Here is a 57,671-nt window from a genome sequence, read left to right on the forward strand (position 1 = left end):
TTCTTACAATTTTAAAGCGAACTAAGAAATTAGTTTCCTTCGTCTTGTAATTCGTAAAGCGCACATTATCAAAAGAAGTCTGCGAGATACGGCGAGGTAGAACATTAAAGTAGTTCTGATAGAATTTAAAATCGTTTCGTACGATATTAATATAATTCTCAGACTGCTCAACCTCATTAGGAGTAAAGACTCCCTCAGAAAAAATCTTTTCTACAAGTAGGCTTTCTTTAACAACTTCGGCGTCCCCTACAGAGACAACAGTTAGTCCACCATCAGCAATAACGTTTAAACATATAAGTAGTAATACTAAATACTTCATAAAAACTCCTATATAGGAAAGGCAAGAACGAGTTCTCCGGCCACTAGCCTATTAGTAATTTCTTTTTTCGGACGAGGAAATGATCCAACAGCGCGAATTGATCCCACCGCTTTGCTATCATACTCCGCGTTCCCACTCGATTTTATAATTTTATATTCTAATAATTTTCCCTGCGAATTGATAAAGACCTGAACGTGACACGACAATTCAAGATTTGCCAGATATGCCGGAAGTCTCCAATGCTTGCGAACAGCTTCCATCACAGAAATAACATAATTATCAAAGTCCCCTTGGGCCTGGGCACTGCCAGTTCCAGTATAAGAAGAGCCTTCACTTAATTTGTTTCCAGCAGCAATAATATTGCTATAGTCAGTTGTGTCCTCAGCAATTTTTTGTTTTTGCTTAGGTTTTGCCTTTCTCTTTGTATCTGTTTTGACATCACGATTAGCAAATTTTGAAAGCATATCCTTTAAAGACTTCTGTTTAGTAGCCTTCTCAAGAATGGCCTTGTCACTTCCACCAGTATCCTTGGCCTTCTTCTTTACCACCTCAACTTGCTCTTGTGGTGGAGGAGTCATTTTCTTAAGCTCTTGATAAGTCATCTTGGGCATGGCCACAACATCAACTTTGATGGCCTTACCAATAACGCGAACCTTATCGAGGTTGGCCCTCTTTGGGTCGAAAGGAGTCCCAAGCTTAAAGATCGATAGAAGATACAGTCCCAAAATTAGGACAGCATGCGCTCCTAATGAGATAGAAATGTATTTGTTAAAACCCTTTTCGATACTACTTATCCTCTAGCTCTGTAACCAGAGCAATATCATTTATATTATTTGATTTTAAATAAGACATTAATTTTGCAACTTTACCGTACTCTAGCTGATAGTCAGCTCTTAGAAATAGAGTCTGCGACTTCGTTTCTTTTAGCTTACTTGAAACAACAGCGATAAGTTCACTTAGGAGGATTTTATCCTTCCCCACATAGAACTCTTCAGAATTAGTGAAACTAAGAACAACTTGCGAAGAGCTTAAGCTCATCACATTAACTTCCTTAGTCTTTGGTAAAGTCAGTTCAATCCCATTTAACATCAAGGGCGCTGTAATCATGAAGATAACAAGTAGAACTAACATAACATCAACAAGTGGTGTTACGTTAATCTCTGATACCGGTCCGTCTCCATTACCACCAGAATTCATACCCATTACTAACCCCTAAATTATGATTTTGAAGAAATATATCTTTCAACTTCATTGATAAATTGATTACCAAAGATATGAAGTTGTTCTCTAAGCTTATTTCTTCTTTGTCCAAATTTATTAAAATACCAAGTTGCAGGAATAGCGGCCACTAGACCTACGGCAGTTGCAACAAGTGCTTCGGCAATCCCAGGAGCAACAGTCTCAAGCGTTGCACCACCACTGGCAAGGCCAGAGAATGAATCAATAATCCCCCAAACTGTTCCAAATAAACCAACGAATGGTGTAATCGAACCAATTGAGGCAAGAGTTGTTAGTCCATTACTCATTTGCTGATCAACTTCTACTGCTTCATTTGATAAGGCACGCTCCATTGATTGATTAGCAATTGAAGAATAATGTTCTTTAATTAGTCCATAGTCTTCACCTAGTGCAATCTCTGTTTTCTTAAGTTCACGGTAACCAGAAAGAAATAATTTCTTTAACGGACTATCTTCAATTGTTTGAGCATCATGATATGCTTCTTCAAGAGAGGCCACACCACTAAAGAAGTTTTTAAACTCGCGATTGGCCTTTTCTGTTTTATTAAAAAGTGATCTCTTTTGGAAAATAATCGTCCATGAAAGCACTGATGCTAAGATTAAAAGAAGTAAGTCTAATTTAACGACAATACTTGAGTCTAAGAGGATTTGGAAAATATCTAAATTATGACCTTCCACTATACTTCTCCTTGCTTTTTTAAAATATATGAATATGCGGATGTAACAATTAATAAACTAATAGCTGGAACCAAAAGGTTTCCTAACTTTGAAAAAAATATTGAGTAATATGTACCCCATAATGGATCGTGACCCAAGAAGGCAAAAAGAGGTACAAAAACAACTGAAATAAAAATCATCCCTTTAAGTACTGAGTAATTAAATAGATAGAGATGAGTATATGCTAAGAAGAATAGAAACATATGACCTATTTCTAAACTCGTATTTCTTGGAAATAAAACAAAAAGAGAAAGATATAAGAGAGAGCCTTCGGTTAAAATATGAAATCCCTTCCCTACACGTCTCGACTTTAAAAAGATTTTTGAATTCAAGAATTCAAAAAAGAAGAATGCAAAAATAAGTACATTGTGAACGATTAGTTGCCAAAAACTAAATTGCACGTTTTCCATATGAGAAGGTCGACTAAAGAAAATAAATACAATGAGTGTACCCAGCGAAATTAAATAAGTTGGGACATTAACACTATTGTACCAATCAAAAGACAGCTGGCCTTTAATATCTCTAAACTTCATATCTGAAAAGAAATAGATTGAAACGAGGTATCCTAAAATTCTTGCGGTAACTAGCACTTGCCAAGAGAAGTCGTATAGCCAATTCTCTACAATGATCAGCTTGTGCCCTAGTCTAAAGTGGAAGAACGTAATAATTGAGACAAGAATAAAGTAAATAATCCAGTATATTATTGTCGATGTGGCGTACTTTGCCAGATAAATAGATTTTTCTTTGGCGAATAACTTCATACTAATTCGTCGTTGGGTTTATCCAATTAAGCTGTAGTTCAGGCGCTGGATAAATCTTTGAATAATTCTTATAAAGTAAATTCCCTTTCGTTAAAGAATCAATCTTCTCTAGTAAGTGATAATAGTTTTTCCAGTACTTTGGATTATTCTTTAAAATAGTATCCATTTTCTTAGTTGTTTTAAACTGATCCTTGAAAGTAAAACCAGTATTAAAAACCACATCACTAAAACGAGTTAAAACCTTATGAAATTCTTCCTTTGGGAATTGTTTCTTATAAAAATTATTATTCATTAATTTTAAAAGTGTTTCATCATCAAATTTTTTAATAAATTGCTGATCCTCTAACCTCAATAAGTCTTCAAATAAAAGAAGTGAGATTTGTAACTTCGATAAGTCCATTGCTCTAATAAATGGAACACTAATCACAAATAGGTAGTGATTAGTCGATAGAGGAAAGCCGAAGTGAGTTACATTTGGTGAGTTCAAATATAAAATATCAAACTTGATACCAAAGTATCCGACTTCTTTTAAAAACTTAGCGTAATATTCACGAACACCAAAATCAGGCTTATGAAAGTCCCATTTTAGTATCCCTACATTCTTAACAAGCCAATACTGAGTCATGATATGCCAGAAATCTTTCCCGGCCGGCGTGTTGTAGAATGCTTTTTTTACAGCATCAACATCAACTTGTTTCTTTTTCGCTTGTTTAGCCTTTTCTTTTGCGGCCTTCTCAAGTCCGTCCTTCTTTAGAACTTTTTGAATTTTATTAAAATTCACAAATTCATTCTCAACCGGAAGGTTTTCTTGAGCATAAGAGCTAAAGATATTAAAGATAAGGAGAAGTGATAAGAAGTACTTCATTACTTACTCTCCCCTTTAATGAGAAGATCCTGTAGTCTTCCCCAATAGTGAATCTCAGTCACACCAATTTCAATTTGGTCAAAGAAGCGACGATACATATCTTGCCAACAACCATCTGGTTTTCTTTGAGAGAGAACATTCGTACTCATAAAACCTTTATAATTTGAGTACTCAACTTGATAGAACTCAGAGATTGGTGAACTTAAGACGTAGAAAGGTTGTCCACATTCAAAGGTAGACAGCACTCGAGAGAATTTTGAAGGGTTTTGGTGTAGCTGAGAATAAACAGACTGCACGTAGTAAATCGTCTTCTTCTGAGCATTACGAGACTGGGCCTTTTGTTGAGCAAAGACCGGTAGAAGAAGAAAAAATACTAGAAATATTCTCATTATACTTTCCATCTAAACTGTATTGTTTCCCACTCGTGACATTGCGGACAACGCCAAAAAATCTCATCAGAGTTGTAGCCACATTCACGACAATAGTGCTTTGTAAGAGTTTGGTGCATATTCTCTAGAAGATCTTTCGTTTGTGAAACGGCCTCTTCTTTCTTACCTAACTCAATTAATATTTTAATATACTCAGATTTTAAGGCTTCTGAAGTGGCATTAGAGTTCTTATCCCACTCACTTAGTAATTCGTAAGCTTTGTGCAATTGATGCTGCTGCTTAAAAAGTCTAATCTTTGTAAGAATGATTGATTCGTTAGAAAGTAATTCTTCATCTTTCATTTCTAAGAAGTATTCAATTAAAAGATTTAATCTCTTAAAATACTTCTCTTTTTCTTCTTCACTGCCCTTAAATCCCTCTTCAAGTGATTCAAATGCAAAAGAAGCATACATTGGCTGCTCTTTTAAAAGTTCAACGAGATAGAATTTCGCTTCATCAACATTACCTTCGTGAAGAAGAATTCTAAGTTTTAGAATCTTTGCTGATACAGAAGGTGCAAAACGAAAACCGTCTTCAAGATCTTCAATGGCCTTAGAAAGCTGACCATTTTCAAAGAACTTCTTGGCCTTTTGAACAAGAATATGTGAAATCGTCTCAGACTGATTCTCATGCCCTACTTTTGAAAGCATGATGCGATAATTATAGGCTTGATCCCAATCACCAATATCTTCATAGATACGACAAAGTGATTGAATAACATCATATTCATCACGATTGATTTTTAAGACATCTTTATAAGTTTCAATGGCCTTATCAACAAAACCACCCTTATCGAAATCGATAGCTAACTCTTTAAGAGCACGAATGCGGTGAGATTCTGAAATATTATCTCTAGCTATAAGTGAGCGGTGGATACTGATGGCCTTTTCTATTTCACCATTACTTCTGAATAGTCCACCTAGAGCAAAGTATGTATCAATTGTTTCTCTGTTAATATCAACGGCACTTAAGAATTCTTTAATCGCAAGATCGCGATTTCCCGAGATTAGGTATTGAGTTGCATTTAAGAATACTTTCGACTGAGCTTCAAAGATCGAGTTACGATATCGTTTAGAAAGTTTTACACCTGTGTCTTTCTCACTGAAGTAGTGATAGATCAGAATTAGTGTAAATACGAATGCTACAACTGCTAGTATATGATCTTGTAGCCAATTTAAGTATATATGCATTATGCCTCTATTATTTGTACATTAAAGTCGTCGAGCTGTTAGCTTTTACAAAATTCTTAACTGCTCCTTTAACATCTTCTAAGTCTTCAATGATTGAGAAGAAGTTCGCCTTCTTCTTAATCTTCATTTCTGAAAGGTTTAAGTCCCCTTCAAGCTCTAGCTTCGCATGAAGCTCGCGAGCACATGGCCAAAGCCCAACAAGTTCATCAACAAGTCCAAGCTTCTTTGCTTGTGCACCTGAAAAGACTTGCCCTTGAGCAACATCGTTAATTGAACCTTTAATCTTCTCACTACGCTCAGCTGCAACATCATCAATAAATTGCTTGTGAACATCTTTTGTCATCTCTTCCATTAGCGCAGCTTCTTCTTTAGTCATTGGACGATTTGGTTGTCCAATGTCTTTATAGCGTCCGGCCTTAATTGTTTGTGGGTTAACCATGGCGAATTTGTATAACTCAGAAAGGTCAACAAATTGCATGATCACACCAATTGAACCTGTAAGTGTTCCTGGAGATGAACAAATCTTCTCTGTTGCCGCACCAATATAGTAACCACCACTTGCAGCGATTGATGAGAATGATGCATAGATTGGCTTTGGATTCTTTGTTACTTCAGCGTAACTTCCCGCCCCTCTAATTCTTAAAATTTCTTGATAAATCTCTTGAGTTGGAGCAACTGCACCACCTGGTGAGTTAACTCTTAAGATAATTCCCTTAACTGCTTCATCCGCTTCTGCGCGGTGAAGAAGTTGAATTGTTTTCTTAGCGTCCATGATGACACCTTCAACTTCAATTAGGGCAATCTTATCTTTAGACTTCTTACTCGACGAAGCAATATCGTTATTTCCTTTGAAAATTGTCACGGTATAAGCAGAAAATAATATTAGTACAACGAAGAAAACTGCAACCATTGCCATAAGGCCTATGACCGCACGATCTTTTGATTTTGTATTCGACAAAGCATCCTCCCTGAGCTTATAAATCTACCCTTCTATCTTCCCAAAAATATTGGATTTCGTAAACTTTTTAACATGTTACAAACTTGCCGATTAAAGTAAATTTGTCCCTATCCGAAAAGATAGAGGAATAAAACCGCAAATGCGAAGTGAGGGATATATGAAAGGTTTCAGCGTTAAAACAATTGCCATAATTACTCTAGTAATTCAGTCTAGCTTTGTTTTTGCTGAGAAGTATGAAGCTCCTTCATTTTATCAAGAAGCGAAAAAACCAATTTCATTTAAAAAGAAAGTAGTCCACCATAAGACTCAAGAATCTTGGGAAGACTCATATCAAGTTGAAGACGACTCTAAGTCGGAGAAGTCAAAGCGTCTTCCATCTTCTAAAAATACAAATGTTAAGTATTGGGATTACGAAAATAAGAAGTAATCTTATTTCCAAAGATTTAGATCTTTTTCTAGCTCACTCTTAAGCTGGCCACAGGCCGCTAAGATATCACTCCCCTTTGTCGTACGAATTGTTGTCGTGATTCCACCATTATCAAGTTGATTCTTAAACCAGTTGATACGGCTAACACTTGGGCGTTTAAAATTCGATTCAGGGTACTCATTAAAAGGAATCAGATTCACTTTAGATACTTTCTTAGGAAGAAGTTTTAAAAGTGCTTCAACATCTTCGGCGCGATCATTGTACTGGTCAATGAGAAGATATTCATAAGTAATATAGCGATGGGCCTTAAGTGGAATTTCCTTAATCGCCGTTAGAAGCCTGTCCAGATCATAGGCCTTATTAATTGGCATAAGTTCTGTACGAATCTCATTGTGAGCAGCATGCAGAGAAATAGCAATATTAACAGATGGGAATTCTTCTAGCTTCTTAATTGCTGGAACTAATCCCGATGTTGAAATCGTTACTCGCCTCTGAGAAAGGCCTAAGGCCTTTTCATCAACCATAAGTTCAGTTGCTGCCTTAACTTGTTCAAAGTTATGAAGAGGTTCACCTTGGCCCATAAAGACAACATTTGATAGTCGTTCTTCTGGCCCAACTTTTTCTCTTAGAAATTTTGTAACGGCCAGAAATTGGCCAATAATTTCCCCGGCCTCAAGGTGGCGCATCAGCCCCATTGTTCCGGTATGACAGAAAGTACAGCCGATTGCACACCCTACTTGCGAAGAAACACAAAGAGTTTTTCGGTTTGAGCGAGCAGGAATCATAACCGTTTCAACAGTTTTTCCATCTCTCATGGCAACAAGAAATTTTCTCGTTCCATCTTTTGAAAGGCCATTCCATACAATTTTAGGAAGTGTAAAATCGAAGTTCTCTTCTAATAGCTCTTTGAGACTCTTAGAAATATTTGACCACCCCTCAGGAGTGTACTCGTGTTTTTCATAGACCCATTGAAGAATTTGATTTGCCACAAAAGGCTTCTGGCCATTCTCTACGAGGAATGATTTCAAAGACTTAGGTGAAAGCGAGTAAAAAAGCTGCTTTTGCATATGATTCTCCAATATTAGGTGACATTTATATGGTCAGGGACTAAATATTACAAGCTCCTCTGTAGAATTTTTGCTATTTAGCCTATTCTTTGATCTATTAAACCTAAATTACAACAAAATCTGCTGATGTCAGAATCATTAGGAACAAATATGAGAAAGCTTGGCCTATTAATCACATCCCTACTGCTACTTCAAGGATCTGCCTTGGCCGCAAATAATATGGCCAATCTTATTTACAAAGTTCCCTCTAAAAACAAAATACTTTCCACAAAGGGAGAGCTTCGCTGTCCTGATTGTAGGCTTGGTACACGATTTAGCGTAACAGTATGGAATATGTACAAAGGAAAAGAGCCTTCTTGGGCAAGAGATTATCTAAAGCTAGCAAGCGAGAGTGAAATTATCCTTGGTCAAGAGTTTCTACTTCAAGGAGAAATGCAGGAGATACTTTCAAGCGGCCAGCGAGAAAGTGTACTAGCAACTTCATTTTATAATACAGATGGAAAAGCAACCGGTGTCTTTACTAGCTCGACGGTAAATGCTGTCACAAAGCAGGCATTTCAAAGCAGTGATCGAGAGCCCATTGTAAATACGCCAAAGCTTTCTGTTTTGACTCAATACCCAGCTGATAATGGAAAAAATGTTACTTTTGTTAATATCCACGCACTCAATTTCGTCGGTATTCAACCTTTTACAATTCAAATAGCAACGCTTCTTAAAGCTGTAAAAAATATCAAAGGCCCAGTTATCTTTGCGGGTGATTTTAATACTAATGCTCCAACAAAAACTCTCATCATGAATATGCTATTTAAAAAAGAGGGTTTCAAACAGGCCCGTTATACTGGAGCAGATGATCGCATGACATTCTTAGGTCAGCCGCTAGACCATATTTGGTATCGTGGACTAAATCTCGTGGAAGCAAGAGTTCTTGGAGAGATAGAAGGATCTGATCACACTCCTCTTCAGGCAGAGTTCGAGCTAATTGATTAGGTATTAGCTTTGACAGTTTAGCTTATAAAAAGAAAAATTCAGCTGCATTTCTTTGCACATTCGTTCTCTCTTATAGATAATTAAAGATATTAAAAAATTAGTTTCAAACAAAAGGATTTGTTATGAAAAAGCTTATGATAAGCTTAGCAGTTGCTTTACTAGCAACACCATCTTTTGCACAAGAAAAGCTCATTCACAAAATTCCAAGTTCAGATAAGATCATTCAAGTAAAGCAAGACCTTTCATGTGATGATTGTCCTTTTCCTAATGAATTCACGATTACTGCGTGGAATATGTACAAAGGAAAGAATGAAACCTGGCGCGAAGACTTTGAAGAACTTATGAATGAGAGCGATATTCTTCTCGGACAAGAGTTTAGCTTTAAAGGAAAAATGAAGAAGCGTCTCTTTACTCCAGAAGATGAAGAAATTATTTTGGCCACTTCATTTATCAGCTGGGGAAAGTACAACACAGGAGTTACTAATATTTCAAAGTATCCTGCAATAGCAATTACGCCTCTTAGAAGTAAGGTAAGAGAACCATTTATCCGCACACCAAAGCTATCTCTAGCAAGTCAGTACAAGCTTGAAGATGGCCGTAGCATTACCTTTATTAATATTCATGCTATTAATTTTGTCAGAAAGAAATCTCTAAAAAAACAAATCACTCAAGTTGTTAACTATATAAGAACAACAAATGGACCAGTTGTTTTTGCTGGTGACTTCAATACGAACTCAAAGTCTAAGATTAAGATGATGAGAGATATTTTAAAGAGAGAAGGCCTTAAGGAAGCAATCTACACAGGCCGTGATGATCGTATGAAATGGCTTGGTAATAAACTTGATTATATTTGGTATCGTGACCTAGAACTAATTGAAGCTAGAGTTCGTGGAGATATCGAAGGATCAGATCACAAGCCTTTACAAGCTAGCTTTAGAATTCCTATCGAATAAAACTCGATAGGAATCCCTTCTTTGTTCTTTCTGGATTTTCTAAGACATTTCCATGCTCAACAAAAGACTCAAGTAAACCACCAATTTTCTTAGTTGTTTCTAAAACTTTATTGAAGCAATCTGGGGAAATTAAGCATACTCTATCTTGCTTTAGACGATCACTAAGATCATACGCAAATTTTGTTAATTCCTCTTCATCAAAGAATCCACTGAGGTGGCCATCAGAAGTTATTTCCATTCTTGGACCCAGCTCGACCTCACTAAAGTCAACTGATGACTTGGCCGTGAAGATCGAACGAATAAAGAAGAGACTGTGCTCTTCACTATAGACATAACTTACATATAAAACTTTATCACTTGCACCCATCTCTACTCCGAAATTATCCCAAAATCTAATGAAATACTTCCCTTAGGCATGAAGCTCAATTCAATCTCATGTGGAGTATTATTTATCTCAACATGGTTTTGATCGATCATCTTTTGAAAAACGTATTCCGATGGATATTTAATATTAAGTTTTTGCTTATAACTTGAAGGATTAAAAAAGCTAATGCGCTTTACCTTATCGTATTTAAGATCAGAAGAAGCAATGGCCCTTTCTTGCCACTTATAGCGAACTTCTCCGCTTTGAGAAATATCACAACCAATATAGCCAATACTCTTCGTTACTTTATTCCAGAACGTATTAAGTTCATCGTCACTACACTCTTGAAAATCATTTGAGTTAAAGATAAGCAGTCGCCCCTCACCCATAGTGACAGTATTAATCTCAGTTAAGAAACGGATCTTCTCGACACTTAATTCATTTTCCAAGTAGAAAGACTCGAGTCTTCTTCTTAAATTCTTTTCAAGGTAAGCAATATCGATAAGAACCTTACCGCCACTCATAAAGAGCTTTAGGACCTTACCTAGAAGCTCAGCATTAATCTCTTTTCCATTGAAGTAGAAGAACTGAAATGGACTTTCAACATAGTCTTCCCAATGAAATTCATTAATATCGCTATAGCTATAATTCCAACTGAATTGATTCTTACAAAAGTCGATAAAACCAGAAAAAGCAATAAGCTCCTTACTTTTAAAGTCCTTCACATTGTGGAAAATATTAACTGCATTTGAAGTTTTAAAAATATAGTCGTTATCCGCGAGAATCGTCTTATCATTATAGAATTCATCTAAACGAGAAGAGTTAATAACCTGCTTCTTTAAATCGGAATAAATCCCATTCTTATTGCGATTAGGAAGAAGAATAGAAGATGGAAGAATTCCATTATCTAAACTCTTAAGGGCATCATCAATGATCTTTGTGTCACTCACTTGATCAAGCATACGATTCTCAATCGAGTTCATCGAGCCTTCTAAGAAAGAGAAGTTCTTTACACCTTGCCAATTCTTTTCCATCGAATGCTTAACAATATCGATATAGATGCGAGAAATCGTTTCATTATACTCTATAATAAACTCATGTTCTTGCTCGGCCGTAATCTTCTCAAGCTTAAGCTCACCCTTTTTCATTTCAACAAAGCGACTGAAACCACTTTGGAACGCTACCGAACGATCAAAGATATAAGAATGAAAGTGGCCATGAGAGTAGTGACCGCAGTTGGCCCCCCACAAAGGTGCTTTAATTCCACTTTCTTGAAAGTATGAGTTTAATTCTGAACAAAAACGAGTAAAGCCTTTATAAACTCGAGGATCATAGAAGCTATAAAAATTATGAATTGTTCCGTCACTGTCTGCACTTGCACGGTTTAGGCCGTACTGATCACAGCTAGCAGTTCTAGCTAGAAGATATGGAATACCACCATTTGGTAAATATGGTACCGGTGAAACAGGTAAGAGAAAGATAATCTCCTTATCCAACTCTTTACAAATATCATATAGGCGCTTGAAGTCCGTCTCAGGTTTTTGCTTTGCAAAATCAATCTTATCGCCGGTATCCGTATGGAAGCTCCAATTTATCGGTACGATAATCTTATCTGTTAAAGACGTTTGTTCAATTTTAGATTTCCAAAGAGAAGCTGAAGTTTTCCAGTAGAAAAACCAATTCTCCCCTGGAAATACCGTGTCCTCATCCTTGACTACAGGTGTTGTAAGCATCAATCGACTCCTTAAAAAAATTGTAGGTCATGTAAAACACTTTGACAATTTCAAGTACTTACAATTTTTATCTTCTCACTAAATATAGTCTATTGGCTAAAAACATCTGTGGCATTATTGCCATAGGATGTAAGACACGGTAAGTTATTTTGATTAAAAAATGACAGAGGGGACAGAGTATGTGGTATTTCACAGAAGAAGAAAAACAAATCCAAAAAATGTGTCGTGATTTTGCAAGACAAGAGCTTGCTCCTGTAGCGGAAAAGCATGATACAGAAGAAAGTTTCAACATGGATGCTTTCAAAAAAATGGGTGAAATTGGAGTTCTTGGAATTACTGCTGATCCTGAGTATGGTGGTGCTGGAATGGGTGCCCTTGCTGCAACAATCGTTATGGAAGAATTTGGAAAAGCATGTGCTTCTTCAACTCTTTCTTACCTTGCCCACTCTATCCTTTGTGTTAACAATATTGAAAATAACGCTTCTAAAGAACAAAAAGAAAAATACCTACCAAAACTAATTACAGGTGAGCATATCGGTTGTATGGGTATGTCTGAGCCAGAATACGGATCAGATGCAGTTGGTATTCAAACAAAAGCAGAGAAAAAAGACGACCACTACCTTCTAAATGGAACGAAGATGTGGATCACTAATGCACAATACGCAGATATCGCTTACGTCTATACTAGAACAGGAAAAGAGAGAAAGAACCTTTCAACTTTTATCCTTGAAAAAGACAAAGGTCACTTTGACTTTGGTAGCCCAATCCACAAGATGGGTATGCGTGCTTCACCAACTGGTGAGCTTATCTTTGACAACGCAAAAGTAGGTCTTGAGCAACTTGTTGGTAACGAAGGTGATTCAATTTACCACATGATGAAAAACCTTGAGATCGAAAGAATCACAATTGCTGGTATCTCTCTAGGTATCGCGCAAGCTTGTGTTGATCAATGTATTAAGTATGCAAATGAAAGATCACAATTTGGAAAAACAATTGGTGAGTACCAAATGATCCAAAAGATGATCGCTGAAATGGCAACTGAAACAGAAATGATGAGAAACTTCCTTTACAACGTAGCTTACCGTTACGACCAAGGAGAGAAAGGGCCAGTTGTTGCTGCTCAAGTTAAGCTTGCTATTCCAAAAATGGCAACGAAGATCGCTCTTGATGCTATCCAACTACATGGTGGATACGGTTACTCAAGAGAATTCCCAGTTGAGCGTATGATGAGAGATAATAAACTTAATGAAATTGGTGCTGGTACTAATGAAGTTATGATTATGATCATCGCTAAGAATCTTCTAAAAGCAGCTCAAGTTTAAATAGAAATTCAAATTAAGAAATAAAAAAGCAGCTCCTAGAGCTGCTTTTTTTTTATTATGCTACTTTTAAATCTGGTCTCGTTTCGACAGAGCCGTATAAATCCTGGGCCCAGTTATGGACAAGGTTTTCGATCTCAGTCTTCTCATCTTTTTCTTTCGTGATACGAGTACGTACAAACTTAACAAATTCACGCCAGCTATCATCTTTTCCAGCAATGATTTTACTCTTTCTCATCTCATCACGTTCAACAGAATCAAACTCAATTTGCATAAGATCACGGGCCTTAGTTCCATCTGGTGCAAAAAGGTCTAAGTAATACATTCTCTCAGACTCTTCCATAGCAAAAAGTAATGAAACTTTCTTTCCAAGGTCGTAATTAGCAAGCGCTTCTTTTAGGAACTTAGAAGGTAGCTCACTTACAAGCTCAGAAGGGAAATTCTTCTGGCTCAGCTCTGTAAACTCTTCAACATTAATATTCTGCTTAAGCGTATTGAAAATACTCTTTTCCACCGCCGCAGAAACGTTTGGAAGAATATCGAATAATTTCTCAACGAATGGAAGTTTCGACTTCGATTCAACATATTGAGAAAGGACTTCTTTAATACGAGCTTGGTTATCTCTAACCTCTTGTTCTTTAATGATAACTGAAGACATTAGAATTTGATCAACAGTTTCTGTGTCACAACTTGAAAGAACTTCAGCAACAAAGCTTTCACTTAGAGCATTAAGAACAAGTGAAACAATGTACGGATCTTTTTCATAGATCTGATTAATCATTTCAGCATTAAGCTTAAGAAGTAAATCGTAAGTATTAGGGTCTTCAATGACAGAAGGAAGAATAACACTTTGTACGATTTGATTACTAATATAGTCATTTGCTAAAGATAACTCACTTGCATTAAGCGGTTTATTAAGGAGATCTCTCCACTTCGCCTTTTCTGGCTCACTTAGCATCTTAAATACATCTGTTAATGCACTATTATCAATTTGTTGAACAAGTGCTCTAAGGGCCGCATGTCCGCTCTTTGTATCTTGTGCAATCCATTTCTTAACCAGAAGAATTGCTTCTTGAGGAGTGTTATCTGCAAAAACCTTAAATCTTTCAATACCATTAAGAGAGTGTACGCCACCAAGGCCATCTCCACCGCCACCACCAGCGGCCAACATCTCTCCAGCTCCCCCATCATCGTCTGATTCAGAGCTATCACTTTGCATTGTAAAATTACCACCTGCTTGAGCAGCACTATTAAGTTCAAAGAACTTAGAAATAAGACGATTTCCAACAAATCCAATCAGTAGAACACCAAGAACGATTGCAATAATATTTGAAACGCTACTTAATGCCTTTAGGAAATCACTTTTAGAAATCACATCTTCTTTTTGAGGTACATTAATCGTATAAGAAAATTTAAAGTTAGGAGTAATATCATTTACACCAAGCTTGATTGACTTAATCAGTCCTTCAATTCTAACTCTTTCATCCTTAGCAATATCATTTGGAAGACGAACAGAAATATTAATTTCAGAGATATTTTTGAAAATATCAATAGAAGTATTATACTTCCACATCTGTTCAATCATACTAGGCTTGGCCTTAGATGCGTCTCTTAGTTTTTTAATTTGATCAACTAGCTTCTCTTTTTCCTTAGAGAAGTCTTCTTTCATTTTATTAATCTTATCTTTAGAGTTATCCCCCATTGTCAGTAAGATCTTACCAGAAGGAGAAAAGTCATTGAAATCATCGATAAGTGGAGCTTCCATACCTAAACGAGAGAAAACAATACTCTCACCGTAGTCAGTTTCTGGAACATCATTAGTAAATTTAATTTCAGCGTCAGATTTTGTTTTACCATCTTCAGCTGCATTAGCTTGATCAGAATCGTCTGCAAGATCTAATTCCTTACCACCTTTTCCATTAACACCTCCGGCACCACCTTGAGGCGAAGGATTCAATGGAATACTGAAGTTAGGAGTTTCAGGAGTATTCGTTACGATTTCAACATCAACAAAGAAATGCTCATGGCCAAGAATAACTTCCGTCCCTCTTTGTAACTTATCATGAACTTTCATTTCTAGTTCATTCTTTTGCCACTCAAGACTTGGCAGGACATTCATCTTTGGATTTGAAATGGCCGCAGAAGAAAGTAGTAGTAATGAGATAAACGCAAACTTCTTCATTATTTACCTCCTTCATTCTTAGAAACATTAAATTTCTTCTCTAAGTAAATCTTCATTTTATAAGCTTCTCTATTTTTAGGATTAATCCCAAATGCCTTACGATAAAAAGCAAGAGAGTTTTTAAAATCTTTCTTAAGGTATGAAATTGAACCTTTCATTTCATGGATAATTGAGAAATGAGGAAATTTTGCTTCTAGCTTTTCTAGTTTAGCGAAAGCAAGATCAAAGTTCTTCCCTCTCATTAGTCTTAGAACATCAAATAAATCACCGACAAGGAAATCAAAATCCTGTGCTAATTCAATATCTTTTTCAACCTTTAAGTTCGCGCTGATATCAATATCTGATTTTGCTAGCATTGGAACAGATAAACTATATGGCTCAAAACCAGGCTTAAACACTTCAATTTGAACTGGCCCATTTGCACCGTAATTGGTCTGCATTGTTTCAACATCAGTTTCATAAGGAGTCTTTCCAAGAGAAACTCTTTTACCATTTTTATCAATAACGTATACGTCACAATCACTAGGATCGGACTTAACATTAAACTTAGCAGCAAATACAGATGTAGATAGTAATAATAGTAATAAGTACTTCATTAAAAATTTATTTATAGATATTGGCTAATACCTACAAATACCCCCATTTTAATTCCAGTTGTTTTAATTCCTGTTGCACGACTAACTGCCGCTTCAGCTTTAATTGTTCTATTTTTACCCCAACGCCAACCAGCGCCTAGGTTTACCCCTAAATCAAAGAAAATATCTGAGTATTTAGCAGAATCAGTATTATAAATAACGTAACCAGGGCCTACAAAAGCACCCCAGTAATACTTACTTGTTGGTGTGATCGTTAGATTTTGGCCATTACTTGTGTATGTGTACTTCGTACCAATATCGCCAAAGTACCAATTCATTCCAACAACAGTTGAGTAAACACCCGTCCCCTCTGCTGACATCATTGGAAGAACACCACTAATATAGTAACTTTTCTTTAACTCTGATTTGAATTCCCAATTTACCTGAATTGAAATTGCAGATACCGCAGCAGCTGCTGCATCGGCAGTCTCATCACCTGTTGAAGTACCATCAGTATTTTGAAGAGTACTTTCATTAGGAGTTACAGAGTAATTCATCATCCCTAGTGAGATACTAGCAGAATTATAAAATGTTTCGTTTGCAAAGAGACTTGAACTTAGTAGCCCAAGAATCAATAGCTTTTTAAAGGCCACCTACAGTCCCTCTTGAAACATGCCATCGAACGCCGTCGATATCATTTACATTCAAAGTTATTTTTAGTTTTGACTGATGATCTGCTCTAAAGTTCTTAACATAGAGAGAAGTATAAAGATCCGGTAAGCGTGACTCCATCACCTTACAAATATCATTCAGACGCATCTTTCTTCCGTGCCAACTAATATTTGACTGAAAGTCACCATCCGAGAAGTTAAAGCTAGAGAAAACACCAGTAATTTGTAACCCGTTTTTCCCTCTAGAGAACTCAACTGCACAATGAGACTCTTCTGTCTTCATATTTAAAACACCGTAGAGTAGCTCAACAAAGTCTCTTAGTAGCATCTTTGCTTCATTATTATTTGAGTAAAGAATGCAATCATCAGCATATTGAAAATCTGATAATGTCAGATTGTTATTAATCCAGCTAAGTCTCTTACCAAACACTTCATCTTCAATCAGATTATATGCATCTAGCTTTTTTGACTCCATCAGTGCCGTTCTCTTTTGAGAGACCTTATTCATAACATCAACAGGGATTTTGTAAATCCAACCATAGCGGTAACCTGTCGACTCATCCATCGATGTGTGGATGATATAGTCATTTAGAATATCATTACAATTCTTGAAAAGATTACTTGTATCAGCAAGTCCCTTCTCTTTACGAAATGTTTTCTTAAAGAAAGCATCCCAATTTCCACCTTTAAGGTTTACATTATTAAACATTTTTCTGAATTCAGAATTAACTTTGATTACTTGGTCGTTTTCATCAATCACGACTAGAGCAATACCTGGAAGGTTCTTAAAGACCTTAGTCTTTTTAACTGTTTTATCTAATTCAACCTTTTGGTTTGTGTTATCTGCCACATCAAAGAACTTCATTTAATACCTCACGATTTCTAAACTGTAGAAAATCTTTTTCATCAATATTTTTATATTTAACTTTTAAAACTAAATTCGTTTTCTTAGCGCTACGAGTGAGCCTAATTGCAACAAGATTCTTAAGTCCACGTCTACCAAAGATGTCACTTTGCATATTACTTACCGACGTTCTGATATTTCCAATGTCACAAAGCTGAATCGTCATAAAACTAGGTGTTACATAGAGCTTCACACCAGCAATATCCCCTACAACTCTCTTTAAAAGCTTCATTTCATCAATTAATAACTTTTGAACAAGATATGCATTGATTAACTCTTTCTCTAAACAATTTTGTAAGATCTTAATCTCAACATTCTTGATTTTTAGGGCCTTTAAGCATTGATCCTTAAAAGACTTACTAAAAATTGAAAAATCTTTAACCTGTTGCCTTTGATTATCACCAAAATAAATTAGTGTTTCCTCTTGAATAGGCTTTACCTCAGGTACCGAAGAAGAAAATAGGCTTTCAATTTTGTCCTTAAAATCCATAGTAATTATTCCTAATTATAAACTAGCCTTACGCCAAAGATCTGGTGAGAAGTATCAAAAGCTGACGTTGCCGCTGAAGCGAGATTTACAACTTCAACATATCCACCAAGACCAAAATTTTTATATAAATTCACTGAGAAATCTAACACGTACTTATCACCATCTAATGGCGTTGAATCCCCTGTCGTACTTAAGTCAGAAGAACCAATAAGGGCCTTCTTATAGAAGCCTTCAATAACAGTCTTCTTTGCAAAATGCTCACTGATATACTTAAAACCAAAACCAAACCAAAAAATATTATTAGAAAAACCAGAGATCCCCGTTCCTCTATCTTTAATATTGGCAAAACTTATGCTTTCATATTCAGCATCAACTGAAGCAAAAAATGAATCACCGATTAGAAGCTTATTATAAGCACCGTAAGCAGACATACGAGGAGAGATTCCATAAGGATTTTCACTAAGAATATTTGAAAATGAACCACCAACAGAGAAGTACTCTTGCCACTCCTCTACCTTGTAATTACTTAGATACGTAATATTCACACTTGTAAGATTGGTTCTTGTATCAACGACTTCACTTGTATTAAGTGTATTTGAAGCTAATGTTGTCTCTTTTAAGTATCCAATTGCATAGAAGCTATCTGGAATTAGCGTAAGTGTTGATGCCTCAACCTTTTCAGGCTTAGCATTCATTCTGAGGTCTAGATCAGGAGATTTGAAATTACTAATTTTAACTTTCTCTTCTTTCTTTTTGGCCTTCTTCTTTTCTTTTTTCTTTTTATTTATCTTTTTGACATCTCCAGCAACGATAATCTCCTCGACAACAGGAGACTCATCAACAGAAAAAATGCTTACAGCATTCGTATCATTAACTCGTGGAGAATTGAGAGAATTGATTGCTGAAACAATCTCATTCTTTAACTTCTTCTTTGCTTTCTTTTTCTTAGGATCTTCCTTTGGTGGCCTAAGGCTTGATGAACCGTCACCATAGAATAGTTCATAAAGTAGCTTTCTTACTTCTAAATGAAATCTCTTTCTAGGAACATTATCTTTAAAAACTTGTGTTACCGTCTTTCCGTTTTGAACATCTAAGATTTTAAAGTCGAGAACATATGAATTATTACGGTTTTTCTTAGTCGAAAGATCAAGTGCGAAAGTATTTTGATAAATTGTTGCTGCACTATCTCCCATTAAAATTTCAAATGAAGAAGTTCCAAGCACAATTTCCATTGCTGACTTACGAATTAAGGCAAGATCTCGCCTATCAATTCCCTTTGCCTGCGTCACTTTAATCATCATATAAGGAGTAATCTCCTCTTCCTGAGCAGCGTCCTTACCTTCAACTTGAACGGCCTTAGCGTCCTGTGCAATTGAAGAAAATGAGAGAAAAAATGTAAGAATATAAATGTAAAACGTATTCATCACATAAATATTCTAAGTTAATTAAATACTAAATAATACGGGGCAAAATTCTCTTAAAACACCTGAATTTATTGAGAATTTCATAAAGATTTCGTTAAGATTTAAACAAAAATTAAGTTTGTATTACCTAACTATATTTTAATTGGTAATACAAACTTAATATTATTAGAAATCATCTTGTGAAACACGACATCTAGCTGCACCACTAAAGTCGTCGTAAGCATAAATAATTGTATCGAGTGGGAAGTCTTCCCCTCCAACAATTTTCGATAAGGTATTACAAGTACAATTATCACAGCTCTTAATAAACATAATGCTATCATCTTCATTGTGCATATTTGTTAAATCACAACTAAAACCTGGAAATAATGGTGCAATATCCTCAGGTGCATCGGCCAACCAGTGTGGGAATGCAAAGAATGGATAATCACTATTTGTGTCGTCTGCATTAATTAAGTAGTAATCGTTTAAGTTAATAAGCTCTTTAGCTCTACTTCTATTACCACCATTTTTTCTAATTGTACGAGTTGCTCCCTCACAATTTTCAATCGCTTCAGACTTGGTAATGAAAGTTGGCGAGCCAGATCCTTCAGGTAGAGCAAATTTATCGATAATAAACCCTCTCGAGTAATCGTAAATTGCAGACTCATCAGGAACGACAACTTCTTTCGTTGAGAATCCATTAGGCATCGAAATATACTGTTTACCAGATGATGTTTCTCTAACTGCAACAACTCTTAAGTAATAGAATCGATTCTGTAGAAGTCCAGTAATCTCAACATTTGGAGTCATTCCCGCTGTTTCAACAAAAGTTAAACCAGTTGAGTTGTAAAGGTCACTTAAACTACTTTCAAACTCACTATAGTAAACACGATAAGAAATAATTGGACCCCAGTCATTATTGATTGGCGCAAAGTCAACCCATTCTAAATAAACTCTTCCCGTATCATCTGTTTCAACATTAAAAATTTCATTCGTCATTGCATTTGAACGATTTGGTTCAATAAATCCTTTGACATAAATTGGCAGTGTCGAAACTGACGCCCTCTTACTGTCGTAGTATTTTAAAATGGCATAGTTTTCACTTTCATCTACGTACTGCCCGAGGTATGTATCATCAAATGTGAATGTTACTCTCATTGTACAAGTACTCGTTGTATTTACGTTAAATCCCCATTCCTCTTCAGGAAGGGCGCCACCTTCATCATCACCAAAGAAACAAGGTCGATTTAATTCAACCTGAATAAATCCTTGATTGTAGATTGTATGAAAGTCCCCTGCTGGAATCGTTGCACTTTGATTACCTACGAATTCCCTATACTCTTTTAGAAAACTTGCTTTCTCATCACTTGGATTATTTAAATTAATATTCTTAATCAAAGATCCACTTGGATAAGCTGAAAGAATCGGGTGAGCTGGATTCGTGTAAGTTCCAATATCAATAAAGTATGCATTTGGGATAGTTCCACCTGAACCATCACTAATATTATTTGTGATTAAATTCCCGGCAGCTACTTTGGCCGGATCGACTGCTGTAAATTGAATTCTAAATGATTCTGCATAATACTGATCTGTACCAATATCATAAGAAACAATACCGTAGCGAGTTGTTATCGGTAATTCCGCGATACTGGCCTTGTGTTTAACATCTGCAAAACAAGAAGCGCCAGGAGCTAAGGTTGCTCCACAATTAACAGATTCAAGAGAGTATCCTACACCGGCCCCATTATTATCATGGATGGCACCTAGAAGTGACGTCTTTAAGTTAAATTTCACATTATTGACTGTCGTCGTTCCTTCATTTGTAAAAACGAGACGAGTTTTTGCATAAACATTTGAACCTCTAACGGCCTCAACACCAACAGTTGTTACAGCATCATAACCATTCATCACAAGGTTGTGATTCGTTTGTGCTGGGTCTAGTGTTTCAGTATGAGAAGAAGTTAACTCATCGTATTCAACTGTATACTTTTGAGACTTCAATGAAAGTCTACCTGTATTTGCTGGAACAGCTTCAGCAACCACTAGAATACGTAGTGATTTAACATTATCCGAGTAAGCATAAGTATCACGATCAACTAGAGTTTGAGAGCCATCTCTATATTGAACTTCTAATTCAGTCTGAAATGTTCCTTGCGTTGCAGGTGCAAAACTTAATTCAATATTGGCCAGGGACGCTTGCCCAACAGTTCCAGGCATTGTTGTAACAGCAAACTCACTATCGCCATTTAACATTTGAACTAACGAAGTTGCTTGTCTTTCTCCAGCATTATAAAGCTGAAATGGAAGAGCTACAGTCTCTCCAGCATAGAAAGTTCCTGCATAATAAACATAATCATAAGTTGTATCACGATATGTAGCAATTCTATTGATAGACTTTGTCGGAGCATAAGAGATTGGTTCAGCTGCCGTTCCTTTTGCAAGATCACGATACATTGCAGGTATTGTAAAACTTCCAAAGCTTTGTCCCCATTCTCCTGCTTGTGGTGAATGGGAAGGGATATTAACTTGTTGACGCCATAGAATTGCACTAATCATTGGCTGGGCGCCTTCTGGGACAAGTGCAGCTGATCTTCTAGAATTGATAGCAATCGGATAAGCTTGAGTTGTATAAAATCCACCATGGCCATCTAAGTCAGGAGTGTATCCAGTTGCAGCGTCAGCAATACCATCTCCATCAAAATAGTCAAAAATGAAGAAGTCTTGAATCATCATCCCACTAGTATATTCTCTAAGCGCATGCGAACCATTTAGAGGTGCAGAAAAATGACGTTGCCATCTACGATCATTTGTATTGTAGTAACTATCTTCTCGTTTATCATTTGATAACTTTTCCAATTCAATTGTTAGGCTACAAACTTCTCCAGGAGAAAGAAGTGAAGGAGCATTTGTACCAGCAGGAGTTGAAGCCGGTCCCGTCATTCCACCAAAGTCCATAAAGTCATAACAGTCTTTATCAACACCTGCGACAAGTGCTGAACTTGGGTTATCAACAATTTCACCACCAAATAATGGCATTCCTGGACTAGGTGCCCAAAACGGAACACCTGGATAAAAACCTGGTGCACTAAAATCAATATATGTGATACCACCAGTACCAACATTTTCTAATTTTAAATGGAAATAACGTGTTTCATTGGCCGTAACAGGTGCGAAAGTAATCCCTTCGGTCATTGTAAAATCAGAGAAAGCTAGGAAACCTTTTCTAACAAGAAGGCCGCGCATCTTCATTTCTATTTCACGATCAGTACGAGGAGACATATCATCATTATAAGTTGTCCCATCTTTGTATTTGATTCTGAAAATTTTATAACGTTCTGGATATGCATTAAGTACATCATACATTGCTGAGTTTTCTTCATTCTCTGCCGCTGTACTATCTGGGTTTGTTGATACGATTGGATTTAGATCAAATAAGATATCACATTGCCCATTATATGGATTCAGGAATCCACATCCTGAATTTTTAACATTTTGGTAGTAGTTATTAATATGATAACTTGTTTCAGTAATAACATTTGCAGTAGGTTGTGCACCATCTGTAACACTTACAACCTCTCCAAATGTCGAACCACTATTATTAACTCTGATTCTAAGTCTTTCTTTGTAGTTTGAGTTTGCAATAAGAGAGATACGTCCTAAGTCATAGTCAAATAAATCATTATCAGCAGTATCTAAATTATTATATATTCCATTTTTGTATTCAATTACATCAAAGCTTAGTTTTGCAGCGGCCAAGTAATTAGCATCTTCAACAACGTAGTTATTCTCATCTGAGTCTAGGTCATTTTTAATAACGACATTATCTTTCCAAGTCGAATCATAACGAACATTAAAACGATAATTATTAAAATTTCCATCAGCTTCAAACTGCACACTAGGATGAAAAGTAACGTTAAAGAAACAAGAACCGCCTGGATCAGCAATTGTTCTACCAGCAACTTGTTTTAATGCTGTATTTGTAATTCTTCCATCTTCACCACGGACATAATTAAAATCATTTACATCAATAAAACACTTACTAGTATCAAAGAATTTAAAAGGAATTGTTGTCAGCGGAAGATCACTTGCACTACTTGTTAAATCACCTGCAGGATCTCGACAGACAAGATTATCACCACCAGTACTATCATCTCTTAAACAACGTGCAACAAGTGTATTTGAAGCATTTCTTACGTCAACACTAAGAACAATCGCTTCTTTATATCCCTTATTTGAAACTTTTAATGTTTGCGTATCGATATTCCCAACAACGAGATCATCGAAACTTAAGTTAGGAAGACCACCGATTTGGATATCACCTTCGATTCGAATTGACTTGGCATCAAAGTAAACGTTAAGAGCATTAATACCACCCTCAGGATCACGGCCATAGTCAAATCTTATATTTGAGTTGTAATCAACATCAACATTTCCATCTGGTGCACCAACACCGTAGTTCTTTGCCTCAAATTCAACAACAAGTTCACAAGTTTCATTTTGTAAGAGCACAGTTCCACATGTATTTGAAACAATGCTGATCGCATTTGACGTCGTGTTATCTAGCTTTGTCATTGTAATATTGCGGGCCCTTAACTCTCCCGTATTAACAACAACAAGTCTTTGAGAAAATACTTTTGGTTCTGTTCTTTCAACAACACCGAATGAATAATTAATTGTCTCCTCTTCAAATACTAATGATGCAGGAGTTCCTGTTAAGAATTTTAGCTGAGTTGATTGTGAGAAATTATCAATAAGGGTCTTATAGTTAAATTGAAGATCTTGCGTGTGGATTCCTGAAGTACGTGCTTCATATCTCAACTTATAATAACAAGTTGCTTTAGAGGCAATAATAAGGCCACAATCTCCACCAAAACCAGGGCTTTCTGATTCCCCTGCTTCATCAGGAAAGAATTTAACACCTGCAGATGAAGCTTGATCAATAAGTAATTGAGCATCACTTAGGTTATATCCAGTATTATTCTTAACTCTAATAAGAATTTCGTCACCAAGACCGCCTAGAAGGAATTCACCTCGATCGAGATTTCCAACGACTGAAAATTCTACCGTGCCATCGACTCCATCATTTAAGATTTCAGCAGTCTCCTCCGCCTTCTCGACAGGGGTACACGAGATTATTGTAAAAAAGAATAAGATCAACCAAACGTACTTCTTCATTTATTCTACCTTATTTTATTGATAAGACTCATCTTCGATGCGTACTACACATCTAACTGCTGAATACTCAGTTCTCATCTGTTCGTAATCGTTTCTAGCATTAAACTTTGCTGAGTAACGTCCACTACTCTTTGTATTCGATTCTCCAAAATTCAGCATATAGATAGGAGTGTCTCGAGAAAGACTCCATCTTACATAGTCAACCGCCGTTCCATCATTATCGAGAGAAGACTTTAACGCTCCACCGTTAGTACTTGAATATGTGGCATATGTATCCGTTGCAGGATCAACTGATTCAATAAAGTCATAGAAATACTCTCTTGCAGAAGGAGACATATAACGGTTACGACCAATATTAATTTCAGACATCCCATCAGAGAAAATTTGACTATCACCAACAGGGAAATTTGGAATATCCATTGTCGATGGATCAAGACTAAAGTCCGTTACAAAAGTATCAAGAGAAATCGACATATTATCTAAACTCTCTGAACACAGACTTCCTTGACACTCTAGTGGTAAGCCTAGGATAGGGTTAAAGTAGCGGCCACGACGTGGATCTGTTGAGATATCCTGTGCACGATTAATAACATCCTGATCCCACTTAAGGGCCATCGTATCGTTAATTGATAGCTTCGGTGCAAAGTTATCTTGCCCAAAGTCTAAGAAGAAACCATCACCATTTCTTAAGTAACTAACACTTCCTGGGTCAATTGAATTTACAGACTCAGCAACACCAGTATTCACATTTCCGAAGATATCAAAGATAGGTGTAAAGGCACCATTTACAAGGTAATTACCACCTCTTGCACCACCTGGTTCAACAAATGAACAGCGGCCAGTATCAGTATCAGACATAACCCAAGAAATTAATGTATTAATATAGTAAGCACCATTTGGAGCCTCAACTGAGTTTGAAGCAAGACCCGCTCCAAGCATTAGCTTTTCACTATCAAAACCACAAAAGATTTGTTCTGATGAAATTTCGGCCTTATTTCCAATAATATCTTGGACACCAAAGCGAGATGTACAGGCTTGAGTCGTAAATTGCGTCCCACCGTTATCATAGAAGCTTGAACCAGTAATGAATGGTACACGACGTGGCGTCGTTACAGTCCCTTCATAATTAACTGGCATATTAATCATTAAACGATCTCCTGATCTTTGCTGATTAGTAGCCGCTCCACTAATAACATCTCTATCATAGACGTTACACGAATTATCAAAATTCACACCACTTGTTACAGGAGCATCATTTCTTGTTCCTGTCTCAACTTCTGCAACAGCTGCTTCATCAAAGTCTTTAGGATATCGACTTGCCGTAATCCCTTCTCCACGACGCATCAGCCTCTTTTCTCTTACGGGCCCAATTTGTTTAAATTCATTTGCATCATCATCATATGTTCCAATCTTTACTTCATATGAATTACAAACACGATTGGCCTGAGTTTGACTAAGCCCCGTAAGAGGAGGAAGCTTTGAATCATTCGAAGAGAAAACACGTGATAATTTTGTATTTCCACGGTAGCGAGGTGATGCATCAACATTAGTATAAGCAGGGCTAGGAGTTGCATTTATCCCAGAATCAAATAGCTTATTATTAGTAAGGATATCATTCATCGACATATCAAGAATGTCGACATCATCTACTCCATGAGCAAGTGTTGAAAGATTATTAACAGCTATCCATCTTGGCTTTAGCTTATCACCGTCAGTTGAATCCGAAACAGGAATATTAATCATACAACGTGATGGCCCAAGAGAGTTTTTATTTCTTAGGTTATTACCATCAGCTAGGGCAGCACCACCGGCTCCTCTATAGTAACCATGACTAATACGGTCTTCATAACTCTTAACTGCATTTCTTGAATAGTAAACTGCCGCAAATTCACTTTGCACATTATAAGAAGCATAGCTTCCATTTCCAGCATACGGGTTAAAGAAATTTGTCGCAATATTGGCCGGATCAGTACAATCAGTGAAGTCACCAGTAAGTCCAGGAGAGATGAAGTTTCTACGGTCAGCAGTATCTGGATCGCCACATGCAGTACTTGTAATTGCAATTGAAACAGAATCTTCACCAAAACAATCACCGACACGAAGTTGGCTACGATCAGTATAAGACTCTCCAGTATTAGGGTGATTAGCACCAGAAGTGTACCCCGGAGGGTTTCCATTAAAGCACCCCTTAAATCCAGAGCCTAGATCATTAGAACCTGTAAAATTAGGAATTGTTCCGGAGTAATTACTTCTTTCATAAGCGTAATCCCCTCTTGTGAAATTACAACCTAATTCAAAACGGTCAATTAGCATACTTGGGCCAAAGTCATAAACTGTTGAGCCTTTAATCCATGGAGATGTTAGACCTCTGGCCCCAACTCCATTCCAAGAACAAGTATATTTCTGACTAATATCTTTTGAGTGAACTTTTCCAAGTTCACGACATTGTTGGCGATTGGCCATTAGCCTATGAACAAGGGCCATATTTTCAGGAGGAAGAACAACTTTAATAATATGCTGAGGATTAGTTGTTTCTCTTTCATACTCGAGCTCAACTCCTCTAAAAACAGGAACTACTTTATAGTAGTAAACACGAGCGTGATTAAAGTCATCTCCGGCCTGAATATGCTTTACCGAGTAGTCAGTAAACATAACGGCACGATATGTTTCAAGAACTTCATTAGTACGACTTCTTTCCGTATAATCAGCTGGGTGGATTAAACCTTTATTCGTCAGAGTTTGGTAATCGAAGTCACCACTTGTAATATCTTTCCAAGTGATTTTATTATCATCAGAACGGTATACACGATATCCAATTTTATGATCTTTCTTCTGCATACCAGTCTCATAGGCATCAATGAAAGTTTGCATTGAAAGCGTTCCACTTGTAAAAGTCACATCTTTCCATGCAATACGAATAATTCCAGAGTTTGAATATTGATGAAGAGAGTTAGTTGTTACTCCATCTTTAGATCCATAAACACCACTGAATTGAGTACTACCATTTGCAACACCAAATTGATCTTCAAAACCAGATGTAGGTGAAAGTGTTGCAGGATCAACCTCAACTTCAATTGGTTGCCCACTAGCATTTAATGTTTCTAAAATATAATCTTTATTACGATCAGGTCCCGTTGGTGTAACCATACCATTTGCTTTTGGACCAATAGCAAAAATATCAACCCATTCCTCAAATTTTGGCTTAGGTACTTCAATCTTACACTCACCTAGTCCAGTGTTGATATCTGCATAAATCGGAGTTGGACCGTCAATATAAGGAAGAACACCAAATTGATAAATTTTTCCAGGAACAAGAGATGGAATTGTATACGTATAAGTTGTCGCAACAATATCATCAACTCTAGTGTAGGCCGGGTCATTTGCTAGGGCATCTGTATACTTAAATACTTTCCCATCTTTTTCCTTATAGAAAACAGCATACTTGTCATAAATACCACCAGTCGGAGCATCCCAACCAACAGTAATATAATCGGCACCTGTATTACATGCATTAATAACACCAGGAAATTGCTCTACCGTTGGAACCTTAACAATTGGTGTAATACATTTTACGATCGCATTTTCAACATCGTTTAGAGAGAAGTTATTCCCAGAAACACTAGGAACGGCCGCAAAACAATACTCTTTATCAGCAACAGTATCCCCAGCTCCAAAGAAGTTTCCTTGGATTCGCACACTTGTATACGAGCCAAATCCAGCGTAGTCTCCTGGATTGTCATCTAGTCTGATAAGTCCATCACATGAAGCTTTCCCACTTGAATTTGCAACATTAAAGTTTAGGAGTGTCGGACTCGCGTCACTTTCACCCTCATAGCAGTAAATATCAAATCCGTTTAAGAAACCTGTTTCAATAACTGGTGGATCAAAATTAATTGTAATTTCATTAAGGTTGTTGATATCTTGTGGACTCTGAATCCCTAAGATACCAGAGAATGCTGCTAGCTTTGGTATGGCACGATAGAAAACTGGCTTCCCAATAATTCTCTCACCATCACCACAAGTTAGAGTACGACAAGCAATTGCAAATGTTAGGTAGTAATCATATTCTTCTAAACTACCTACTCTTTTTGAGAACTCATCTGCATCAGCTGTACGGTAATCACCAGCTAAGTTTAATGGGTCGATAATTGAAGCATCAATTTCTTCAGGAATTCTTGCTCTTACAAGATCAACATCTTCCTCTGCTTCACCAAGTTTATAGTTATAAATTCTATAATTTTCAAATGGCCCTACTGCAGGAGTCCAAGTTAAATCGATTGAAGTTAGACCTAAGTTTTTGTCTGGAGTGGCCGCTCTAAGAGAGAGTGTATCCCAATCAAAAAGCCCACCTGAACCTAAAGTCGTAACAGAAGCAATTTTATTATTTTCTTCAAAACGATAGCCTTGTGTATCTTGATAAACTCCATAACTCTTATGAATTGATCTAACTCTGAAATAGTACTGCTTACCTGGCATTAACCCTGTAACTTGTCTCTCTCTTTCAGTTGTTCCACCAGTTGATGCCGTGATATCACCAGGCTTTAGATCTCTTTGAATTGCTGGGTGTGTATTATTGAATAAGTCAGAAATTGTTCCATCATCAGCAGCGATATAAGCGACTTCATATGCAATTGGATCATTCGGCATTGGATTATAAGTTGACCCTAAAGTCACTGCCGGTACCCATTTTACAAGGACAGTATTTTGTCCAGCAGCACCAACAAGAGGTTCGACACTTGATACCCCTGCGAAGTCGGCCGTGTAATTTGAAAATGTTCTGGCCGATAAAGTTGCATCATTCTCACTTTGACTACCAGTACTACCGTCACGTACACCAACAGAGAATGTATATTCAGTATTTACATTTAAATTACGTACCGTAAAACGATACATCCCTTCGTCATTTACAGACAAAGAGTCCGCCTTAACTTCAATAGGAATTGTCGCGTCGTTTACTTTAATAAGATATGTTAGCTCTGAAGCCGGCCCAGTAGCAGGAAAGAAGTAAACTTCAACCTTATTATTTGAAATTGGAATAACTTTAGAAATACCTGCAAATTGAAAAGTCTGCCTTCCACTCTCTGCATTTTTTGCATTTTCGAGATTAGCGTCTTCTACTTTTCCAACACAACTGGCAAGTAATAATAAACAAAGTACAATTGATAAAAATTTCATAAATTACTCAACCACCAGTGTTTGAATACTATTGTTAAATTCAGAGTATTTGTCTTCTTGGTACAGATAAGTAAGGGCACCAAAGTAATATGTTCCAGCAGGAATGAAAGGAATCGTAATTCCAAGTGCATTCTCTTCTGCCTCAAATCTTAAGTAGTCATTGTCGCCATTAACAGCATCACTGAAACTGAATGTTCCAGTAGTTGTCTTCATAAAGACAACATATCGGTCGTATACACCCTCTTCAGGTGGAGTCCATGAAATGGCCGCCGAATTATTTGAACTATCAAAGTACAGAGAGCTAATTCCAGTAAAGTCTTCATATGTAGGAGTCATAACTTGTGGAACAATACAACTCACAACTTCAGAGTCACGATTTGGCGTAACAACATCTCCAACGTAAACGAATGGTAAAAGAGCGAAGCAGTACTCTTCCGTCGAGTTAATATCGATCCCTCTAATTGAAACTTCCGTACCATTAGTAAAATCAAGAGTTGATGGATTTAATGATGTTGGATTATTTCCATCTGGAAAGTTAATAAATGTATCAATATATGGCTCTCCAGAACTTCTTCCTTTGACCTCAATTAACATTCCATCGATAACACCACTTGCTAGATCAACTGGCTCATAACTTAAGTAGATTTCATTAAGTGCCCAGTGGTAACGTGGGTTATTAACTTCTGTAATTCCAGAAAAGCTTACAAGCGGAGGGCTTGTGCGATAAACATTTGGAGAATTATAAATAATAGACTTACCTGGCGAACACAGAGAGTCTAGACACATAATAAGATATACTTCATATGAAGTATAAGGCTCTAGCTCAACAAGTTTTGACTTGCTATCTTCATATGTAACTTGCTTACAAAAGTAAGCAGTATCCGTCGTTTCCTGGCCATTACAAATATCGTCGCGACTATTCTTGTAAGTCGACCACGCCTCACCTGTTCCATTTTCTTTGTAGTAAATTCGATAATGATCAATGGCACCAATACCTGTTGCCCAACTTAAATCAAGAGAAGTTTTACCAGTACTATTACTTGGAGTCGTCACTTCAAAAGAGTCTAGGTCAACTTGAATATCACCTACACTATCACTTAGTGTCGTTGCACTTAAGTAGCTATTATTCTTTTCATAAAAGTAACTTGGATCTGAACTATACTTACTAAAACCGTGGTGAATACCTCTTACTCTTACATAGTAAGTTGTTCCAGGAAGAAGTCCGTTAACTTGTTGAGAAATCTTCTTTCCATCAACATAATTCACAATACGAGTTGGTGCTGTAAATGAAGTATCATCAAAAGCAACTGGAGTTGCTGTATCAGAATTAATTAAGACAACTTCATATTTTGAAACATCTGAGTCTTCAGGAATATAACCACCTGTACGCTCAGCTGCCGGCCACTCAATTAATAATGAGTTTTTAGAAGCTCCACCAGATAGATTTTTAATACTACCGATTCCTGTAAAGTTAGAAGTCTGATTTGAAAAAGTCGTCACAGATTTAAAGGCATCATTTACTGACTGCTGCCCCTTATCGTCTTTTGCCTGTACGTTGAAAACATATTGTTCATTGATATTTAGGCCAGTTACTGTATAGCGAAGAAATCCACGATAATCAGGAACCAGAGTTCGCCCTGGTACTGTAATTGGAGCGATAGCACCATCGTAATTGATGATATATGTTACTTTTAACGGGTCTAAATTAGACGGCGGGAAGTAAATTTCAACCTTATCGTGTGCTATTGCAAAAGCATCTTGAATCCCAGTGTAATTAATGACAGTCTCCCCATCATTAATCCCCTTTGTTAATTCAGAATTTGCATCCTCTACCTTACCAACACAGCTAAAAAGTAAAAAACAACTTAAAATCAGTAAAAATTTATTCATATCAATACCAAACATTGTGAAATTATTGCACGTAACTCATAGCGTCACATCGTTAATAATAGAATAAAAATATAACTATTTTAAGTTCTTAAAATTAAAGGAAAATTATTCCGAACAGTGATTATTGGTAAAATCATTAACTTTTCAATCTTGAGGACCGATGCCAACCATAGTTGCCTCTACATAGACGAGTAAAATGCTCTAAGTACTTTAATATACGATGGGAAAAAAGTGACCATATCGTAGAGAGTTAACCTAAGTAGTTAAAAATAGTAAAATTTTGTTATGAATATTTACAAAGGTGAATAAATGAATATTTTTTCTTTAATTGGACTAATAATATCGGCCGGTGTTCTCTTTGCAGGGCTAAGAATGTCTTCGAGCAACTTAGGCCTCTTCGTTGATGGGCCATCCCTCTTTATTGTTATAGGTGGAACTTTCGCTGCAACTTCCGTAGCTTTCCAACTAAATAAGATTGGTGCTCTCTTTAAAATTTTCCTTAAGCAATTTCTTGGTGGAAAAATGGTCAATTCGGCCGAAGTTATCAAAGAGATCATGCAAATATGTGAAGCTTACCGTTCAGGGGAAGCTGCAGAGAACCTACCAGGTAAAGCAAGCGATGAGTTCCTAAAGGAAGGACTTGAGTTAATCGCAGATGGATTCCTTCAAAAAGAAAAGATTATCGAAATTCTCGAACAACGTGCAGTTAATATGCATGCTATTCGTAGTGAAGATACAAGAAAGATTAAGACCCTTGGTAAATTCCCACCGGCATTTGGAATGATGGGAACAACAATTGGGATGATCGTACTTCTTGCCAACCTTGGTGGAGCCGATGCCATGAAAATGATTGGGCCGGCCATGGGTGTATGTCTTATTACAACACTATATGGAGTAATCATTGCCAACTTAGGGTTCATCCCAATCGCTGAGAACTTAGAAGATATCCAAATTCAAATGGAAACTAAGGACAATATCATCATCGAAGGAATTAAGCATATCCTAGACAAGTCTAACCCGGTTCTTGTGGCAGAAGAGTTAAACTCATTCCTTTTACCAACTGAAAGACTAGACTGGAAATCAGCGAGTTAATAATGGCAGTTAAGAAAAAAGCAGTAAAACAAGATAGCGGGGGCGGTGAAGGCGATTGGATGACATCATATGCAGATATGATGACCCTAATTGCATGTTTCTTCATTCTGATGATGGCCTTTGCTAATTACGATCCAGTGGGGTTTAACAAGAAAGCAAAGGACCTCTCAACTTCCTTTCAAAAGGACAAGTATAAAAGTTCAGAAACAGAATTGTCAGAGCTAACAGAAGAAATATCAAAGCACCCTGAACTTGAAAAAAATAGTAAAATATCACTCGTTGATAATGAGCTAATTATTTCATTTTCAAGTAGTATCCTCTTCCCTGAAGGGAGTACTAAGTTAAGTAAGAGCAGTATTCAATCTCTTGATACAATGATTGATATTATCAGAACAAAGAACCCTAACTATCGTATTATGATTGAAGGGCATACTGACTCTGATGAAAGAAGTATTGCTCCAGGAATCGAAGGGCCGTGGCAATTAGGAGCAGTTAGAGCTGCAAAAGTTCTTTCTCGCTTTGAGTACTTTGGTTTTCCTCCAACGACACTTGCTGCTACAACAAAGGGTGACTCTGAACCTCTTATTACAAAAGAAGAGCTCGAAAAGTTAAAAGAAAAAAATAAAAAGAAAGTTTTCTTTAACCCAAATAGAAGAGTTATTATTAAAGTTGTAGAACCTAAAGATCCAAAATCTAAAATCAAATTTGGATTCGGGATATATTTTAATGACAAGAAATAAGCTTAAAGACTTTATAAAATTTATCGTTGTATTTGTCGTATTCTTAGGAGTAACGATTCCAACTTATCTTTTTCTAGTTCCTTCAGTGGCACAAGAAAGAATTAATAAGATAGATTACGACAAGTGCATCCAACAAGATAAGCAGACAGAGTATCAATCATGCCTTAGACGCGATATCACACAAATTATCTCTGTTGCAAGGCCAATTGACGTTACTACAATTGAAGAGTTTATCTATTCACTCTACGAGCGTGACTTAAAAAACAGCTCAACTAATGAAGAACAAAGTATCGCTGCTCTACTCTATCTTGAGAATATGGCTATTTACTTTAACAGTATGAGAGAAATTTCGATTGCAAGAAATAATATTACATTCCTGGATGTATTCTTTATTGGCAAGACACGAGAAGATCTTTCGAAACGCTATAAGGAATTTATGAGTACGATCGATGTCATGGACTTCAGGGCCCTACCGAGCGACATTACTTATCGAAAGGATATGGCCATGAATCTTCTTTCAAAATTTGAGAACAATTAGAACTCCATATTATTTGAACGCCACTCATCTGACTCAACAGCACTCTTTTGGTTAGTAAGTACTCTAGCGTTCACCGGCTTATTTCCTTTAAATTGAACAACATGACGTGTAGCACTTGCTGGTGCACGCGTCTTTAGACCAGCACTATCAACTTCGGCCATCATCTTACGTCCCATACGAGTGATCGTTTCAGTACTCGCTCTGTTGTGTGCATCGAGACGTTTTTGGTATTCATTTTCGATTTGTGCAAGTTGAGTCTTGTACTCTAGCTCAGACATCTTTAAGTTCTTAAGCTTATCAATTTCAAGGTTGGCCTTGGCGAGATCAACTTTGCTTTTTGCAATAATGGCATTCAATGAATCCACGTGAGCAACTTTACTTTTTAGAGTTTCCTTTGAAATTTCTTGGATCTTCTTGTCTGCCATATATTTCATCGAATTCATCTGAAGATCTGCAATCTCTTTAGTTAAAGAAACATTCACCTCTTTTAACTGAGCAACTTCAGATGACTTCTTATATTGTCCAACACCCATAAGAACTGCACAGAGTGCAAGTGCTACATTTGTAAGATTCAAAGAAGAGCTCCCCTTTTTGGCCTTCTTCTTATTCTTGCTAGCAACACGAACTTTCTTTGCTTTTCCGTTGCTGATGACATTTTTGTGAGTTGGTCTAAATTCTTGTAGTGTTTTCATATTCAAATTATAAAAGTTATCGGGATAGAAACGAAGAATTTCGGTAGTGAAGTTATAAAATCAAATACTTAGCTTAGAAGTGACTAAGATTTTAGCGACAGAATTCTGTGGCACGACACTTAAAATCCAGCGAAGCTCGCTGCAAATTGCTTTGCTAATGGATACAGAATTAAGTGCATGATAGTGATCACGGCCATTGAGGCAATCAAGAGCATGTAGGGAAACGAATTCGTTAACTCAACTTCTTCTACATTGGCCTTATCAGAATGGGCCAAATTGATATCGTGTCTCATTGTATTCTCCTTGCTAGCGCCTAGGAAGGGAATTTCACCCTTTGTACTATTGTATCGCACAAACTCATTAAATAAAACCTAGTTAATGGCTCTACCTTCTAACATACTGTAATTACGTTTAAGAATTCAAGCAGCTCACACTGAATTTCATAAAATTTAACCATTTATGATTTATTTGGTACTGTAGGTGGATTTTATAATGAATTAAATGACTTAAAGAACTTACTGAAGAACTCAAAAGGATATAGATATGAATGAGATGCAAAAAGAGATCGTTGAAGGACTAAAGCGTTTTCGCCTTGAAAAAATCGAGCCACATATGGAGCACGATGACTTTGAAGGTAAGTTTCGCATGGAAATCTTCAATGAGCTTGGAGAGCTTGGCTTCACAGGAATGACTGTTTCAGAAGAATATGGAGGTCTAAATCTTCCTGTTCAAGATTATAGTTATGCATTAGAAGAAATTGCAAAATCTTCAGTTGCCTATGCTGTGACAATCTCAGTTTCATCAATGGTTCAATCTATCCTCGATACATTTGGGAACGAAGAACAAAAGCAAAAATACCTTCCTGAATTAACTAGTGGTCAGGCAATTGGTGCTTTCGCACTTTCTGAATCAGGCGCTGGTTCAGATGCAGCAGGACTTAAAACGACTGCAAAGAAAGTTGATGGTGGATATATTCTAAATGGTTCAAAACTTTGGATCACTTCAGGTGGTATTGCTAAAACATATATCGTCATGGCAAGAACTGGTGGCGAAGGAGCAAAAGGTGTTTCTGCATTTATCGTAGAAGATGGAATGGAAGGATTCTCATACGGTAAAAAAGAAAGAAAGATGGGATGGAATATCTCACCTACTCGCGAACTTCTTTTTGAAAACTGCTTTGTTCCAGAGGCCAACCTTCTTCAAAAAGAAGGAGAAGGATTTAAAGTTGCAATGAGTGGCCTCGATAAAGGACGTATTGCCATTGGTTCTATCTCTGTAGGTTGTGCAACTCGTGCTCTTGATGAAGCAATTAAGTACTCACTAGAGAGACAACAATTTAAGCAACCAATCTTTGACTTCCAAGGACTGCAATTCATGATGGCCGATATGGCCTGTGATGTAGAGGCCGCAAGACTACTTGTTCAAGCTGCTGCTAAGTCAATTGATGATGGAGCCTCTAATCAAAAACTTGCTTCAATGGCAAAGATGCGTGCAAGTGATACAGCAATGAAAGTAACAACAGACGCTGTTCAAATTCTTGGTGGTGTTGGTTATACAAAAGAATACCCTGTTGAAAGATTTATGAGAGATGCAAAAGTTCTTCAAATTGTAGAAGGAACAAATCAAATTCAAAAAGTTGTCATTTCTCGTCTTCTTAAGAAGGAATACGGAGCCTAATGAAAATTTCAATTAACTCCTTTATTCAAGAACAGGACAAGTCAGAGCAAGTCTCAACGGAAATTGAAAAATTTCAAACGAACCCTCGCTTTGAATTTGTAACAAAATTAAGTGAAGAGTATTATCCACAACAATGTGTTGATATATTTAATAAATATAGTGACCGTCGTGACTTTATCCAAGTCGGTATTGGCGGAAGTGCACTTGGCCCAGAGATGCTTGTAAGCGCACTTAAAAAAGATATGAAACGCCGTTTTTATTTCTTTAATAATATTGATCCAGATGACACGAACCAATTATTAGAAAGTATTGATTTAAAAAATTCTCTAATCTATGTGGTTTCAAAGTCTGGAGGAACGGCAGAGACTCTTGCTTCATTTGCAATCCTTGCTAATGAATTGGTTAAGAGTGGAATTAAAGAAGAAGAATTTAAGAACTACTTTGTCTTTGCAAGTGATCCTGAAACCTCTCAACTGAGAGAGCTTGGAGATGAACTTGGTATTACAACACTAGATATTCCAACAAATATTGGAGGCCGTTTTAGTGTCCTGACTCCTGTAGGCCTTCTCCCTGCCCTTTTTGCAGGGATTGATATTCACGCTCTTTGTAAGAGCGGCCTTGAATATGGCCATTCACTAAAAGAGTCACAAGAGTTTAAAGAAGTAACCAACACTTTCTTAAATCATCAAGAGCAAGGCTACGATCAAACAGTCATCATGCCTTACTCGAGTAAGATGAAAAACTTTGCATATTGGTTCGTCCAACTATGGGCCGAAAGTCTTGGTAAGAAGAAAGAAGATGGTTCACGAATTGGTCTGACTCCAATTCCTTCATATGGTGCAACTGATCAGCATTCACAAATGCAGCTATTCATGGAAGGGCCACTTAATAAAGTGATGCTACTCATCCATGTTAAAGAGTTCGAAAACGATTTTAGATTAAGTAATTCATTCAATCATCCGAAATTACAAAAACTCGGAAAGTATACTTTGAAGAACTTAATGGACTCGGAATTCTATGGAACTCAGAAAGCTTTAGAAGAACAAAAAGTTCCACATATTACTTTTGAAATAGAAAAGCTAAACGAACAAGGTTTGGCCAAGTTGATTGTATTCTTCGAGTACTTGACAGCTATCACAGGTTATTGCCTAAATATTGATCCTTTTAACCAACCTGGAGTTGAGGCCGGAAAAATATATAGCTTTGAATGGCTTGATAACCTATGAGAAATACTCGATTTAGACAGATAGAAATGTTTTCCAATCTTGATTAAAATCGGGGCGCTAGTTAAAATCTACAGGGAAAACAATCTATTATAAAGTACTGAAAGGACGAATATGAGTGATGACGCTACTCTAGTATTAACTGACATCAAAGCTGCCCTAGCATCAGCGAATAAAGAAGCCGAAGATAAGCCTGCGGCCCTTCTTGTTGTTGGTGGTGATTTAAACGGTACTCTTTTCGATTTAAAAGAAGAAGAGATTACAGTTGGTCGAAGTGCAAAGTGTGATATTCCACTTGAATTTAATGGAATCTCAAGAGAGCACTTTAAACTAGTTTCATCAGCAGATGGATATCAGGTAGTTGATCTTGGTTCTAGAAATGGAACTTTCTTAAATAACAGTAAAGTTGAGGCCCCTACTGAATTACAAAAAGGTGACATCATTAAGATGGGTGCAATGGCGCTAAAATACCTTCCAAAAGGTGATCCAGAAAGACTTACATATGATAAGCTTCAACTAGAAGCTAATACAGATGGACTAACTGCTTGCTACAACAAGTCTTTCTTCAATAAGAAACTTGATATTGAAGTAAAGAAGTCAAAAGTAACTGGTACTCCACTTTCTCTTATTGTTTTCGATCTAGATCACTTTAAGAAACTTAATGATAATTACGGACACGATGCTGGTGACTACGTTTTAAAAGAACTAGCAGAAGTTATCCGTTCAAATGGAATTAGAGAAACAGATATCTTTGCCCGCTACGGTGGAGAAGAGTTTGTTGTCCTACTTCCAAAAACAAATATTAAACAATCATACGAAATCGCTGAGCGCCTAAGAAAGGCCGTTGAGACTCACGATTTCATTTACGACGATAATAAGTTACCGGTAACTGCATCGATTGGTGTTTCAGACTACAGACAGGGAGTTAGTAGCGGAACAGACCTATTTAAAAGGGCCGACTCTGCAGTATACAAGTCCAAGGAAGGTGGAAGAAACCAGGTTAATTTCTATCGCGACTAGTTCGTACAATGGAAATATCAGAAAATACACAAAATAGAATTAACCTTCTTCCCGAACACTTAATTGATCAAATCAAGGCCGGTGAGGTTGTTGAACGCCCGGCCAATGTTCTTAAAGAATTACTAGAAAATTCAATTGATGCAAACTCAACTAAAGTTCGAGTTACTATTATCAATGCAGGACTTGACCTCATTGCAATTGAAGACAATGGTGATGGAATGTTCTTTGATGAACTCCCCTACGCCTTCTGCCGTCACGCAACTTCTAAAATAAATAATTTTGAAGATATTTATCGCCTCAATACTTTTGGCTTCCGTGGAGAAGCTCTAGCTTCCATCTCTTCGGTTGCACGTATCTCTTGCCACTCTGCCCCTCGCTCTAATCCAGAAGAAGGTGCAAAGTATGTCATTCACGGTGCGCGAACAGTTGAGCATTCAAAGTATTCAACACATAAGAGTGGGACTTCGACTTATGTCAAAGACCTCTTCTTCAATACGCCAGTTCGTTTAAAATTTGTGAAGTCTGGTCAAAGTGAGAAGAATGCACTTAAGCGTGTTATCAATTCTTTCTTAATTAACTACCCACAAGTTGAGTTCTCTATTACTTGGGATGATCAAGACCCAGATATTTACCGAGCTCAAGAGCATACAGTTAATCGTGTTGGTGAAATTTTTAAGAAGAAGTCACGTAAAAATAGACCAGAGATACTTCAGTCCTATGGTGAGTATCTTGGTTCAAGTTGTCAGTTCTATATTTCAAAAGATGCCTCTAAAGGTTATAGCGGTAAGCAACAGTTTCTCTTTGTAAACAACCGCCTTTTTACTGATAAGAAGATCCATCAAATCATTATTCGAAATATGGAAAAGTTTTGGCCTCAGGGCCTAACTGGTGATTACATCATGCAATTTAAGGTTCCCGAAAATGAAATTGATGTAAACGTTCACCCTAATAAAACCATTATTAAATTTTTAAAGAGTAATGAGATTTTCTCTCTAACGAGTGCAACAGCAAAGAAACTCATTTCAGAGAATCAAGATCATATTACAGAAAATCACTCATTGGAGATGAATGAGGAAGAAGCGAATTTTAATTCTCTTTCAAGTGCCCTCTTCAACCAAGGTGCAGATAATATCGTTGCCGACAATTTTGGTGGCGGATTAAATCTTCAAAGATTTCAAAATGAGCTCAATCAATCAACGGACTTTCATGGCCAGAGTTCTCTGTTTGGAGAAAATGCTAGTGGCCAACAAAGTGAGCTTACAATTTCGGCCTTAGGAGAGAATGTCTTTCTCTTTAATCACGTTGAAAGAGGTCCATACTTTGTAGACGCACAGGTCTTCTTAGACGAAGCTTGTGAACAAATTGATATTGATAATATGACTCCTCTGTTAATTTCTGAGCCTATCTCAAAAGATATCTCTGATATGGAAAATCTTGCGCAATATATGACAATGGGAATTGAGATCGAGCGTCTTGATGGACACACATGTGTTCTAAGATCTGTCTCTCATGTATTTGAAGACCTTCCTTACGCAAAGATTGCGACTAATATTATTAACGGAAGTGAACTGCTTGAAGATTTAGAGCTTCAAGTGAATGAGGTCAGAAAACTCCTTTCATTTACTTCATTCTACGATCTTGTTGAGAAGAAAATTGCAAAGAAAATCTCACCAAAGAAATTGAGAAAATTATTAAAATGACAAAGAAATTGATTCTTATATTAGGGCCTACGGCCTCTGGAAAAACAGGCATTAGCATTGAGCTAGCCAAGCGAATTGGTTTGGAAAAGTGTCACGTTATCAATTTCGATAGTGTCCTCTTTTATAATGAATTAAATATTGGAAGTGCTAAACCTGACGAGAAAGAGATGGACGGTGTTCCCCATCACCTCGTTAGCATCTCCCCTATTACGAATGAACTTAATGCATCCGACTTTGTGGAGCTAGCAAAGAATAAAATCAATGAGCTACATGCAAGAGGAATTATTCCTATTCTTGTTGGAGGAAGTGCCTTCTACCTTAGAAGTTTAATTCGTGGCATGTACGAGTCGGAATCAACAGATGAGGCCATTCAACAAGAGGCCCGTGCGCTCTATGAGAAAGAAGGTATGGAGCCAATTGTCGACTACCTTAAGACTCACGATCCTGAATCTCTTGAGAACCTTCATGAGAACGACCACTATCGTCGCACTCGAGCCTACGAGTATCACCGCATGACGGGCAAGAAGATCTCTGAGCAAAAGAAGCAGGCCGATGACCAGGGAGCCTATGACTTTTCAACAAATATTCACGGTTGGGAAACTCTAAATATCTGCCTTGATTTACCAAAAGAAGAACATTGGGAAATTATTTTAAAACGCACAAAGCAGATGCTCTCTCAAGGTTTATTAGATGAAGTCAAAGAGATCATGGGAGATAGTAAGCATCATGCTGAACTTAAGGCCTTAAAGACCATTGGCTACAAAGAAAGCATCCAATTCTTAAATGGTGAGATTACATCTGAAGAGGAATTAATCGAGAAGATTTATTTTGCAACTCGCCGACTTGCGAAGTCTCAAAAAACCTTCCTAAAGAAAGTGACTCCTTTATCTCGCTTTCACCCATTAAGTCAGCGAAATGACATCTATAACCTTGTCGAAGACTTCATTCTTGAATAAAGTAGATTAAAGAATTAAATCGAGGCTAAATTTTGAAAAAGATGAAAATAATTATTATTTCTGATGGAACAGGTTCAACAGCAAAAGCGATTAGTCGCGCGGCCATGACACAATTCCCAGAAAGCGAAGTCTTCTATACAGGTTTTAAAAATGTTCGCACAAAGGAACAAATTAAATCAATTTTTGACGAAGCAGCTATTCATCACGACCTCGTTATTTATACAATCGTTTCAGCAGAACTTAGAGAATATACAAAAGAAATCTCAATGCAAAAGCATGTGCGCTCCCTTGATCTAATGGGGCCAGTTTTAACGACTTTCTCTAATTACTTTCATCAAGAACCTAAGAGTGAGCCAGGTCTTCTACACGCAGTGAACTCAGAATACTTTGACCGTGTTGCGGCCATGGAGTTTACGCTTAACCACGATGATGGAAGGAATGTTGAAACTCTCCACCTAGCAGATGTTATTCTTGTGGGGATTTCTCGTACATCAAAAACACCTCTTTCAGTGTACCTATCTCAACACGGAATCAAGGTTGTAAATATCCCTATTATCAATGGACAAGATCTTCCAAAAGAACTCTTTGAAATAGACCAAAGAAAAATCTTTGCCCTAACGATTGACCCTGAAGCACTTTATTCAATTCGTAAAAACCGTTTAAATAAACTTGGCGCAACTGAGCACACAGGTGATTATGCGGACACGAATAAAGTAATCGAGGAACTCGAATGGGCCAATGAAATTTTTGGCAAGAATAAGAGATGGCCGGTATTTGATGTTACTGACCGCGCCCTAGAAGAGACGGCCACAGATATCATGAAACTGCTTCAAATGAGAAAGAATAATATTTTCAAGCAGTTAATGAGTGAGTCTGACGAATAAATTCCATGATAATTAGTTAAATTTCAAATTTTATAGGAAATTTACTTAACTTAATACCCAATCGTTCCGATTAACTAAATAACATTATCAATTTAGTAACTACGGGGTTCGTTGTGTCTAAGGTCTTATTTTCTGGAAAAATCAAAGTTAAAGGTGCTGGAGCTGATGTAGTTTATAAATTCGATACTCAAGAGCCTACCTTTGATGAAGTGATGATGAATAATTTTTCTCACCTTAATTTTTCAGAGAATGAAAAAAGAGTTCTGACTGCTAAAAACAGAAAAGATATCTTCAAGTTTGAAAACTTAAATACAAAAGAAATCGAAAAATATTCAAATGACCTTCTCTCTCTTATTAAAAGAGTTAAAAGCGATAGAATCCAAATTGAAACATCAAATGCCGGTGCCTTTATTTGCTTGGCCCTTATTTATTCAGGTAAGATTCCTTCTCACCTCGATGTTCACTTCAAGCTTCATGGAGCACCATTAAGATTATTTCCGAGAAGTTTAGCAAAGAATAAAATTCCAAGACACAATATTTCAATTTCACTTTGTAACATTGATAGCTGGGTTCAAGAATTTCGCTCTCTTCAAAAGAAACCAAAGTTCATTGAACTAAGTCATATTTCTCCTCAAGCAGACCTCGATCTGGTTGGTTAAGAGTTCATTTCATTGACATTTTGCGCCACCTCTTCAATCATTTAAGAAGTGAAGAAAATAATTTTTGCCATTCTTTTAACGCTTTCAAGTTTTGCCGAGTATCCGTACTTCAAATTTGATTCATCAAAACTAAAGCTAAGTGATTATAGCTATCGTCGCTATGTACGTCCGCAACTTCGTTCAATCAAGAATGACTTCTACTATATCGTAAAGAGAATCACCTACACATCTCAAGACTTTATCAACTTAAGAGAGAACACATTGAAACTCGTTCTTCAATTTGATGGTGCATATAGTGATTGCAAGAAAAATCAAAAGACCTGCTATCAACACATAAAGGAAGTCATTCCGCTTATTCAAGCAATTGAGCGAAATATCAAAAAGCTACGAGAAGACTTTATTTCTCTACCAAGTAAGCAGTACGGAAATGTTGATGATTATATCAACCTTATCTCTCTTCTTGATAATATCGATAACCTCAACCTTAGGATTCAGTCTTATATTCAACTTCTTCACCTTACAGAGGGTACTAATTTCTCGACTTATACTCCTCATATTGAAAAGTATAAGAATTACGTTGGTAAGATGTATAACTATTCAAATGATGCCTTCATCTACATTATTCCAAATGAGTTAAAGCCATCTTTTGAACAATTTCTTGATAACTTCCTCTCACCTCTGGAATTAAAGATGATTCCAGAACTCGATAGACGCTGGTTTATCGATCGCCTTGGTGATCTCAATATGCAATGGAATGTTTTTCACATGGACCTAGAAAAGGGCCAAACAGGATTTCCAAGAGAGTATGTTCGTAACGTTAAGGTTATGCACGCTCGTTGGAATAGTATTTTAAAATTGATGTTTTACTAGCCTACATATAAGAAAAGGCTCCTTACGGAGCCTCTCTTTATATAAGAAATTTAAATCAAATTAGATTTTAGAACCTCTACTGTACTTCGTCTGAGTTTTCTTTCTTCTCTTCTCAGCCGCTTGTAGCTTTTCTTTATTTCTAATAGAAGGCTTCTTATACTCTTGTCTCTTTCTGTATTCTCTAATAACACCGAAAGCTTCGCAGTATCTCTTGAATTTCTTAAGAGCTCTTTCCGCACTTAATCTTTCATCGATCTCGATTTTGATTGAGTAATCTTTAGACATAACATTCACCTCCTTCTATTTTTTTTTCTCAACGCCTTTAACGACGCATTTGCGAGATTTATTAGCACGTTACTACATGCAAATTTTGTCTAGCTTTAATTGGTATGTTAAATTACACGACGGCCCCACAGTGTGTCAATGGCCAATAACGAATAGGTAATATATGCAACAAGGCTTATTTAACGCAAAAGACAACAAAGTTACTCCCCTGGCCCATCAGGTTAGACCTGAGAGTAGACAGGATTATGAAGGCTTTGACGCGCTTGCTAGGCGCTTTCCCTTTCTTAGGGGTGAAAGTATTCCTTCTCTTATTATCTGGGGACCTCCAGGAAGTGGAAAGACGACTCTGGCAAAGGTCTTAGGTAATGAAATTCATGCAAATTTCTATGAATTCAGCGCCGTTTTATCAGGTGTTGCAGACCTAAAGAAGCTTATTCAAAAGGCCCAGGAAGAGGCCCGCGACTTCCAAAGAAAGTCCATTATCTTTATTGATGAAATACACCGCTTTAATAAGGCCCAACAAGATGCTCTACTTCCTCACGTTGAGCAAGGTAGCTTTATCCTAATTGGTGCAACAACTGAAAATCCACGTCGCTCAGTGAATCGAGCTCTTCTGTCGCGCATGAAGATCATTGAGCTTAAGTCATTTACAACAGATAAGATTCGCTCACTTATAAAGAGAACGATCAGTAAGCTTGAAAAGGATCTATCGCAAGAATATCTCGAACTTATTTGCGACTACGCAAATGGTGATGCAAGAATCGCTCTTGGTAGTTTAGAAGTTATCTTCTCTCTTCTTGAGCAAGAAGACGAAATTGATTTTGAAACTGTTAAAAATATCATCAAAGAGAACTCTCGTAATTTTGATGCTGGTGGAGATCGTCACTATGATGTGATTTCTGCCTTTATTAAAAGTATGCGTGGAAGTGACCCTAACTCGGCCATTCTTTGGTTAGCTGTTATGCTTGATGGTGGCGAGGACCCTGTCTTTATTGCCAGACGACTTGTTATCTTTGCCAGTGAAGATGTTGGTAATGCTGATCTAAATGCACTGACAGTAGCAACGAATGCCCTTCATGTTGTGCAAAATATTGGAATGCCTGAAGCAAGAATCACACTCGCTCAAGCGACGACTTATCTTGCCAGTACAGTTAAGAGTAATGCTGCTTATAATGCTATAAACGAGGCCCTAGCCTACGTTGAAAACTCACAGACGATTGAGGTTCCTGAGCATTTAAAGAATTTTCCAGATAAGTTTCACAAGGTAAAGTATCAGTACCCGCATAGTTTTGAGGGCTCATTTGTAAGACAGCAATATGCTCCAAAAGGAACACCAAAATTCTATCAACCTAAAGAGATAGGTGTTGAGAATAATATTAAAAAGCGCTTATCAGAATTATGGGGTGATTAATCCCAACGAGAATAAACAACAAAAGCGTCTGTTTGTAGATCTTTTGTCACAAAGAAGAATCCCATATTCGATTCAACATAGCAGCTCATTGAATAGTCTTGTCCAGGAACAAGCTCTACACAACGGCTCTTAGCACGCCCTGATGGTGTTTTAGAGAAGTTAATTGTGTTATGACTATTACATCCATTAAGCTCAAGAGTCGTTCTAATGATAGCAATTGCTTCATCTAGAGGTCTTCCCTCGAAATCAATATCTGCATCAACCTCATCTGTATTAACTTTAAAGGCACGGCTATCGACATTAAGATCATATGTTAGCTTCTTAATACAATTAAGAGTTGTCTTAGTGTAAGCAAATGCACTTGAAGATATAAGCAATGATGCAAGTAAGATGTATTTCATATTAAGTTAGCCTAATAGTGTTGTTATTTTCTTTGGTGACTTATACAAAAACACACTAAATAAATCCAGATTTTTCGGATCTTTTGTCAAAGTTTCATTAAGAGCAATGCGTCTAATAGCTGAAAATAGATTCTGTGTCAGATTTTATTAGAAAAACTTAAGATTCCTATTAGCCAATTTAATAATTATGTCATATAAAAGTTTCACACACACAAACACCAAAGGGGATTTGATGAAAATCGCAATCGTTCTATCAACACTACTTTTCGCTCTTACGAGTAATGCTGCAGAATTAGACAACTACTACCCAAAAGAAACAAAAGACGTTCTTTCTAGAGGTGGAGAAGAGCTAAAGAGTTACCTTTTTGAAGTTCTAAACTCAACTCACCAAAAGACAAACTCTCAAGACGTACTTGGTTGCGACTCTAAAAACAAAGGTCGTTGTTATGGCCAAAGAAGCCTTGGATACAAAGGTGCTAGAAAAGTTCTTTTCGGAAAAATCCACTTAAAAGAAGATGATAAAGGTTACTACATTAAAGATGTATACTGCCAAAAAACACTAAGAAGATACCAAACTCGTTCAATGGGTCCAGGGCAAATCCCTAACTCAAACGTTCTTAACTGTGAGCATACTTGGCCACAATCTAAATTTACTGGTCGTTTTGATAAAGGACTTCAAAAGTCAGACCTACACCACCTATACCCAACTGATTCAAAAGCAAACTCTGTAAGAGGTAACTACGAATTTGATAATGTAGATGGTTTCCCAGTAGATTATGAAGATTGTACAGCTTCTCAAACTCAAGGTAACGGTGCATTCGAGCCACCAGCTGATCACAAAGGAAATGTTGCAAGAGCACTTTTCTACTTCTCTGTAAGATACGATATCTCAATCTCAAGCAACCAAGAAAGAGTTCTTAGAGAGTGGGACAAGCTTGATCCAGTTGATGCTGAAGAAAGAGAAAGAAACGAAATTATCTATTCTGTACAAAATAACAGAAACCCATTTATTGATATCGCTAACCTAGCTGATAAGATCAATAACTTCTAATAATTGACTAATCCATTTCAGTACTAATATTGGCCTTCTGTTAAGAAGGCCTTTCTATTTGATTTTTTATTTTGCAAAACCTTTTATCTTTGAGATGCTTTTATGTACAGGAACATTATCAAGGATTAGATTTTGAAATTAAGACTCTTAGTAGTGGCATTATTGGCCCTAACGACCACTGCCGGATATTATCCGGAATCATTTAAAGCAGATATCGCAAATGATCTCTTAAAAAATGAAAACCTAAGAACAAAACTACAGAAAATTACCAGTCAAAATCACACAAAAAATTCATACTCTCAGGCCAAGCGCTACCTATTTAATGAATTACATTTAAGATACGATGAAAGTAACCAACCTTATGTAAAAGGCGTTTACTGTAATAAAGTATTCAATGAAAGAACTCCAAATATTGGACCGATTGGTAATGGAAGAATTCCTAACCACCAAATTGTAAACTGTGAACACACTTGGCCTCAGTCGAAATTTACTGGTGGTTTTAGCTCAAAGCTACAAAAGGGTGACCTTCACCACCTCTTCCCGACTGATTCTAAAGCAAATAGCGTACGTAGTTCAAATGACTTTGGTGATATTAAAAGTGGAAAGAGTGCGACAAGAGATTGCTTTGCTTCTCACTCAGATGGACACTTCTTTGAGCCACCTACAGAGCACAAAGGTAACGTTGCTCGTGCAATGTTCTACTTTGCGACACGCTATGGAGCAAAGATTAATAGTAGAATGGAGAACTATCTAAGAAGATGGCATGCGGAAGATCCAGTAGATAGTGAAGAGATCGAACGCAATGATAAAATCGAGAGGATTCAAGGAAATAGAAATCCTTTTATCGACTTTCCTGAGCTAGTTTCAGATATCAAAGACTTCTAATATATTTTCAACTTTTTGGCGGCCTTGTAAATTGAGGCCGTCAATAAATACCGTCGTCACCGCAGCATTCGCTAAAGTCACAAGCAAACCTAAAAATACTAAAAACTTAATCATAGGAACCTCCTATTTGGCTTCTTAATATATTTTAAACACTTAATTAAAGTTCTCACAAATTCTAATTGATTAAGATTTCATGAAGATAGAATTTTAAAGAAAATAGGAGTATAAAAAACTATGTTTCAAATAATTCGAAAATTACTTAGTCAGAAGGGATTCAACGCTAAAGCAAAGCAGGCCTTTTCAAATTACTACCGTTTTGCAAAAGAATCACAATCATATCTAACATATTGTAAAGAAATGCATGGAATTGACTGTTTCATGCAAAATAACCTTTCAAAGAAGCAATTCTCGGCCCTAACATCCCACTTTAAGCCTCATCAGAAAGTTCTCGATATTGGCTGTGGTACAGGTCAGTTAACATCTTACTTTGCCAAAAAGTACAAGCTAAAGGCCAAGGGATTTGATTTAGTTGAAAGTGATCATGAGTATAAAGAAGCAAATTATGAAACAACATGGCTGGGAGAAAACGAGTTTGACCTTGTGATCTCACTAGATGGCTTCTATATGCTAAATGACCTTTATCGCACTTTAAATAAGGTTATGGACAGCCTAAAGCCAAAGGGAAAATTCATCCTCACTTATACTTCCGAGAGGCCATTTCACAAGACTCGACTTGGTAAGGCCTTAGCTAATAAGTATAAGGATAAATTTGAAGTTCAGGATTTCACTCAAGATGATCTTATTTTTAATAATAAGGCCAAGGAACTGCTAGAAAAGCTGGCCCCTGATTTTATCGCTGAAGGAAACTCAAACCTATATCGTACTAAGTTCAACGAGATTAATAAGAATGTTGAGTCACACAAGGCCAAGAAGATGTATCGAAGCCTTGTTACTATTTATAAGTAGTTAGAAATTTAGTTTGTTGGCCAACTGTTTTCTTTGTTAAGCTTTTGTGAACTTGTTTTACTTCAATATCGATGAAATCTATAGTTCATAGTTATGAAGAAGCTAGTACTGATATCCTTTGCCCTTATCCTAACCTTTAAAACTTTTGCTGCTGAAGTCTCAGGTATTGCCGTTTCTAGTCACGTTAATGAGTTCTCAGTTGTTGACTCAAAATATGCGAGGGAAATCTATCTAGGCCTACCTGTTAAGAATACCTATGCCGATCTCGTCCATGGCCTTGTCTTTCGCTACCACAAGTATTTCTTTTGTGTACGAGAACCAAGTCATAAATTTCATTGTCACCTTTACTTGAATGGCTTAGGAAGCGGACAATTGTCTGCCTTTGACAAGGATACGGATTTTGGTAAAGGCACCATTAGTGAATTTCTTGGAACCTCAAAGGCCAATGGAAAATCAACTATTAGCTACGATAATAATACCTTAAGAATCAAATTTGATTCCCATCTAGCGAAACGCTTCTGGGATAAACTCGATCTTATCGCCGAGAGCTATCATACAATTGGAAATAAAAAATACGAGGTAAGAAAAGGAAAGCACCTTAATTGCTACGTTGAAAAGAATGAGAAAAAAGATATCTACCAATGCCAATTTAACGTTACGATCAAGACAATTCGGCCAAAGATTGAAATTGATAAAGAGTTGAATTAGAACGAAATAGGAATAAAAAAGGCTACCATCGGTAGCCTTTCTTATTATGAAAATTTAAAACTTCTTAGAATAATTGTGCCCAATCAGTAGTCTGAAGAGTGTTGATTACGTGTCTAAGGAATTTAGAACCAATCTCACCATCAATTAGTCTGTGGTCATATGTATGAGTTGCATACATCATCTGACGAATTGCGATTGCATCATCTTCAGTAACAATTGGACGCTTCTTCATTGTACCAACACAGAAGATACCAAGTTGTGGTTGAAGGATAACTGGAGTTGCTGCAAGAATTCCAAATGATCCGTTATTTGTGAAAGTATAAGTTCCACCTGACATATCATCCATTGTAAGCTTCTTAGCTCTTGCCTTTTGAACAAGCTCATCAAGCTTTCTTGCCATACCTCTAATATTTAAGTTATCAGCACCTTTGATTACTGGAACCACTAGACCATTACCAGGAACAGCTACAGCACATCCAAGGTTGATATCTTTCTTCATATGAATCTCATCTCCAACAATTGAAGAGTTAACCATTGGGAACTCTTTAAGTGCTTGAACAAGAGCATAAAGAATAAAGTGAGTATAAGTTAGAGAGAAACCTTCTTCTTTTTTGAATTGGTTCTTAAACCCTTCTCTAAACTTAAATAGGTTCGTCATATCAACTTCATCAATTGAATTAACGTGTGGTGAAGTCATTTTAGAAGCGATCATATTCTTAGCAATCGCTTTTCTCATATTATCCATTTTGATAACTTCAACACGTCCGCTTGTTGCAGATGGAACTGAAGCTGCTGCAGGAGCAGGTGCTGCTTTGGGAGCCGGAGCTGCCGCTGGCGTAGGTGCCGCTGCTGGAGCTGAAGTTGTTGCAGCAGGAGCTGCCCCTCTATTATTTAGGTAGTTCATGAAGTCAGCTTTGTTAACACGTCCGCCTGCTCCACTACCTTTAAGGTGTGCTAATTCATTAACATCAACTCCGTGCTTTTGAGCAAGAGTTCTAACAAGTGGTGTGTAGAAACGACGTCCTGCTGGAACTGAAGCTGCTGCTACAGGAGCTGCTGCAACTGCCGCTGGTGCTGCCGCTGCTGGAGCGCTTGCTACTGCTGCTGTCGTAGTCGCTGCTGCACCAAATGCTTTAGAAGTATCTGTTTCGATAGCTGCGATTTTAATCCCAACATCAATTGTCTCACCTTCTTCAAAAAGAATTTGTTCAACACGACCTGCATATGGTGATGGAATTTCTGATTCAACTTTATCAGTCGAGATCTCAAGAAGAATTTCATCGATTTCAATCATATCACCTGGCTGCTTGTGCCACTTAGTAATTGTACCGTTAGTGATTGACTCTCCCATTTGCGGCATAACAACATCTTCAAGAGTATCTGAAGAAGAAGCTACTGCTGCAGGAGCTGGTGCTGCCTCAGGAGTTGGAGGAAGTGTTTCAGCAGCAGGTGCCGCTGGAGCTGCCGATACAGCTGCGTTTGCATCATCATCGATTGCTGCGATTTTTACACCAACATCAATAGTCTCACCTTCTTCAAAAAGAATCTCAACGATCTTTCCAGAGAATGGCGATGGAATTTCTGATTCAACTTTATCAGTCGAGATCTCTAGTAGGATCTCATCGATTTCAATCGTGTCACCAACTTGCTTGTGCCACTTTGTAATCGTTCCGTTTGTAATAGACTCACCCATTTGTGGCATTACGATATCATTTTTCATATTCAGTCCTTATATATAAATTAAAAGTTTATTGATCTACCTTTAGCGTTTAACACAGACTCAGCTAGGAATTCACCTAAAGTTGGGTGTGGGTGAATTGTTGCGAACATTTCTTCATCAACACCTTCCATTTGTCTGAACAGTACATACTCGTGAATAAGTTCAGTTGCATGAGTACCTACAATATGTGCACCAAGCATTTCTCCATCTTCACCCATAAGAGTTTTAACAAACCCTTCTGTTTCGTTAGATGCCATGGCCTTACCATTTGCAGTAAATGGAACCTTACCAACTGAGTATTTAATACCTTGCTCTTTAAGAGCTCTTTCTGTGTAACCAACAGATGCAACTTGTGGCTGACAGTAAGTACAACCAGCAACATTCATCTTATCTAGTGGGTGTGGATGAAGACCTGCAATTGCTTCTGCTGCAATAATACCTTCGTGAGAAGCTGCGTGCGCTAGAAGTGGTGGCCCAGCAAGGTCACCAATTGCGTAAATATTAGGTACATTTGTTTGGTAAGTATTATTTACGGCAACAAATCCACGATCTGTTTGAACACCAACAGTCTCAAGCCCGATACCGTCGATATTTCCTGTCATACCAACAGCGATTAGACCCATATCAAACTTATGCTCAACAGTCTTTCCACCTTTTACTTCAGTGATTGTTACGTCATTACCATTGTTCTTAGCTGAAACTTTTTCAACACCAAGAGACATTTTAATCCCGTATTTCTTATATGCTTTTTCTACAACTTTAGATGACTCTTCATCTTCAATTGGAAGTAAGTGCTTTTGAAGTTCAAAGATATGAACATCAACACCAAACGCATTCCAGAAGTAAGCAAACTCAACACCAATTGCACCTGCTCCGATGATCCCAATTGACTTTGGAAGCTCTTCCATTTTAATCGCTTCCCAAGCACCAATTAGTCTCTTCCCATCATGCTCAAGTCCAGGGAATGAGCGGTAGTGAGCACCAGTAGCAAGGATGATATTTGTTCCTTCAATTGTTTCAGTGTGACCACGAGATGAAGTAACTTCAACTTGTGTATTTGTGCGAAGTTTTCCGTATCCTTCAAAAACTTCAATTTTATTTTTCTTCATTAGGTAAGCAACACCACCAGAAATCTTAGCAGAGATTCCCTTTGCACGCTTAACTGCTTGGCCACCGTTTAAACCTTTAAGTTCAACATCAATACCAAGATCTTTCATATCAGCAAGCTCGTGTACACTGTGAGCTGCTTTAAGAACCGCTTTAGTTGGAATACATCCACGGTTAAGACAAACACCGCCAAGCTCTTTACTTTCTACGATAGCAGTCTTCTTTCCAAGTTGGGCTGCACGAATAGCGGCGACATATCCACCAGGCCCAGAACCAATAACAATAACATCAAATTTCTTCATAAAAATATTTCCTCAAACTATTGACCATAAGGCCCATAATCAGTAATAAAAGTTAAGATTTAAGGTTCTTCAACGTACTAAAATTATTTAAAATTGGCATGACACGTTGCTACGATTCGTTAATATTTACAAATCGTTGTAACTGCCCTCTATAAGCCAACTTAAAGGGATTATCATTAATTTTACACAGAGCGAAATTAAAAATATCAATAAGTATTTCCCAGAAGGCCTTATAGCACTCGATCTAGAGACCTCTGGACTCTCCCCTTTAGTTGACGAAATCATTGAAATTGCGGCTATTAAAGTCATCGGGAACAAAATCGAAACTTTTGAAACCCTTGTAAAACCTAAAAATCCAATTCCAGAATTCACAACAAAAATCCATGGTATCACTGATGAGATGGTTAAAGACTCTCCTTCAATTGAAGAGGTCTTACCAAAATTTCTTGAGTTCTGTGGAACTCACACTCTCGTGGCCCATAATGCAAAATTTGATATAGGCTTTATCGTCTTTGCCATGCATCAACTTAAGATGGAATTACATAAAGCTAAAGTTTATTGCTCATGCAAGCTTTCTCGTAAATATGTCAAAGGAAGCGAGAACCATAAACTAAGTTCATTGTGTAAACATTTTGATATTCCACTTGAGAACCACCATCGTGCACTAGACGACACAGTCGCGTGTCTGCGAGTTTTTGCTAAAACTCTCGATGAAGTAAAGTCGAATCGTCAGCTCAAAGAAGGTGAAATCTTAAATATTCAAGATTTCAGAAAGGCCAATATTGCAGAAGCTCCTGAAACGATTCAAAAACTTCAGCAACATATTGCTAAACAAGAAGTGATTGATATCAAGTATAAGGGTGGAACTTACAAAGGTAAGTTTAGACCAATAAAACCTGTTGCCTTACTTCCCATGCCAGCGGGAGATGTTCTCTACGCTCACTGCCTACTTACAGATATCTACAAGTCTTTTGCCATTAAAAAGATTCAAGAAATCCGTGAGCATGTTGAAAATGACTCAAAGTAGTTATATAAAGACGCCATGTTAGCAGGAAAATCAATCTCATATAAAATCCAATTTGTTGTGATCTTCATCATTCATATCGCCTTACTCTATTGGATCTACTGGTTACTTCAAAACACAGGTGTTCTTTCAACGGTTAGTGTAATGCTTCACTTTACAGGAGTTGCACTTTACGGTGCCCTTCTTATTCGTGGTTGTGCAGCTTGGGCCAAGTGGCATCATTTAAACGACATTAAGAAGTACGAAGAAGCACAAAGAAATCAAGAAGATCAAGATCAAAAATGAGAAAAGGACTTCGCAGCACAGATGAAGTCAATGCTCGCTTTGGTCTTAATTTAGAACCATCTCGTTACGAAGTATTTATTCCAGATCATATAAATGAAATCATTCAGAAAGAAGGTCTAGACGGCATCCACGCCAAACAATTTCTTCCTTCACATGAAGAGGACTCTGATACAGGGCTTGAAGACCCTATCGGTGACCAAGAAAAGTATGTCGCTCCTCAACTTATTCATCGCTACGATAATCGCGCCCTCTTTACACCGACGACAATTTGTCCGGTAATTTGCCGCTACTGTTTTAGAAAGAACGAATTAAGTGACAAGCATGAAATCTTTAAGGCCGACTTTGAAAAAGTTATGACTTACCTCAAGGCCCATCCAGAAATTAATGAAGTCATCTTCTCTGGAGGTGATCCATTCATGCTTGCAGCTTCAAAGATTGATTTTTACTTAAGTGAGTTTAGTAAAATAGAGCATATTAAATTCATTCGCTTTCATACGAGAACTCCGGTCTCTCTTCCAAATTATATTGGTAATGAAGTGATTGAAGTTCTAAACAATTACAAAAAAGTTTTTAACGATATCAATATTGTTATTCACATTAATCACGCAGATGAGATCACAAGTGATGTACGTGATTGTCTTGCAAGACTTGGAAGCAATTTTTCTTTGCTTTCACAATCAGTACTGTTAAAAGGCGTAAATGATAGTGTCGATGATTTAGTAAAACTGATTTATGCACTACATGAACTTGGGATGAGACCTTACTATCTCCACCACCCTGATCAGGCAAAGGGTGCCATGCACTTTTATCTCTCACAAGAAGCAGGCCGTGAGATTTACCGCAAGCTACGCCGCCAAATTCCAGGCTGGTTACTGCCTCAGTATATTCTTGATTCACCAGATGGCTCTGGGAAGCGCAACTTATAACTTAAATAGAGTTTTAATTAACTTAGAGTTTTTTTAAAATTCGCAATATGACAAAATTAAAAAGAACTCTCAATACATTTCAAGTTTCTTTGTATGGTATTGGTACAATTTTAGGAGCAGGAATTTATTCGCTAATTGGAAAGATTACTGCAACCTCGGGAGTCCTGGCCCCAGTTTCATTTATAATCTCTGCACTCATCGCTTCTTTAACAGCAGTATCATACTCACAACTAGTAAAGCTCCATCCAAAAAGTGCAGGAGAAGCAGAGTACGTTTACCAAGGGTTTAAAAACCTGAGTCTATCAAATATCGTCGGCTGGTTAGTGGCCTTTACTGGTGTTGTTAGTGCATCGACATTAACTAAAGCATTTATTGGTTACTTCAAAGTAATAATAAACCTACCCAATTCTCTCATCGCCGCCCTTGTCATTCTAATAATCACCCTTCTCGCCATCAAAGGAATCAAGGAATCAATCAATCTAGTTATTGTCTTTACTCTTATCGAAGTTACTGGACTTATTTTAGTTTGCTTAGTGGCGTGGCCAGAGCTTGTTGAAAATGACTTCATGATTCCAGTAATACTAGAAAGTCTTTCTTGGAATCAATCTCAGTCAATCATTGCTGGAGCTTTTATTGCTTTCTACGCCTTTATTGGTTTTGAAGACATGGTAAACCTTGCTGAAGAAACGACCGTTGCAGGAGTTACTATTAGTCGCTCCATATATATTGCATTATTCACTTCAACAATTCTCTACATCTTGGTGGCCGTTGTTGCAATCTCAAGTATTCCCTTAAATAAATTAAACACTAGCGTTGCTCCAATCAAAGATATGTATGTTCACCATGGAGGCAATCCCCTCGTTATTAGTCTGATAGGAGTTTTTGCGATATTCAACGGGATTATGGCCCAAGTGATTATGGGTTCTCGAATACTCTATGGCCTTCGCCACCCCTATAAGTGGATGAGCTTTCTATCTGTGGTTAATGAAAGAACAAAAACTCCTATCTATGCAACACTTGTCATCGCTGTCGTCATCACCTTACTCATAAGTTTTTTTGAATTAAAGTCGCTGGCCATGGCCACAAGCTTTATCATTCTAATAGTCTTCACTTTTGTTAATACTTCTCTCATTTTCATTCGAATAAAGTATAAGCAGGTCAAAATTAAATATCTTTGGAGTCCGATTTTGGCCGTCGTAGTAAATATATTATTTCTTATTAGTTAATTGTACGGGGGTAATTTGATTGTAAAATTAAGTATTTAAACTTTTTCTTAGATTTTTTTATTCCATAAGTATTGACAACTTTTTCTCTCAGCAATATATTTCTTCTCACTCAAATAAGCGCGTGTAACTCAGTTGGTAGAGTGTCACCTTGCCATGGTGGATGTCGCAAGTTCGAATCTTGTCACGCGCTCCATTCTTTTTAAATTAAGATCCTATATATTTATCGAAGATACGCAGCGCTGACGCTTGCTAATCTTGCTGAATGCTTGCGCATTCAGTATCACGCGCTCCATTCTCTATTCCAAATTAAGATCCTATTTCATTTTATACGATACACCGGCACTAACGCTTGGTTAATCTTGCTGAATGCTTGCGCATTCAGTATCACGCGCTCCATTCTTTAAATAAATAAGATATTTCCATTTTTAAACGATACGCTAGCGCTGACCTGAACAGTAATCGCAAATTAATCAAAACCTTTCTTTAAAAATAATTAAATCTTATCTGCTAATAACTCCTCTTATAATCATCTTGAAAGAAAAGCTTATAAGGAGAAAAAAATGGCGATTAAAGATATGATTCAAAAAAATACTGTCATCATAAATTCCAATGCGACCTTGAAAGACGCTGCTAAGCAGATGTATGAAAAACATGTGGGCGCTATCGTTGTTGTGGATAATGTTACAGGAAAGAAGAACACGCCTATTGGAATTTTAACCGATAGAGACATCGCAATTTCATTTGGCAAAGAAGGAAAGATTGAACCAAATTCAAAAGTGAGTGAAATCATGACTCAAAATGTTGTTCTATGTACACCAAAAGATAGCGTGGTCGATACGATTAAAAAAATGCAGGCCAATGGTGTGAAGCGCCTTCCCGTTGTTAATGGAAGGGATCAGATTGTAGGAATTATTTCGTCTGATGACATTATTCAAACAATTGGTAATGAGCTCTATGACTTATCTCAAATTGTGAAATTAGAAATTGAAAAAGAGTCTGCTATCCAATGTCCAATCGATGAAAAGCGACAAGTTAAGATTGCCTAAGAGGAAGTGAAGATGTTCAAGAGTCGAAACGAGGCAGGCAAACTACTTGCTGAAGAATACAAAGATAAAATACTCGCAGATAGTAATACTGTGGTGATTACACTTCCTAGAGGCGGTGTTCCAGTTGCCTATGAGATTGCAAAAAGATTCGAGTTACCTCTCGATGTGTTCTGTGTAAAGAAAATTGGGGCGCCAAGAAATCAAGAGTTGGCAATTGGTGCTGTTACTGAGTTAGGTGATATTTATTACAATAAAGAGTTAGTAAGTCACTTTGGCCTCAATGATCTACAGCTACGACGATTAACTAATGCAAAAAAGCAAGAGGCAATTGAGCAAGCGAAGTTATTGAGAAAGAACCATACGCCAATGGATCTTTCCGGCCGCGATATTCTCATCGTCGACGACGGTATTGCAACAGGTGCGACAGTAAGGGCCGCGATTAAATTGATCAAACAGCACCAACCGAATAAAATACAAGTTGTT

Annotated in this window: 54 protein-coding genes and 1 tRNA gene (2 of these 55 running past the window's edge); 27 read left to right on the plus strand and 28 right to left on the minus strand. The window is 37.1% G+C overall.

What is annotated here, in order from left to right:
* From ABMA78_RS03845 to sppA, 9 genes are all read right to left on the minus strand, one after another.
* Window positions 1–319: the 5' portion of a TolB family protein gene (locus ABMA78_RS03845; RefSeq protein ID WP_392857218.1), read on the minus strand. Its footprint begins 1,004 nt before the window's first position; only the first 319 of its 1,323 coding nucleotides appear in the window; the start codon lies at window positions 317–319; its stop codon lies beyond the left edge, outside the window.
* 8 nt (window positions 320–327) lie between these two features.
* Window positions 328–1,044 (minus strand): TonB family protein, encoded by a 717-nt coding sequence (locus ABMA78_RS03850; protein WP_392857220.1) that lies wholly within the window; start codon window positions 1,042–1,044, stop codon window positions 328–330.
* Window positions 1,045–1,105: 61 nt separating this feature from the next.
* On the minus strand, window positions 1,106–1,522 hold the full coding sequence (locus tag ABMA78_RS03855; protein ID WP_392857222.1) for a biopolymer transporter ExbD: 417 nt from the start codon (window positions 1,520–1,522) through the stop codon (window positions 1,106–1,108).
* Window positions 1,523–1,536: 14 nt separating this feature from the next.
* Complete coding sequence (locus tag ABMA78_RS03860; protein WP_392857223.1) at window positions 1,537–2,235, minus strand: MotA/TolQ/ExbB proton channel family protein; 699 nt, start codon at window positions 2,233–2,235, stop codon at window positions 1,537–1,539.
* Entirely contained in the window at window positions 2,235–3,035 is an 801-nt protein-coding gene (locus ABMA78_RS03865; RefSeq protein WP_392857225.1) for a hypothetical protein, read from the minus strand. The genes ABMA78_RS03860 and ABMA78_RS03865 overlap by 1 nt, the downstream gene beginning before the upstream one ends.
* Window position 3,036: 1 nt before the next feature.
* Window positions 3,037–3,900, minus strand: coding sequence for a hypothetical protein (locus ABMA78_RS03870; protein ID WP_392857227.1), 864 nt, complete (start codon window positions 3,898–3,900; stop codon window positions 3,037–3,039).
* On the minus strand, window positions 3,900–4,289 hold the full coding sequence (locus ABMA78_RS03875) for an SH3 domain-containing protein (RefSeq protein ID WP_392857229.1): 390 nt from the start codon (window positions 4,287–4,289) through the stop codon (window positions 3,900–3,902). Before ABMA78_RS03875 ends, ABMA78_RS03870 begins: the two co-directional genes overlap by 1 nt.
* A complete protein-coding gene (locus ABMA78_RS03880; RefSeq protein WP_392857231.1) occupies window positions 4,289–5,518 on the minus strand; it encodes a hypothetical protein in 1,230 nt (409 codons plus the stop codon). The genes ABMA78_RS03875 and ABMA78_RS03880 overlap by 1 nt, the downstream gene beginning before the upstream one ends.
* Before the next feature lie 10 nt (window positions 5,519–5,528).
* Window positions 5,529–6,476, minus strand: coding sequence for a signal peptide peptidase SppA (gene sppA / locus ABMA78_RS03885; protein ID WP_392857234.1), 948 nt, complete (start codon window positions 6,474–6,476; stop codon window positions 5,529–5,531).
* A 157-nt stretch (window positions 6,477–6,633) separates the two neighbouring features.
* Here sppA and ABMA78_RS03890 point away from each other — a divergent pair, with 157 nt between their 5' ends.
* Window positions 6,634–6,903 carry a hypothetical protein gene (locus ABMA78_RS03890; protein WP_392857236.1) on the plus strand — a complete coding sequence of 90 codons (270 nt, stop codon included), beginning with the start codon at window positions 6,634–6,636 and terminating at the stop codon, window positions 6,901–6,903.
* Window positions 6,904–6,905: 2 nt separating this feature from the next.
* Here the strand turns inward: ABMA78_RS03890 and rlmN are convergent, their stop codons facing one another.
* Window positions 6,906–7,970 (minus strand): 23S rRNA (adenine(2503)-C(2))-methyltransferase RlmN, encoded by a 1,065-nt coding sequence (gene rlmN, locus ABMA78_RS03895; RefSeq protein ID WP_392857239.1) that lies wholly within the window; start codon window positions 7,968–7,970, stop codon window positions 6,906–6,908.
* A 126-nt stretch (window positions 7,971–8,096) separates the two neighbouring features.
* Here rlmN and ABMA78_RS03900 point away from each other — a divergent pair, with 126 nt between their 5' ends.
* Both ABMA78_RS03900 and ABMA78_RS03905 read left to right on the plus strand, forming a co-directional pair.
* Complete coding sequence (locus ABMA78_RS03900; protein WP_392857242.1) at window positions 8,097–8,957, plus strand: endonuclease/exonuclease/phosphatase family protein; 861 nt, start codon at window positions 8,097–8,099, stop codon at window positions 8,955–8,957.
* Between the two features lie 122 nt (window positions 8,958–9,079).
* Window positions 9,080–9,910 (plus strand): endonuclease/exonuclease/phosphatase family protein, encoded by an 831-nt coding sequence (locus ABMA78_RS03905; RefSeq protein WP_392857243.1) that lies wholly within the window; start codon window positions 9,080–9,082, stop codon window positions 9,908–9,910.
* Here ABMA78_RS03905 and ABMA78_RS03910 read toward each other — a convergent pair.
* Both ABMA78_RS03910 and ABMA78_RS03915 read right to left on the minus strand, forming a co-directional pair.
* Window positions 9,900–10,277, minus strand: a complete 378-nt coding sequence (locus tag ABMA78_RS03910) for a hypothetical protein (protein WP_392857245.1) — start codon at window positions 10,275–10,277, stop codon at window positions 9,900–9,902. The two genes, ABMA78_RS03905 and ABMA78_RS03910, sit on opposite strands and share 11 nt — an antisense overlap.
* 2 nt (window positions 10,278–10,279) lie before the next feature.
* Window positions 10,280–12,007, minus strand: coding sequence for a hypothetical protein (locus ABMA78_RS03915; RefSeq protein WP_392857247.1), 1,728 nt, complete (start codon window positions 12,005–12,007; stop codon window positions 10,280–10,282).
* Window positions 12,008–12,186: 179 nt separating this feature from the next.
* Between ABMA78_RS03915 and ABMA78_RS03920 the strand changes: the two genes are divergently transcribed.
* On the plus strand, window positions 12,187–13,329 hold the full coding sequence (locus tag ABMA78_RS03920) for an acyl-CoA dehydrogenase family protein (RefSeq protein WP_392857249.1): 1,143 nt from the start codon (window positions 12,187–12,189) through the stop codon (window positions 13,327–13,329).
* A gap of 55 nt (window positions 13,330–13,384) precedes the next feature.
* On the opposite strand, the gene ABMA78_RS03925 is transcribed toward ABMA78_RS03920, so the two are convergent.
* The 9 genes from ABMA78_RS03925 to ABMA78_RS03965 all read right to left on the minus strand — a co-directional run bounded on the left by ABMA78_RS03925 (window position 13,385) and on the right by ABMA78_RS03965 (window position 31,794).
* A complete protein-coding gene (locus ABMA78_RS03925; protein WP_392857252.1) occupies window positions 13,385–15,508 on the minus strand; it encodes a hypothetical protein in 2,124 nt (707 codons plus the stop codon).
* Window positions 15,508–16,104 (minus strand): tetratricopeptide repeat protein, encoded by a 597-nt coding sequence (locus tag ABMA78_RS03930; protein WP_392857253.1) that lies wholly within the window; start codon window positions 16,102–16,104, stop codon window positions 15,508–15,510. The genes ABMA78_RS03925 and ABMA78_RS03930 overlap by 1 nt, the downstream gene beginning before the upstream one ends.
* An 11-nt stretch (window positions 16,105–16,115) precedes the next feature.
* Complete coding sequence (locus ABMA78_RS03935; protein WP_392857255.1) at window positions 16,116–16,736, minus strand: hypothetical protein; 621 nt, start codon at window positions 16,734–16,736, stop codon at window positions 16,116–16,118.
* On the minus strand, window positions 16,726–17,619 hold the full coding sequence (locus ABMA78_RS03940) for a hypothetical protein (RefSeq protein WP_392857258.1): 894 nt from the start codon (window positions 17,617–17,619) through the stop codon (window positions 16,726–16,728). The genes ABMA78_RS03935 and ABMA78_RS03940 overlap by 11 nt, the downstream gene beginning before the upstream one ends.
* Window positions 17,606–18,148: a hypothetical protein gene (locus ABMA78_RS03945; RefSeq protein WP_392857260.1), complete on the minus strand. Its 543-nt coding sequence runs from the start codon at window positions 18,146–18,148 to the stop codon at window positions 17,606–17,608. The genes ABMA78_RS03940 and ABMA78_RS03945 overlap by 14 nt, the downstream gene beginning before the upstream one ends.
* A gap of 11 nt (window positions 18,149–18,159) precedes the next feature.
* Entirely contained in the window at window positions 18,160–19,572 is a 1,413-nt protein-coding gene (locus tag ABMA78_RS03950) for a hypothetical protein (RefSeq protein ID WP_392857262.1), read from the minus strand.
* A 165-nt stretch (window positions 19,573–19,737) separates the two neighbouring features.
* A complete protein-coding gene (locus ABMA78_RS03955) occupies window positions 19,738–24,729 on the minus strand; it encodes a fibronectin type III domain-containing protein (protein WP_392857264.1) in 4,992 nt (1,663 codons plus the stop codon).
* Window positions 24,730–24,744: 15 nt separating this feature from the next.
* Entirely contained in the window at window positions 24,745–29,904 is a 5,160-nt protein-coding gene (locus tag ABMA78_RS03960; RefSeq protein WP_392857265.1) for a fibronectin type III domain-containing protein, read from the minus strand.
* Window positions 29,905–29,907: 3 nt separating this feature from the next.
* Window positions 29,908–31,794, minus strand: a complete 1,887-nt coding sequence (locus ABMA78_RS03965) for a hypothetical protein (protein WP_392857267.1) — start codon at window positions 31,792–31,794, stop codon at window positions 29,908–29,910.
* A gap of 309 nt (window positions 31,795–32,103) precedes the next feature.
* Here ABMA78_RS03965 and ABMA78_RS03970 point away from each other — a divergent pair, with 309 nt between their 5' ends.
* The 3 genes from ABMA78_RS03970 to ABMA78_RS03980 are packed head-to-tail and all read left to right on the plus strand — an operon-like array spanning window position 32,104 to window position 34,164.
* Entirely contained in the window at window positions 32,104–32,886 is a 783-nt protein-coding gene (locus tag ABMA78_RS03970) for a motility protein A (RefSeq protein ID WP_392857269.1), read from the plus strand.
* A 2-nt stretch (window positions 32,887–32,888) separates the two neighbouring features.
* Entirely contained in the window at window positions 32,889–33,626 is a 738-nt protein-coding gene (locus ABMA78_RS03975; protein ID WP_392857271.1) for a flagellar motor protein MotB, read from the plus strand.
* Entirely contained in the window at window positions 33,613–34,164 is a 552-nt protein-coding gene (locus tag ABMA78_RS03980; protein WP_392857273.1) for a hypothetical protein, read from the plus strand. The genes ABMA78_RS03975 and ABMA78_RS03980 overlap by 14 nt, the downstream gene beginning before the upstream one ends.
* Here ABMA78_RS03980 and ABMA78_RS03985 read toward each other — a convergent pair.
* Window positions 34,161–34,856 carry a hypothetical protein gene (locus ABMA78_RS03985; protein WP_392857274.1) on the minus strand — a complete coding sequence of 232 codons (696 nt, stop codon included), beginning with the start codon at window positions 34,854–34,856 and terminating at the stop codon, window positions 34,161–34,163. The two genes, ABMA78_RS03980 and ABMA78_RS03985, sit on opposite strands and share 4 nt — an antisense overlap.
* A gap of 119 nt (window positions 34,857–34,975) precedes the next feature.
* Complete coding sequence (locus ABMA78_RS03990; RefSeq protein ID WP_021266092.1) at window positions 34,976–35,149, minus strand: hypothetical protein; 174 nt, start codon at window positions 35,147–35,149, stop codon at window positions 34,976–34,978.
* 250 nt (window positions 35,150–35,399) lie between these two features.
* On the opposite strand from ABMA78_RS03990, the gene ABMA78_RS03995 reads away from it, so the two are divergent.
* From ABMA78_RS03995 to ABMA78_RS04030, 8 genes are all read left to right on the plus strand, one after another.
* Entirely contained in the window at window positions 35,400–36,533 is a 1,134-nt protein-coding gene (locus ABMA78_RS03995; protein WP_392857276.1) for an acyl-CoA dehydrogenase family protein, read from the plus strand.
* A complete protein-coding gene (locus ABMA78_RS04000; RefSeq protein WP_392857278.1) occupies window positions 36,533–37,759 on the plus strand; it encodes a hypothetical protein in 1,227 nt (408 codons plus the stop codon). The genes ABMA78_RS03995 and ABMA78_RS04000 overlap by 1 nt, the downstream gene beginning before the upstream one ends.
* Before the next feature lie 111 nt (window positions 37,760–37,870).
* Window positions 37,871–38,776 (plus strand): diguanylate cyclase, encoded by a 906-nt coding sequence (locus ABMA78_RS04005; RefSeq protein WP_392857279.1) that lies wholly within the window; start codon window positions 37,871–37,873, stop codon window positions 38,774–38,776.
* An 8-nt stretch (window positions 38,777–38,784) separates the two neighbouring features.
* Window positions 38,785–40,476 (plus strand): DNA mismatch repair endonuclease MutL, encoded by a 1,692-nt coding sequence (gene mutL, locus ABMA78_RS04010; RefSeq protein WP_392857280.1) that lies wholly within the window; start codon window positions 38,785–38,787, stop codon window positions 40,474–40,476.
* The gene (gene miaA / locus ABMA78_RS04015; protein WP_392857282.1) at window positions 40,473–41,432 is read left to right on the plus strand and encodes a tRNA (adenosine(37)-N6)-dimethylallyltransferase MiaA; all 960 of its coding nucleotides are present in this window, start codon (window positions 40,473–40,475) and stop codon (window positions 41,430–41,432) included. Before mutL ends, miaA begins: the two co-directional genes overlap by 4 nt.
* 41 nt (window positions 41,433–41,473) lie before the next feature.
* On the plus strand, window positions 41,474–42,316 hold the full coding sequence (locus tag ABMA78_RS04020; protein ID WP_040314013.1) for a pyruvate, water dikinase regulatory protein: 843 nt from the start codon (window positions 41,474–41,476) through the stop codon (window positions 42,314–42,316).
* Between the two features lie 113 nt (window positions 42,317–42,429).
* The gene (locus ABMA78_RS04025) at window positions 42,430–42,975 is read left to right on the plus strand and encodes a hypothetical protein (RefSeq protein WP_392857284.1); all 546 of its coding nucleotides are present in this window, start codon (window positions 42,430–42,432) and stop codon (window positions 42,973–42,975) included.
* A 48-nt stretch (window positions 42,976–43,023) separates the two neighbouring features.
* Window positions 43,024–43,845, plus strand: coding sequence for a hypothetical protein (locus ABMA78_RS04030; protein ID WP_392857286.1), 822 nt, complete (start codon window positions 43,024–43,026; stop codon window positions 43,843–43,845).
* Window positions 43,846–43,905: 60 nt separating this feature from the next.
* On the opposite strand, the gene rpsU is transcribed toward ABMA78_RS04030, so the two are convergent.
* Entirely contained in the window at window positions 43,906–44,130 is a 225-nt protein-coding gene (rpsU, locus tag ABMA78_RS04035; RefSeq protein WP_021266202.1) for a 30S ribosomal protein S21, read from the minus strand.
* Window positions 44,131–44,293: 163 nt separating this feature from the next.
* Here rpsU and ABMA78_RS04040 point away from each other — a divergent pair, with 163 nt between their 5' ends.
* Window positions 44,294–45,541 (plus strand): replication-associated recombination protein A, encoded by a 1,248-nt coding sequence (locus ABMA78_RS04040; protein ID WP_392857289.1) that lies wholly within the window; start codon window positions 44,294–44,296, stop codon window positions 45,539–45,541.
* Here ABMA78_RS04040 and ABMA78_RS04045 read toward each other — a convergent pair.
* On the minus strand, window positions 45,538–45,942 hold the full coding sequence (locus ABMA78_RS04045; RefSeq protein WP_392857291.1) for a hypothetical protein: 405 nt from the start codon (window positions 45,940–45,942) through the stop codon (window positions 45,538–45,540). The two genes, ABMA78_RS04040 and ABMA78_RS04045, sit on opposite strands and share 4 nt — an antisense overlap.
* 232 nt (window positions 45,943–46,174) lie before the next feature.
* On the opposite strand from ABMA78_RS04045, the gene ABMA78_RS04050 reads away from it, so the two are divergent.
* Complete coding sequence (locus tag ABMA78_RS04050; protein ID WP_392857293.1) at window positions 46,175–46,993, plus strand: endonuclease I family protein; 819 nt, start codon at window positions 46,175–46,177, stop codon at window positions 46,991–46,993.
* 132 nt (window positions 46,994–47,125) lie between these two features.
* Window positions 47,126–47,878 (plus strand): endonuclease I family protein, encoded by a 753-nt coding sequence (locus tag ABMA78_RS04055; protein WP_392857295.1) that lies wholly within the window; start codon window positions 47,126–47,128, stop codon window positions 47,876–47,878.
* Here ABMA78_RS04055 and ABMA78_RS04060 read toward each other — a convergent pair.
* Window positions 47,858–47,992 (minus strand): hypothetical protein, encoded by a 135-nt coding sequence (locus ABMA78_RS04060; RefSeq protein WP_021265781.1) that lies wholly within the window; start codon window positions 47,990–47,992, stop codon window positions 47,858–47,860. The two genes, ABMA78_RS04055 and ABMA78_RS04060, sit on opposite strands and share 21 nt — an antisense overlap.
* Window positions 47,993–48,112: 120 nt before the next feature.
* On the opposite strand from ABMA78_RS04060, the gene ABMA78_RS04065 reads away from it, so the two are divergent.
* The gene (locus tag ABMA78_RS04065; RefSeq protein WP_392857298.1) at window positions 48,113–48,844 is read left to right on the plus strand and encodes an SAM-dependent methyltransferase; all 732 of its coding nucleotides are present in this window, start codon (window positions 48,113–48,115) and stop codon (window positions 48,842–48,844) included.
* Window positions 48,845–48,937: 93 nt separating this feature from the next.
* Entirely contained in the window at window positions 48,938–49,552 is a 615-nt protein-coding gene (locus ABMA78_RS04070; protein WP_392857301.1) for a hypothetical protein, read from the plus strand.
* 64 nt (window positions 49,553–49,616) lie between these two features.
* Here the strand turns inward: ABMA78_RS04070 and sucB are convergent, their stop codons facing one another.
* On the minus strand, window positions 49,617–51,272 hold the full coding sequence (gene sucB / locus ABMA78_RS04075; RefSeq protein WP_392857304.1) for a 2-oxoglutarate dehydrogenase, E2 component, dihydrolipoamide succinyltransferase: 1,656 nt from the start codon (window positions 51,270–51,272) through the stop codon (window positions 49,617–49,619).
* A 20-nt stretch (window positions 51,273–51,292) separates the two neighbouring features.
* Window positions 51,293–52,681 (minus strand): dihydrolipoyl dehydrogenase, encoded by a 1,389-nt coding sequence (gene lpdA, locus ABMA78_RS04080; protein ID WP_392857307.1) that lies wholly within the window; start codon window positions 52,679–52,681, stop codon window positions 51,293–51,295.
* A gap of 232 nt (window positions 52,682–52,913) precedes the next feature.
* On the opposite strand from lpdA, the gene ABMA78_RS04085 reads away from it, so the two are divergent.
* The 7 genes from ABMA78_RS04085 to ABMA78_RS04115 form a co-directional block, all read left to right on the plus strand.
* Window positions 52,914–53,708, plus strand: coding sequence for an exonuclease domain-containing protein (locus ABMA78_RS04085; protein ID WP_392858012.1), 795 nt, complete (start codon window positions 52,914–52,916; stop codon window positions 53,706–53,708).
* Between the two features lie 15 nt (window positions 53,709–53,723).
* The gene (locus ABMA78_RS04090; protein WP_392857309.1) at window positions 53,724–53,990 is read left to right on the plus strand and encodes a hypothetical protein; all 267 of its coding nucleotides are present in this window, start codon (window positions 53,724–53,726) and stop codon (window positions 53,988–53,990) included.
* Entirely contained in the window at window positions 53,987–54,916 is a 930-nt protein-coding gene (locus ABMA78_RS04095) for a KamA family radical SAM protein (RefSeq protein ID WP_392857311.1), read from the plus strand. Before ABMA78_RS04090 ends, ABMA78_RS04095 begins: the two co-directional genes overlap by 4 nt.
* Window positions 54,917–54,963: 47 nt before the next feature.
* Window positions 54,964–56,142 carry an APC family permease gene (locus tag ABMA78_RS04100; RefSeq protein WP_392857312.1) on the plus strand — a complete coding sequence of 393 codons (1,179 nt, stop codon included), beginning with the start codon at window positions 54,964–54,966 and terminating at the stop codon, window positions 56,140–56,142.
* 117 nt (window positions 56,143–56,259) lie between these two features.
* Window positions 56,260–56,335: transfer RNA gene (locus ABMA78_RS04105), tRNA-Gly, on the plus strand.
* 367 nt (window positions 56,336–56,702) lie between these two features.
* The gene (locus ABMA78_RS04110) at window positions 56,703–57,188 is read left to right on the plus strand and encodes a cyclic nucleotide-binding/CBS domain-containing protein (protein ID WP_392857313.1); all 486 of its coding nucleotides are present in this window, start codon (window positions 56,703–56,705) and stop codon (window positions 57,186–57,188) included.
* Window positions 57,189–57,200: 12 nt separating this feature from the next.
* A protein-coding gene (locus ABMA78_RS04115) for a phosphoribosyltransferase (protein WP_392857314.1) crosses the window boundary here: on the plus strand, window positions 57,201–57,671 show its 5' portion. Its footprint extends 240 nt past the window's final position; the window shows 471 of its 711 coding nt (coding positions 1–471); its start codon is at window positions 57,201–57,203; its stop codon lies off the right edge, out of view.

Source organism: Halobacteriovorax sp. RZ-2, assembly GCF_043196685.1.
In the GTDB taxonomy this organism is placed as follows: Bacteria; Bdellovibrionota; Bacteriovoracia; order Bacteriovoracales; family Bacteriovoracaceae; genus Halobacteriovorax_A.

What these genes read in the sequence shown, in the direction of transcription:
- ABMA78_RS03855 (WP_392857222.1), bottom strand. Translation starts at nt 1,522, where the DNA reads ATGGGTATGAATTCTGGTGGTAATGGAGACGGACCGGTATCAGAGATT.
- ABMA78_RS03865 (WP_392857225.1), bottom strand. Translation starts at nt 3,035, where the DNA reads ATGAAGTTATTCGCCAAAGAAAAATCTATTTATCTGGCAAAGTACGCC.
- ABMA78_RS03870 (WP_392857227.1), bottom strand. Translation starts at nt 3,900, where the DNA reads ATGAAGTACTTCTTATCACTTCTCCTTATCTTTAATATCTTTAGCTCT.
- ABMA78_RS03875 (WP_392857229.1), bottom strand. Translation starts at nt 4,289, where the DNA reads ATGAGAATATTTCTAGTATTTTTTCTTCTTCTACCGGTCTTTGCTCAA.
- ABMA78_RS03880 (WP_392857231.1), bottom strand. Translation starts at nt 5,518, where the DNA reads ATGCATATATACTTAAATTGGCTACAAGATCATATACTAGCAGTTGTA.
- ABMA78_RS03890 (WP_392857236.1), top strand. Translation starts at nt 6,634, where the DNA reads ATGAAAGGTTTCAGCGTTAAAACAATTGCCATAATTACTCTAGTAATT.
- rlmN (WP_392857239.1), bottom strand. Translation starts at nt 7,970, where the DNA reads ATGCAAAAGCAGCTTTTTTACTCGCTTTCACCTAAGTCTTTGAAATCA.
- ABMA78_RS03900 (WP_392857242.1), top strand. Translation starts at nt 8,097, where the DNA reads ATGTCAGAATCATTAGGAACAAATATGAGAAAGCTTGGCCTATTAATC.
- ABMA78_RS03905 (WP_392857243.1), top strand. Translation starts at nt 9,080, where the DNA reads ATGAAAAAGCTTATGATAAGCTTAGCAGTTGCTTTACTAGCAACACCA.
- ABMA78_RS03910 (WP_392857245.1), bottom strand. Translation starts at nt 10,277, where the DNA reads ATGGGTGCAAGTGATAAAGTTTTATATGTAAGTTATGTCTATAGTGAA.
- ABMA78_RS03915 (WP_392857247.1), bottom strand. Translation starts at nt 12,007, where the DNA reads ATGCTTACAACACCTGTAGTCAAGGATGAGGACACGGTATTTCCAGGG.
- ABMA78_RS03920 (WP_392857249.1), top strand. Translation starts at nt 12,187, where the DNA reads ATGTGGTATTTCACAGAAGAAGAAAAACAAATCCAAAAAATGTGTCGT.
- ABMA78_RS03925 (WP_392857252.1), bottom strand. Translation starts at nt 15,508, where the DNA reads ATGAAGAAGTTTGCGTTTATCTCATTACTACTACTTTCTTCTGCGGCC.
- ABMA78_RS03930 (WP_392857253.1), bottom strand. Translation starts at nt 16,104, where the DNA reads ATGAAGTACTTATTACTATTATTACTATCTACATCTGTATTTGCTGCT.
- ABMA78_RS03940 (WP_392857258.1), bottom strand. Translation starts at nt 17,619, where the DNA reads ATGAAGTTCTTTGATGTGGCAGATAACACAAACCAAAAGGTTGAATTA.
- ABMA78_RS03945 (WP_392857260.1), bottom strand. Translation starts at nt 18,148, where the DNA reads ATGGATTTTAAGGACAAAATTGAAAGCCTATTTTCTTCTTCGGTACCT.
- ABMA78_RS03950 (WP_392857262.1), bottom strand. Translation starts at nt 19,572, where the DNA reads ATGAATACGTTTTACATTTATATTCTTACATTTTTTCTCTCATTTTCT.
- ABMA78_RS03955 (WP_392857264.1), bottom strand. Translation starts at nt 24,729, where the DNA reads ATGAAGAAGTACGTTTGGTTGATCTTATTCTTTTTTACAATAATCTCG.
- ABMA78_RS03960 (WP_392857265.1), bottom strand. Translation starts at nt 29,904, where the DNA reads ATGAAATTTTTATCAATTGTACTTTGTTTATTATTACTTGCCAGTTGT.
- ABMA78_RS03965 (WP_392857267.1), bottom strand. Translation starts at nt 31,794, where the DNA reads ATGAATAAATTTTTACTGATTTTAAGTTGTTTTTTACTTTTTAGCTGT.
- ABMA78_RS03970 (WP_392857269.1), top strand. Translation starts at nt 32,104, where the DNA reads ATGAATATTTTTTCTTTAATTGGACTAATAATATCGGCCGGTGTTCTC.
- ABMA78_RS03975 (WP_392857271.1), top strand. Translation starts at nt 32,889, where the DNA reads ATGGCAGTTAAGAAAAAAGCAGTAAAACAAGATAGCGGGGGCGGTGAA.
- ABMA78_RS03980 (WP_392857273.1), top strand. Translation starts at nt 33,613, where the DNA reads ATGACAAGAAATAAGCTTAAAGACTTTATAAAATTTATCGTTGTATTT.
- ABMA78_RS03985 (WP_392857274.1), bottom strand. Translation starts at nt 34,856, where the DNA reads ATGAAAACACTACAAGAATTTAGACCAACTCACAAAAATGTCATCAGC.
- ABMA78_RS03990 (WP_021266092.1), bottom strand. Translation starts at nt 35,149, where the DNA reads ATGAGACACGATATCAATTTGGCCCATTCTGATAAGGCCAATGTAGAA.
- ABMA78_RS03995 (WP_392857276.1), top strand. Translation starts at nt 35,400, where the DNA reads ATGAATGAGATGCAAAAAGAGATCGTTGAAGGACTAAAGCGTTTTCGC.
- ABMA78_RS04000 (WP_392857278.1), top strand. Translation starts at nt 36,533, where the DNA reads ATGAAAATTTCAATTAACTCCTTTATTCAAGAACAGGACAAGTCAGAG.
- ABMA78_RS04005 (WP_392857279.1), top strand. Translation starts at nt 37,871, where the DNA reads ATGAGTGATGACGCTACTCTAGTATTAACTGACATCAAAGCTGCCCTA.
- mutL (WP_392857280.1), top strand. Translation starts at nt 38,785, where the DNA reads ATGGAAATATCAGAAAATACACAAAATAGAATTAACCTTCTTCCCGAA.
- miaA (WP_392857282.1), top strand. Translation starts at nt 40,473, where the DNA reads ATGACAAAGAAATTGATTCTTATATTAGGGCCTACGGCCTCTGGAAAA.
- ABMA78_RS04020 (WP_040314013.1), top strand. Translation starts at nt 41,474, where the DNA reads ATGAAAATAATTATTATTTCTGATGGAACAGGTTCAACAGCAAAAGCG.
- rpsU (WP_021266202.1), bottom strand. Translation starts at nt 44,130, where the DNA reads ATGTCTAAAGATTACTCAATCAAAATCGAGATCGATGAAAGATTAAGT.
- ABMA78_RS04040 (WP_392857289.1), top strand. Translation starts at nt 44,294, where the DNA reads ATGCAACAAGGCTTATTTAACGCAAAAGACAACAAAGTTACTCCCCTG.
- ABMA78_RS04045 (WP_392857291.1), bottom strand. Translation starts at nt 45,942, where the DNA reads ATGAAATACATCTTACTTGCATCATTGCTTATATCTTCAAGTGCATTT.
- ABMA78_RS04050 (WP_392857293.1), top strand. Translation starts at nt 46,175, where the DNA reads ATGAAAATCGCAATCGTTCTATCAACACTACTTTTCGCTCTTACGAGT.
- ABMA78_RS04060 (WP_021265781.1), bottom strand. Translation starts at nt 47,992, where the DNA reads ATGATTAAGTTTTTAGTATTTTTAGGTTTGCTTGTGACTTTAGCGAAT.
- ABMA78_RS04065 (WP_392857298.1), top strand. Translation starts at nt 48,113, where the DNA reads ATGTTTCAAATAATTCGAAAATTACTTAGTCAGAAGGGATTCAACGCT.
- ABMA78_RS04070 (WP_392857301.1), top strand. Translation starts at nt 48,938, where the DNA reads ATGAAGAAGCTAGTACTGATATCCTTTGCCCTTATCCTAACCTTTAAA.
- sucB (WP_392857304.1), bottom strand. Translation starts at nt 51,272, where the DNA reads ATGAAAAATGATATCGTAATGCCACAAATGGGTGAGTCTATTACAAAC.
- lpdA (WP_392857307.1), bottom strand. Translation starts at nt 52,681, where the DNA reads ATGAAGAAATTTGATGTTATTGTTATTGGTTCTGGGCCTGGTGGATAT.
- ABMA78_RS04090 (WP_392857309.1), top strand. Translation starts at nt 53,724, where the DNA reads ATGTTAGCAGGAAAATCAATCTCATATAAAATCCAATTTGTTGTGATC.
- ABMA78_RS04095 (WP_392857311.1), top strand. Translation starts at nt 53,987, where the DNA reads ATGAGAAAAGGACTTCGCAGCACAGATGAAGTCAATGCTCGCTTTGGT.
- ABMA78_RS04100 (WP_392857312.1), top strand. Translation starts at nt 54,964, where the DNA reads ATGACAAAATTAAAAAGAACTCTCAATACATTTCAAGTTTCTTTGTAT.
- ABMA78_RS04110 (WP_392857313.1), top strand. Translation starts at nt 56,703, where the DNA reads ATGGCGATTAAAGATATGATTCAAAAAAATACTGTCATCATAAATTCC.